Raw genomic sequence first — 57671 nt, forward strand, 5'->3', positions numbered from 1 at the left:
TCAAGACACCTGATTGAGGACTAATCCTTTCGGAGGCACGTACGATTTGTCTTCAAATAGTAGCATGTAACAGGATTTAATGCATAATCGGTTGTAGGTCTGACATAGAAAATAACAAATTGCCGAGAAGAATACTCTTCCTCGACAATCTGAGGGCGAACAGTTTAAAATACTGTCGGCCCTTTTCTTTTAGATAATACAGATCCTTTGTGTTGCTCTAGGAAGGTTCTTTCAAATTCTTCACCCGATAGCGGAGGACTGAGCAGATATCCCTGTACAACCAAACAGCCATTTGATTTTAGGAATAGTAACTCCTCTTCAGTCTCTACACCCTCTGCAATCACATCAAGATTTAAATTATTGGCCACTGAAATAATCGTTTTTACAATAGCACGATTTTCAGAATTGCTTGTGATATCTTTTACAAAGGAACGATCAATTTTTAGAGAATTAATCGGAAACTTTTTCAGATAACTTAATGAAGAATATCCTGTTCCAAAATCATCAATTGAAATCGAAATCCCCATTGTCTTTAAATCATTTAACCTGCAAATCACAGAATTGATATCAGCCATCGAAATACTCTCCGTGATTTCTAAATCTAGATAGTGAGCGTCAAGATTTGTTTCTTTTAAGATATTCATCACTGATTCTACAAAGTTACCCTCATTAAATTGCCGCATGGAGATATTTACGGATACTGGTATAGGAGTGTATCCCATATCTTGCCAAATCTTATTTTGAAGACAGGCTGATTTCAGAACCCATTCCCCTAGAGGTAATATGATTCCAGTTTCTTCTGCTAAAGGAATAAATTCAGAAGGTGATATCATTCCTAATTCTGAACTCTCCCATCTTACTAATGCTTCCATACCAATGATACTGTTCGTTTCAATATCAATTTTTGGTTGGTAAACCATTTTAAGTTCATTGGAATATAATGCTTTTCGCAGAGCCTTTTCTAATACCATTTTCTTCTGATAATCATGATTCATCTCCTGCGTAAAGAAGGAATAAGAATTTCTTCCCGATTCTTTGGAACAATACATCGCAATATCCGCATTTTTTATTAATATATCTGGGTGATCACCATCTGTCGGATACATACTGATGCCCAAACTGGAAGTGACATATAGTTCATGATCTTTTAGCATAAATGATTTCTTGAATATATTTAAGATTCTTTTTACAAAGATGGTTGTTTCATCCTTTGTTACACTAGATAAAATAAAAGTAAACTCGTCACCGCCGAGTCGATAAACTGAAAAATCGGTCACCCTTTTATCATCCGCATTACTTAACCGTTCTGCTACTTTTTTTAGGAGAAGATCCCCATTTTCATGATTGAGGGTGTCATTAATAATTTTAAAACGATCTAAATCTAGAAATATGACAGCTACATTCTCATTATTTAGTGCCGCTGTTTTCATTTTTTCGTTTAAATCTTGATGAAAGGCACGTCGATTAGGTAATCCGGTGAGAGGATCATGAAGAGCTTCCCACTCTCGCCTTTTTTCATTGATTTTTCGCTGTGTAATATCAGTCGCTACAGTAAGGACTTGTTTATCCCCTGATGAAACAATAGGCAGCTTTACCGTTTGGATCCACCTTTTATTTCCCTGTGCATCAATGATTTCATTTTCCGGTATATGCTTTTCTGCTAAGGTTGTTAATACCTCGTAATCAATATATGCATTCTGCATTGCCATATCCAGATCCGGATTATAATCCATTTCATGATTTCCGATAAGGTCTTCGGAATTCACCCCAAATAGTACACCATAAGCCTGATTGGTTACTGTATATTTTCCATCTTGACTTTTGGCATAGATATAGCTGGGATTCAGATCAATTATTTTATGAAAAAATTCTTTTTGATCTAAAAGTGCATTATTCATCTTCGTAATGATCTTTTGGTGCATTCTAATCACTGGAATCAGGATCCCAATCGATAAAAATAAAACAGCGATACTGCTAGGTAATAGCAGATAGCATTTAATCATATTTAAGAATCCAATACAATATCCAACTGTTGCTATGATAATAAAATAACGGATAAACGTTTTGGTTTCAGAATCCTTGAGTTTTTTACTTAATACAAGTGATATTACAGTGATAATAATGAACATACATGTATTAAAGTTAAAAATCCATGACCAATCTCCATAGACAGGGTACAAGAAACTTACCTTTATTAACCCCTGGGATTTTACTAATTCAAAGCTTTGAATGCCTTTGTGGCTCCATCCAATCAAGTAGACAAAGGTTGACCAGATATAAAGAGTGACTACCGTAATTTTATTCACTGTATATTTTACCATTCTAGATTCAATCATTTGTGTTTGGTTAATGGCCGTATAGATAACGGCAAATAAAGTTGGAGCCACCATGATTGAACCAAACCGAAATAACTGAAATAAAAACTCAATTACACTATTTGAAAAAAATTCATGAGCATGTAAAAACGAAACATCGATTTGCCAAAACGAGGCAAAAATAAAAAAGATAAATAAAAGCTTTGATAATTTCGTTTTTCCCAGTATATAGATGGTTGTAATTCCAGCTGCTAAAGGAAATAAGGCAAAAGAAATCATTAATAGAAAAATCATTGCTTCTTCCTCAATTTTGTTTTGTCATAAATAAACATGTATTATTGCCACTAACCCCATGGTTAGTTATTGCAACACTTTCGACATTTTGATACTTCGTCTCAAAGACAATTGGCAAGTCATTAAAACCGTCTCCACTCGTTTTAATCGTTGGTGGAATAAATCCATATTCCATACTTATTAACGAAGAGACAACTTGCATCGCTCCCATTGAGCCAAACATATGACCGGTCATCCCTTTTATAGAAGTAATAGGGACTGTGGATCCAAAGAGATTAGAATGAGTAATGTACTCAATCATATCATTCTGTACTAATCCAAGCGCTTGACTGTTTACATAGGTAGGGAGAGAATCGCCTATTGCGCTTTTTAATGCAGCTGTCATTAAGCGGCCAGATGCATCTGACTGTAATATGGGTAGAGCTTCATTATTTGAAGCACCGCCGCTGACTTGCCCCCATATCTTAGCGCCTCTTGATTCTGCATCCTTTTTCCGTTCCATGATCACAACGGCGGAACCCTCTGATTTAACAAAACCTTTGTGAGAAGTGGAAAAAGGTACTCCGGTCTCTTCAATTTCAACATTCTCGGCAATCGTACCTGTCTTTAAAAATCCATAGGTAATCCAATCGCCTAGAAGAGCATCAGAACCGCCAACGATACAAATATCTGCATGGCCAGCTTCTAAGAATAATTTGCCCATAAGTATCGCATCTAGACTTGCAGTACACCCTGTAGAGATGGTATAAGCCTGTCCATTTATCCCAAGGTGCTTAGTGATTCCAGAAGATAATGTATGCGGATCACCTACAGGTATATAGTGAATAGGTACTTTTTTAAGGTTATTACCATGGTTAGAGAATTTTTCAGCTTCTAACATTCCTCCACCTGATGTACCCATTATGACGGCAACACGTGCAAAATCTGCATTTTGAAAGTTGGCCATTTTATAAGCCTCCTCAGCCGCTGCAATTCCCAACCGGGCTGTGCGTGGGTACCTTTTATAATTTTGACCAGAGATGGTGTCCAACTCTTCATGAACCACTCCACATACAATATTAGAACCGTTATTGCCACGGCCGTGGAGTATTTCCTGTGTACAGATACCCTGTTCTAACACATATTTATATTGATCGATATTACTAATACCCGGGGCTTTAACTCCAAAACCTGTAATGACAATTTTGTCCATAATCGACCTCAATTATAATAAATTTTATAGTAATCTATAAAAATTTAATTATATGAGGTAAACCAACATTTAGCAACAAATCTCGACATAAATCCCTCGCCATTTTTCCCCAGTTGAACCATAAATTTATGTTCGGTCACAAAGAAAATAAATCCTTTCATTAATATTGTGGAAGCCCTCATGCAAAAAAGCCAGGAGCAATCCATTTATCGGATTTTCCTGGCTTTTTGTCTTTCTTCCCAATAATAAATCCAGAAAAGACTAACCACCTATTTTAGTAAAATATTGAAAGAATAGATCGTACGATTACCCACATCTATCCTTATATTATACTTACCTGCAGACATTGACTTTGTGCTGAGATTGAAAATATATTGATTTTCAGTAGAATCATAGCGGAACAGATTATCTTCTGCTGCTGAACTTGTAGATACTCCTTTTGCGTTTTCCACATATATCTTTGCAGTTGCTCCAGTAAGGAAGTTACTTGCATCATCCTTTAATTGGAATTTTATTGGAAGCGTACTCCCCGCTTTGTAAGTAGTAGACTCATCCGTTTTCACAGGTGGAAGAATTTCACTGGCACTAATTGTTTCGCTTGCTGCCACAATCGGTAGATTCGATTCACCTTTGTTATTTTCAGCCGTTACTTTATAATACGATGTACCAATAGGCGCTGTATTATCAGTAAACTCTGGGATTGTAGAAGTTCCAATCTTTGTAAATTCACCATTTGGAGTGGATGAACGATAAATATTGTAGTTTTCTATACCTAATATAGGAATCCAACTTACGTTAATATCAGCACTATTGTTTACACTTGCCTCAATTCCTGCAGGAATAAGATTTTTAATGGTTAAATCATATCTGCGGGAATCATATCTGCTGAAATTGTAGTTTCTGAAGTCTGGCATACGGGTAACACCTGTAATATGTTCCTTTAAATTGCTTGTACCATTGGAGTAAATGGATACTGAAAGGTCTCCTGTTAGATTATAAACGATCAGCTCATCCCTGGAATCTCCAGCCATGTCTGCTACCATTACTTGCTCTTTTGCATCCGTATGTTTATCAAAGGTAACAATAGGATTAAAGTATCCATCGTAAAGCTTTGGTACCACTCCATTAGGATTATCTGCATCCACACCTCTTCTGTATGAAGTTATTAGCGGTGTATAGCTTCCTGTCCAGTTGTCAAGAGGACGTACGATACTTCCCCAATCTCCCATCGACCGCTGCTCCTGGTATAAAGTTTTACCTTCTGATGTAAAAAGGAACATTCCATCACGACCTGGTTTTCCTCTGTTAATTCTATCCAGTCCTGCAAGCTCTAAGCCTGGAGAGTCGATGCGGTAATCACCTACTAGTATCTGTTGTGGCTCGACTGTATCACCATTTCTCAATAATTGGTTACCATTAACATCGAAGGCAAACGTATCAGAACCACCCAGAATGATCTCATTTTCTCCATCACTGTTTATATCTGCGACCCAGTGGGTATCGACATGATCCGGTAAATCCTTTCTCCATAACTCCCGTCCGTCGTATGAAATTAATGAATAGTTATTAACTAATTCATCTCTTCCATCTCCGTCGAAGTCAAAAGGCAGCAAGCCATGTCCAGTCTTTCCTGTATAATGCCAAAGTTGGTTAAAATCCTTGTCCATCGCCCATACGTCCGAATATCTGTCCTTCAATAAGATATCTTGTGGAGTTGGGTTGCCAGAGAAATTAGCGATAAAAATGGCATCATGAGCTCTTTGACTTGGAAGTTCATGCTTTTTCTCAATCTCACCCGTTTTTCCATCAAAAATATAAAAATACTTTTCTGTATCTTCGCCCATCTGCATTACGGTCAGTACTTCATTTTCACCATCTGCATCAATATCATAAATCTGAACAGGCTCATCTGCTCCACTGGTTGTAACTTTCGGATCTACTGTTCCTTGCTGCCACAATAGTTTCCTTCAATATCATATGCAGCTAAATGTCCTACATAACGCGGATTGCGAGCGTCATCTCTTACATTTGCCGGCTGTACCATTAAAATATCTTGGCGACCGTCACTGTTCATATCGCCGATACGCATTCTATTTCCAGTGCCCGCTGCACTAATATCAATCTTACTTACCAGGTTTGGGAAGGACCATTCTGTCATGCCTAACACCTCAACAGATTTTTCCCCTTCTCCGGAACCATTTAATGCAGAAACCTTATATTTATACGTGGAATCGTTTTCAACATTATCATCAACAAAATTTGTAGTTTGTGAGTTACCAATTAATTTATAATCCTTATATCCCAATTTAGTACGATAGATATTATAGCTTTCTGCCCCATCTACTTCGTTCCATTTCAATGAAATAGAGGTTTGAGTTACAGAAGGGATTACAATATCACTTGGAGCTGATAGAGATGTATGTACTTCAGAATCAGCATAAACATTAACAGGTTGATTTATAGGACCAACTTCAGACATCATGGTTAGTGTTAACATAGTAGCAAGTATAGTTTTAGACTTTTTTAACATGATTTTCCCCCTACAAAAATAGTATTATGCCGAAACAAGTTGTCTATAGATTATTGATCACCCCCTTACTTTTCTTTTAGTGATTTATTCTACCAATTGCCTAACAAGATGCAGTATTAGGAAATTGGTATTTAATTATGTTAATAGTTTCACTTTTTACAATTTACTGGAATATTTGTAAAATTAGACCTTACCATCGTAACCCTTCAGCAAAATGCAGACAAGATGCCTATTTTACCGACTTTTCAAATTATTCGAAAAATTAATGTGGTGAATTATTACCAATTTATCTTATTAAGATAAAACTTTATTACCAGACAATTATTACCTAGACCAATAAGAAAGGGGCATGCCTGGTTCCTGCAGGCACACCTCTTTTACTTTTTTATAGAGATCTATCGGTTAAGACCCTTCCAGCGAATCCATCTTCATGAGGACCTACATAATCAGATTTTAATTCAAAGGTACCTGTAAGACCTGGATACTCACTCACTTCTTTTTTCAAGTAATTATGTAAAAAAAGTGGTAAATACCCAGCAAATGTACATGGTTTAGTATTCTTCCCACTTCATATAAAAATAGCAGAGGGTATAGCCAAGAAATAGGAGTTCCAATCCATTTACCAAATTGTGCAGGAAACCATGTACTTTTGTAGGTTTTTCTCTAACTAACATGGGGCAAAGACACCATTTGTAACCACAATATCTTGTGTATTACTTATTAAATTACATATAATGTTATGAATTTTAAATCTAGAACCTCAACCGTTAGTTGAATAAGATAAGGCCAACAAGAATTTTTGGTAGCTGGATTTCGTATGGTGCCCCCGTTAGTCCAAATTCAAACTTCTCAATTTCATGAAGTATTCCATGGTTCTTGGTAGACAACACATCACTTTTTTACTTTTATTTTCTCAGGTATGGTCGTCCAGTACTTTGGGTCTTCTAAGCCAAGTCGCCAAATCCCAATTCCCCGTAAGTTATATTTTTCTACAAGGTCTAGCTTAAATCTCAGACTGTGGCTATTCTCAAACCAAGCCTGGTGGCTATGTTGTTTTTTATCTACGTAACTGAAATGAGGTGTTTGCGAACGAGAGTCCCATATCACTTTAGCTTTATATTTTGTTATCTGACTCATTAACATTGCATGGGAGCTATATAAGGTTTCACTTGATGTTGTATCCCAGTCCCATCCATAACCAGCGATACCCAGTAAAATTTTTGATGGTGGTACTCCTTGTTTCAAAGCATAGCGAATGGTTGCTTCTGTCCAATTGAATGATGCGGATGACCCAGGTGTTGTTCTTGGGTTGTGCTCATCATATGTCATTAGCATTAACCTATCTGAGTATAAACCAAGTTTTTCGTAATCAAACCAAGGTGACCAGGGATTAGCACGGGAATCACCAGTGTTTGCCGGGACAGAAACCGTAACCACTTTTCCATCACTATGCAGAGCATCAGACAATTTTTTAATCAGCAGGCTAAAGGAATCTCGGTCTTTCAAATACAAATTTTCCATGTCAATATTAATACCGTCATATTTAAACTGATTGATTTCATTCTGTAAGTTCTGAATAAAAACATTGCGGTTTTTATCGATATTAAGTATATTACTCGCTACCTGCTTTCCCTTCTCCTCGGTTTCATAAAAGAGATTATGTACTACCATATATACCTTTACGTTTTTTTCATGAGCACTCTCTATAACGATTCTTTTATGATCGACTGTAACCGAATCGATAAGATTGCCTGGTTGCTTATCATCAAGCTTATACCAAAAGGGTGCAATGATACTTATATTAGAGAATTGTGAATTAACTGTTGGTTGAGACCCTGGTAACGTTCCTTCCATTTCTGTGTAGAAACCTAAAACCTCTCTGGGAATTTTTTTCGTCCTGTATTCTGCCTCTTTTCTTTGTGACTGACTGCAGGAAGACATTAGTAATAAGACCATACTTAAAGTAATGATAGTGAATTTACGATAGCAATTTTTTGCCATAATACACCTTCTTCTAATTTGTATATTTCTTAAGTTGATTACAAAAGTTGCAACTTATTCATGATTTGACTTTTCCCCAATTCTTCCTTACCAGGATTGTCACTGTTTTAAGTTTGCAGAATTCCTTTTCTAAAATGTATTTGCAATATATAATTTAATAATTAATAGTTCCGAAATTTTTGATGAATGCATGCTTAAACGCATGAACCTGGAGTGGTAAAAAATGGAGACTAGACAAATACAATACTTCCTGGAAGTAGCAAAAAGAGAGCATGTAACAGAGGCTGCAGATGCATTGCACATTGCCCAATCGGCAATTAGCAGACAAATTGCGAATTTAGAAAAGGAATTAGGTGTAGAGCTTTTTATCCGTGAGGGAAGGAGCGTAAAGTTAACCCCTCTAGGAAGAATTTTTTATGAACGGATTAAACAAGTATGGTATTTGATGGAGGATTCAAAGAGAGAAATTAGAGAATATTTAAATCCTGAAAAAGGGACCGTTCGAATTGCCTTTCCGATTAGCATGGCAGCCCATACTTTGCCTCACATCATTTATTCTTTTCGTACGCGTTTCCCCGAAGCAAAGTTTCAAATGAGCAATGCTCTTTATTATGATTTAATTGATGGCGTTGTAAATGGTCAATTTAATTTGGCGATGATTGCCCCGATGCCGAATCTCGAAAAAGAAAAAAAGATTAAAGGGGACATTCTTTTCACAGAGAATATTGTGGCACTCATCCCTCTTCATCATCCGTTATCGGACAGGGAATCCATTCGATTACGGGATTTAATGAATGACCAATTTTGCGTCCTTCCTGAAGGGTTTGTATTTCGTGAACAAGTGGTTCAAGCCTGTAACGGTGCGGGCTTTTCACCAAATATTGCATTCGAAGGGAAAGATATTGATGCATTAAAAGGGTTAGTATCTGCAGGCTTGGGTGTAGCCTTAATGCCGGAGATGACATTGGTGGATAACACACCACGGTCTACCGTTGTTATTCCACTTTCAGACTCGAGGCTCACACGAACAGTCGGTGTTATCTATCCTGCCGAACGTGACCTGCTTCCAACCGAAAAGCTGTTTTATGATTTTCTGATTGAAACCTATGAAAGATTGAATGAGTTTAAAAACTAGAAAAAAAAACAATCCGATTTGATTCATCTTCACCAGGAAAAATAGACACTAGTAATATGTTAATAGAAATTGGAGGATTATTATGCCATTAACAAATATAAATCTATACATTTGGAACCCATTTTCAACATCACCGCCACCTCCGTTTACTCCAACTGTCCAGTCAGTACTGAATAAGCTTATATTAAAAACAGATTAAGAATCTGCGAAATATAAGCTGTTTCGTAGATTCGAAGGAGTAAACGATGAAATCTAAAATACAGTTTATATTATCAATGATTATTTTCGGTACAATTGGTTTAGTTGTTCGATACATTGATCTTTCTTCGAGCGAAAGAGCTTTACTAAGCAGTTTCATAGGATGCATATTTTTAACATTAATACTCTTCATAATGAAGAAAAAATTATCGTGGAATTTAGTTAAATCGAATGCTTTATTTTTGTTTCTTTCCAGTATCGCGTTGGGTGGAAATTGGATCTTTCTTTATAAATCGTACGACCATACGACAATTGCGAACGCAACGCTAGGTTATTACTTTGCACCTGTCTTTGTGATGATTCTTTCACCATTTGTACTTAGGGAACAATTATCTTTTAAAAAGATGGGATGTATCGGTTTCGCGATAATCGGCATGTTATTGATTGTTGGAGAAGGTGTAAGTGCGTCTAAATCAGAAGATATCCTTGGGCTTTCTTATGGATTAATCGCAGCTGCTTTTTATGCTGCATTATTGTTATTAAATAAATTCATTAAAGTTCTAGGAAAATTAGAGTTGACAATCATTCAGCTCGGAACAACAGCTTTACTTCTCACGCCATATGTTTTCTTTACTGAAGGCTTTGGTATTCTTGAAGTATCCCGTTCTTCCGTTCCTTTTATCTTAATTTTAGGTGTCATCAATACAGGTATAGGATTTTGGTTGTTCTTCTCAGGTATGGAGAAGTTGAAAGGACAAAGTATTGCGATGCTAAGCTATGTCGATCCTTTTGTGGCAATACTTATTTCGGCAATTATCCTTCAAGAACAAATGACATTTATTCAAATACTTGGTGGTACATTACTTTTAGGCTCAACTTTTATTAGTGAAATTAAATCTGTCACATTTTCAAAACTACTAATGAAAACGCCAGTTAAATAACGTAATACGCAGTGGGAAGCATTAGTTTCCCACTGTTTTTTTAGTGGTTATTGAACCGTTAGCGGAATAAGAAACCAGCTGCCATATATGCAAATAGATTTGTTGAATCATAACACTTACTGAATTGGTAAATAATATTGATGAGGTGATCGTGTGGATGAGAATAAATTAAAACTCACATCTTCCGAAATAGGAACTCTATGGGGAGAGTACGTGAACGGCACTATGACAGATGTAGTAAATCGGTATATGGTTTCTATTATTGAAGACGAGCCAATAAAAGCGATTTTTGAGGATGCTATTACTACATTTGAAAAACAAAGGAGACAAATCGTAACTTTTATGGAGATTGAGGGATTTCCAATTCCAATTGGATTTACTGAATCTGACCTCTTTAAAGGCAAACCAAGATTGTTCACGGATATATTTTGCTTAAATTATTTACATATCATGACATTACATGGTTTGCTGGGGCATAGCACTTCCTTAGCTGTATCGGTTAGAAAAGATTTAAGAGATTTTTACGATTCTTGCGATAACGACGCAAAAAAAATGTATCATCAAACCATTGAGTTATTGCTTGAGAAAGGAAATTTTCAAAGAGACCCATTATTTTATCCCGCTCAAAACCCTGAATATATTTCAAGCCAAGATTTCACAGACGGTTTTTTCGGAAAGGGTCGAAAATTAGCAGCCACTGAAATCATTAGTATTTCTTTGAACCTTAAAAAGAGCATTATGGCTAAAACACTTTCTATCGCATTTAGTCAAGTCGCTCAAACAAAAGAAGTAAGAGAGTTTTTAACGGATTCAGAGAAGACAGCTGATCAACAAATAAAAACATTTACAAAAATTATGCAAGCGGACAATTTACCAGTTCCGAAATCATGGGAAACAGAAGTGACAACTTCAACCGATTCTCCTTTTTCGGATAAGTTAATGTTGTATCATATCGGTTTCTTATTTCAAGCTGCACAAAACTATCATGGAGCAGGTCTTGCATCATCCATGAGAACTGATCTTGTGACAGCTTATGAGGGTACGATCCTAAAAAATCTTATGATAACAAAAAAATGGTTTGATTTGATGGTACAAAATAAATGGTTAGAACAACCGCCTCTGGCTCCTAATAGAGAAGAAATCGCACAACAAGAATAATGACTATCATGTCCATCCACATAAGGATGGGCATTTTTATTTACAGATTCAGAGTGGTCAATAGATCGTCTAGACCTATTGCCACTCTAGAAATGCGTTCTTATTAAATATTGAATTCAATCTCTCAGAACCTAGGAACATTATTACAATGAAGCTTACAATAACAAATGGGAAGATTCCTATTGTTGAGTTTGCTGCGACGAAACCTAGAAGAGGTGGCAGGAACGTACTACCTGTATAAGCAACAGCCATTTGATAGCCCATGATTGTCTGGGAATGTTCTTTCCCAAATCGTGTTGGCGTTTCATGTAACATACACGGAAATATCGGTGCTAATCCTAATCCAACCATTATAAAACCTATAAGAGAGGACATGGACGGCAATGGCAGGAATAGAAGTGCGGCACCAATTATTGCGATGATTTGTCCCATCCGAATAAGAGTACGGTTACCTATTTTTAACGTAATAAAGCCTGTTATAAATCTACCAATAGTAATACCGGCGTAATACAAGGAAACCCATTTTGCTGCTGTATCTACGGATAAATCTTTCACATTTACTAGGAAACTACTTCCCCAAAGTCCCATCGTTGCTTCTGCACCACAATAAAACAAGAAAGATAGTAAAGCAAGTTTAACTCCCTTAATTTGCAAGGGTTTTTGTTTTACAACATCCGCTTTATTTGTATTTTCTGGCTCTTGAGTTTTGTTAACATTGTTGTTACCTGCAACCTTACTCCATAAAGGCAAAGTGAAGAAAAGAATAACTACTAATACAAACTGAAGACCTGCAATGGCAAGGTACCCGCTTCTCCAAGAGTGTTGCCCTGAAATATATTGAGCCATAATGACGGGACCTAGTGTAGCTCCCACTCCCCAAAAACAATGAAGCCAACTCATATGGTGAGCTTTGTAATGTGAAGCAACATAATTGTTTATTCCCGTATCCACTGCACCTGCACCTAATCCAAGTGGTATGGCACAAATGAATAACCAAACAAGCGAAGGAGCAAAATGGAACCCAAGCAGTGCACAAGCAGTCATTAAGACGCTGACAAATGTGACGATTCCGGTTCCAAATCGATTGAGCACAGCTCCACTAACAAAACTGGAAATGATTGTTCCTCCAGCAATTGTCATAAATAGCAAGCCAGCTGTCTCAAGTGGTGCTCCAAATTCCGGCTGCATTAAAGCCCAAGACACGCCCAACAGTGAATCAGGTAAACCCAAGCTAATAAAAGCCAAATAGATAATTACTAAAAAAAATGTAGCCATGTTCTTTTCTCCCCCTTATTTATATAGGTTTTAATTCTCTTAGTTACGAATATCGGTAATCATGAGTTCAAGCCCAAGACTTTGTAAGCCAACTAGATAATCTTGTTTCCAATCACTCATTATAATTTCTGGAAGATGTTCTACCGGAATATACTTTGAGCTTCTTTTTACAATTTTGTCGATAATAAATTGGTTGACTTCATCATCGCAAAAAATAATGGTGTGAGGGTTAATGATAGATACAAATGCAGCTACTAACCTGCTTATGGCATCGACCTCATTCTCCTCATTTGTGAATGCATTCTTAGTCCTGATTTGATTTCCCAAAGCCTGACCAAAATTCCGATCATCATAATGTGGAATGAATGAAACCTCTCCTGAAAAATTAGTACTGCCCCTTACTACGACTCCATTTACCATAATACCAGCGCCAGGACCATTTTGGCCCGAATATAAATAAACTAGAGATTTATCTTTCCTATTTCCCTTCCTATCGTGATATCCAAGTACTGCCGCATTCATATCGTTTTCAATTACAACAGGTACTGAAAACCGATTTTCCAAGTATGTTTTTAAATCAAAGTTTTGAAGATGCTCATACCCTGGTATATAAAAGATCCGCCCATTATCAACGGAACCAGGTACACCAATAGATACAGAACTAATTTTTGGATATTTCTCTTTTATCGCTTCAACATAATGGGTTAATAATTTTAAATCCTCATCCATTAATACACTTGAGGTTTTTCCAAAATCCTTCACTTCTCCTAAACAGTTAAAAACAATATAATTTGTCTCTGATTTCTCTAAAAAGATTGCCAACCCTAACATATACTCTGGATTGTATGTATATCTTTTTGCTCTTCTTCCACCGCTCGAATCATCAAGGCCGACTGAAAAAAGTTCACCTTCGGCTTTCATCTGTGATAAGAATTTACTTATTGTAGGAAAACTAATTCCCAATTTATCGCTAAGTTCAACTTTGGTTGCACTTCCAAGTTCTAAAAGAGATTTACGAATACCGCGTAGGATTTCCTTTTTCATCGATTTTGGAGTTGTATTCACAAGGTTCACCGCCTATTAAATTATACTTATTAAATTAGTTTAATAAGTATCCATCTAAAAACTTATTAAACTAATTTAATAAGTAATGTTGATAATATATCATAAAAAGTTACCTGTAACAATAGAGATGATTATTTAAATATTGTTAAGTAAAAAGAATATGGTGCCGTTTATTGTGGTATCTTTTTTGAATGTAAAAAGCCGTAAAATTTGCAAAAACGAATGACAATTTGCATATTTTCGGCTTATTGATAATTTAGGAAGATTTAACTCCTATTTAAGATGATTTATGTAAGTGCATAAATTCTTCTACTTCCTTTTTGGTTGGCATTCCCGTTTGTGCCCCTAGCTTCGTAACCGAGATGGCCCCAACAACATTGGCAAAACGACAGGCCCCTTCAATATCAAGCCCCTCACATAAAGCAGTGGCCAATGCACCATTAAATGAATCACCTGCACCTGTTGTATCCACAGCCTCAACCTGGATGCTTGGAATTTCAATTTTTTCACCATTTTTATAAATCATAACGCCTTTGGACCCTTTGGTTATAATACACTTTTCCTTAAACTTTGCTAATTCTTCCACTGTCCCATCTATGGAATCAAACAACAATGTTTGTTCATGTTCATTCGGTGTTAGATAATCCACCATTTCTAGTAATTCCTTCGGAAGCTTTTGAATAGGTGCCGGATTTAATATTGTTCGTATTCCATGCTTTTTCGCAAGCTCCACGGCCCTAGTGACACTTTCAAGGGGAATCTCTAATTGTAATAAGAGAATATTACTATTTATGATTTTATCCTCATGTTTTTTGATTACCTCCGGCGTTATATGATTGTTTGCTCCGGGTACGACAATAATACTGTTATCGGCCTCCGATACTATAATAGAAGCAATTCCAGTAGAGGTATCGTCCACTTTCATGATATTTTCTGCGTTTATTCCTTCTTTTGTTAAATGTTCCACTAGTGTTTTACCAAAAGAATCGGTCCCTACAGCGCCGATCATCGTTACATCTGCACCAAGCCGGGCTGCTGCAACCGCTTGATTCGCACCCTTACCACCCGGTATGGTATGAAACGAATGACCTAACACGGTTTCTCCAACCTTAGGTATTATAGTGGTAATCGTGACTAAATCCATGTTAATACTTCCAATTACGGTTATTTTTCTACCCGCCATATCCCACCATCCCTTTTCTATACTCGAAATATACTACTACTAAAATTACCTAAACAGGAGTAATTATGTCAAAGTAATAGAATTAGGCTTATAATTACTGTAAGAGGTGAATTGTAATATGGGAAATATACAAAATACTTTTGGATTAAATAATTTTAAAACGATGAAAGAAACATCAAAAGCTGTTGAATTTAAAAATATTGTAAACAATGAAGTAATTTACTTACTTCCAAATAAAGAGATTACTATTGTTTTAAATCCAAAAACGGTTGAAGCAAATAAAGAACTAGTGGAAAAATCTACGGGGTTAAATCATAATACATCTTTCCTAGAATTTCCTAAAAGAGAGCACACTGGTAATGGACCGATTTGCTATGGGTATGCTTATAAATTTCAATCAAATGATGAATTAGATGTTTTTTTACGTAAGTTAAATAATTAAAGTTGCTGTGTAGTCTGCATCTTCATCTTATTTTTTATGGCTAATTAAAGTAAAAGTTGGCATGATAAAATTCATCATACCAGCTTTTTTATAATGTTTACCCTAATCAATACCTAGAAGATTATTTAACAACCTTCCAAGTAGTAACAGTATCCGCGACATTCGTTCCATCTGCTTTTTTAGCTGATGCAATTACTACATTGCCACTTTTATTTAGTTCTACACCATCCCAAACAAATACACCTGGCTGCTGCATTCTTCCCTTACCGTAATCCTTACCGTTTACAGTTAAAGTTACTTCCTTTAGGTTTGAATAAACTTTTACAGGAATAGTATTTTCTGTTCTATCAGAATATCTTCTGCTTGTGATATATACAAATAGGTCTTCTTTATTCCATTGTGCTTTATAGAAATAGAATGCATCCTTCTTAAGCTGGCGATCATGTGATACGAGACCCTTGGTATTAATACCTGGTGTTGATGCCTCATTTTTACCGGCAACGCCAAAATCAAACATATTCCAGATATGAGTTGCCCATAACCAAGGACGTTCACGAATGATGCTCCATGCACTTTCATGAAGATAATTTTGAAATTCTTCTGGCTGCCATGGACCACGGGAATCCGCCCCATCCCAGTTGTTGATAAAGTCTTCATCAATGACGTCATGCTGATATGGGTTTGCACCGCTGCCATACTCGGAAATACCTAGTGGAACATTTGGATGCTCTTCATGTAATCTGTCAAGATAGTCCGCTAAATCTCCAGCTGTATTATAATACCAACCAAAATAGGCATTAAAAGAGGCAGTATCTATGCTTCCACTTTCATTCCAAGCCAAATGTCGATCCAAAACTTCCTTATAACCTTCAGGATCACGGGAATTATTCCCCTGAATAGCGTGAGTAGTCGGTCTGTTAGGATCTAATTCTTCTGCTTTCGTTGCCAAACGATCAATCAATTCCGTTGCCGCAGCATACTGCTCTTCAAGACTTTCACTAGCATTCCTGCTAGTATAAAAGCCGTTACCACCAAATTCATTTTGAAGACCCCATGTTACAATGGACGGGTGATTATAGTTTTGTTTAATCATCTCAGTTAATTGCTTTTCGGCATTGTTCGAAAATTTTTCTGTTAGTGTCATTGTGTTTACCAATGGAATCTCAGCCCAAACCACCAACCCCATTTCATCAGCCTTATTGTAAACATACTGGGAGTGTGGATAGTGAGCGACCCTAAGTGTGTTAGCACCAATTTCCTTAATGAGTTCAAAATCCTCTGCCCTGACATCATTTGGTACTGCATTACCATAACCTTTTCTATCCTGATGGATATTTACACCATGAAGTGGATAACTTTTTCCATTTAGAAAGAATCCTTTATTAGGGTCGACAGAAAAATAACGAAACCCTACTTTTTCATTTACCCGGTCAATTACCTCGCCTTTTCTTGTTACCGTAACTTCAACAGTATACTGGTAAGGATCCTTTGTTCCATTCCAAAGGTGTGGTTTATTTACTTTCATTGTACCTGTAAATTCGAGATTACCTCCTGAAACATTTGCAGATTTTAACTTTTTCCCATCAGCCTTTAATTCTATTTTTGATCTGACTTTACCCTCTGCATCTTTAATTTGAGCTCTAACTTCTATAGAGTTTGATTTGCTTTCAACATCATTACTGTTTACTTTAACAGGTACTGTAAGTGTTACTTCAGCATTTTCCTCAATAGATTTATTATTAGGAATGGTCACATATACACCGCTTGAGCCATAATCTTCTACATCAATATGAGTTTTATCAGTAACTAATAGATTTACACTTCTGTATATACCACCAAAAAAGGTGAAGTCTCCTTGAAGTGGAGCTGAATCTTTCACTTCATTGTTTACTCTTACCGCTACAGTATTGTTTTGTCCATAGCTTACATAGTCTGTAATATCAACTGTAAATGCAAGATAACCACCTATGTTGGTATCTACAGACTTACCATTAACAAATACTTTTGCTTCTTTGTTTGCAGCTTCAAATTGTAAGAACAATTTTTTGCCCTTGTAAGTTTCAGGAATATCCAGTTGCTTTCTGTACCATCCATCTCCTTGGTAATTAGGAGCTATTCCACTACCATCTTCAGCGTTCCAGGTGTGAGGAAGGCTAATCATTTTCCAACTACTATCATTGAAATTATTTGCACTAAAATTTTGGTCTACATCTTGAGCACCCTTATAGAATGTCCAATCATTATCAATATTTTCAACAATTCTACCTGCATTGACTACTGTGTCTTTAAGATTGCTTTTTACCCCTTGATTGGCGCTTACACCTGGTATTAGAAGCGTAAATACCAGTAAGATAACCAGCATAAATAGTACCGATTTTTTTAAATTATTTACCATTAAAAACATCTCTCTCTCCCTTTCAATTTTTCTCTGTTAAAGCACTTCCACTTTGTTAACCGTTTTGTACCTTAATTGAATCACCACCTTTCATTTGGAAACCGCTTGCTTATCCTAATTTTACAAATTTAATAAATATTAAGTAATGTTGATTATTTAGGCGACTATATGTTTTATTAAGGTGGTAGAATATTTACATTAATGGCCTACTTTATTTGAGAAAAAGGAATCAAAAAACTCCCACCATTTTGGCGGGAGTTTCTTCACTTTGAAATCAACATCAATTTTAATGATTACTCTTTTTAAAAGAAAAAAATCGCTTTAATAAACTATATATTTCTTTAAGCCATTACTCCGCAACCAAATTTAACGGATATTATGTCTTTTTTTAACATTCCTTTTCCGAAAAAAAGACAAAATCCGTTATTTTGCCTTTAACTTACTATTTTTTATTATATTTGTCTTGTATTGTTTCGGAGTCATACCGTATGTTTTCTTAAAAACTTTATAAAAATGACTAATGTTTGTATAACCTACTTCATATACGATATTTTCAATTGTCATATCTGTGTTTTTAAGTAATTTGCTTGCTTCTGACATTCTCACATCTGTGAGTAAATCCATTAAATTTTTACCAAATTCTTTTTTAACAAGACTGCTTAAATAACTAGGATGAAAATGAAAATAATCCGCCATTTCATTAAGATTTGTATCTTTATGTCTATCTCTAATGTAGGTTGAAATTCTTTGCTTTAACCAATTTTGTTCATCCTTTATAAGGTCACCAGTACTATTAATAATTTCTCTTGAAAGTTCTGTAAAAAGAATTAGGAGATAGCCGTTAATAGCCGCTGAAGATTTAATTTCTGTTGAATAATATTCGAGTAGGAGGTTCTCTAAAATGATTTTTATGACAGAATCGTCTTTTACATGGTGGGTTAAGAAATTTTGTTCCTTACTCTTAGAGTAAAGACTATTAACAATAAAATTGGAAATAAAGTTATCATCCGACAATAAATGCATGAAAATGCCATCAAAAAATTCCGGAGTCAAGATAATATTGACAACGACATCAGAACCACGTAAAGGTAATGAACTATGTTCGACATTTTTGTCTAAAATACATAAATCCCCTTTATTCATCTCGATCTGTTTTCCTTTTATTCCTTGAATAAAACTACCTTCTAAAACATATATAAGTTCAATATACTCATGTTTGTGTTTTAAAATTGGTATGTATTTTGTTTTTCTCCTGATTGCGAACTTATTGGTTTTAAGCTCTTTATTAGGATAAGATGTTACAATTCCTTCCTCGTCTTTATCCATAATAACTTTCCTGTTGTTATCCCCTAATTTATTTTCAAGAAACAAAGATTGTTGTTTAAGATTTTTCGGAACCTTTTCTGGATTCTGCATTAAATATTCTTCTACGTTGGTTCTTTTGTTAATTATCCCCAACAAATTTTTAAAACCTTTGAGTCTCATTCAAATGCACCCCTATCTGATGAGGAAATAAAAGCGGTTTTATTTTTATACATTCTACCATGTGTATAATAAATTAAGTAGTCATAAAATTATTACTCTTTATAAAGCAAATAGAAGGGCCCAGCCTTGTCGGATGGACCTTTCTATCTATTCCATTAAACAACTTTATCGCCAATTTTTTATTATTTTATGGCTGCATGAGCAGGTGTTCCTGTTTCCCCTCCATGATCAGGTTTTCCTACCTCTTTTCCTTGATTATAAGAAAGACCAAATCCGTACGTATAAACATCACCAGATGTATTTCCCCCTCAATAGTTACGCTATAAAGGAATCCATTCATATTCGGACCCATCCTATCTATTGAAATCATAGATAGAAGGAATACTAAACTATATCACTAATATCTTCCCAACCATACAGAGTTCGGAGAGTTTTTCCCCTCCTATTTCAGCTTCAACAGTATCAATTTTTTTACCGCCTAACGCTTCATAAAACAGTCGAGAGCTATTCTCTTGCATAACGAAAACAAGCATTGAATTTAACCCTATCCCTTTGATTTCATCAATGATCGGGTTCACGAGGTCTCTTCAGATACCATGTCCCTGATATTCTTTTAAAATATAGATTGCATATAACTCTCACTCATCCCCATTATATTTACTACTTCTTTCTATACCGCCAGAAGCGAATCCAACTACTTCCCCTTTATTGTTTTCAGCTACATATACAATGCCAGAGGGTATAATATTTTGCCAAAACTGTTCCTTCCTTCATAATCTAAACTATTTAAGTATGCGTCTGGAACAATATTGGTATATGTAGTTTTCCAACTATCAACGTGTACTTTAGCTATGCCTTTTGCGTCGGTTAAAACAGCTTTCTTATTTTCATACTCCGATTGTCCACTCAATCCATCTCCCCTATAACTAAATTCATAAAACAAGTGATTTGATCATGATAAAGTCTATTTGTTCTTCATCCCCCATATAAAAGGAGTGACTACCAGCTTGCACGAATCCTAACTTCTTGTAAAAGGCAATTGCATTCTCGTTTTTTTCCCATACACCAAGCCAGATTTTGCTTTTTTCCTGTTCCACCGCTATTTCTATCGCCTTATTAATAAGATATTTTCCAAGACCTAGTTTTTGAAATTTGGCCCTTATATAAATCCTCTCGATTTCAAGTGAATCCTCACCCATATTTTCAGACTGAGCATCCTGGGTATTCACCTTTAAATATCCAGCGACTTCGTTTTTAAAATAAACAAAAAAGAATTTTGAAGAAATAGTCGATAATTCTTTTTCTAATTGTTTAAGGTTGAATGCCCTCTCCAAATAAGCGTTCATATTTTCAGGTGAATTCTGTTCCTTAAATGTTTCAATAAATGTTTCATAACTAATTTCTTGAAGCATGGGTAGGTCTTCGATGGTACATGGTTCTATATTTATATTCATAAAAATTAGCTCTCCTTTATCTAATCAATAATTTCTCTTATTTCCCTTTTTTACAAATTCCCAGTCTTTTTCTATATTTTTTCTTACTCTTTGAAGAAGGTTGAAAATGGTGTCTACTTCTTCTTCGGAAAATCCCTCTAATGCTACGGAATTGGAATAATCATTTTCAGATTTTATAAAAGGGTAAACATTTTCCCCTTTCTCAGTTGGAAAGAGTTTTTTAATTTTTTTGTTATGTTGATCGTCTTTCTTTTCTATAAAGCCGTTCATCTCAAGTTTTTGTATAGCACGTGCTGCTGTTGTTCGGTCTACCTTAATCAATTCAGCTACCTTTTCTTGAATAATTCCAGGGTTTTCACATATTCGGACAAGGTACAAATACTGACCTTTAGTAAGCTCAAATTCTTTAAATTCAATATTACTGATAGAATCTAATGCTCTAGCGATCATTCCAATTTCGCGTAAAATTTCCTTCATATTTTCTCCTTAGCCAAAGTTTTTGTTGCAATTACAACATATTTATTATAAATTTAATTTAACCTAATATCGCTGTAAATACAACAAAAAAATTTAAAGGATTGAAAATAATGAAGGCAAAAAGGATAACCATTGAAGAAGATTTAAATAAGGCATTTCACATAAGGAAAGCGGTATTTGTTGAGGAACAAGGCGTTCCCTTAGAGGATGAATTTGACGAATTCGACAATTTGAATGGTCAATGTGAACATATCTTGGTCTATTATGAAGAACAACCTGTCGGAACTGGACGGGTACGATGGGTTGTTGATTTTGGTAAATTAGAGAGAATTTGTATTCTAGAACCATACCGGAAATTCGGTCTAGGTAAAGTCATTATTACAGCATTAGAGGAAATTGCACAGGAAAGAGGAGCAAAGAAGGTCAAATTACACGGTCAAACACAGGCAGAGGGCTTTTATAAAAAACTAGGTTATCAAACTTCATCAAGTGTATTTATAGAGGATGGAATTCCCCATTATTTGATGATTAAAGAATTATTAAGCCGGTAATCAACTACTTATTTAAAGTCCATCCTGCTGTTAATACTATTTTCTTAACAGCCCGTAATGTTAGTCACTTTACTACCATTACGGGCTGTTTTTAATGAGGGTAGTTCATGGGACGATTTTGGTTGATTTTGCCCTTTCTGCTGTCCGGTTTATCCACCCTCCCAAAGGCCGTTTTAGAGCTAGTGCCAAAAGGAAGCTAATGCCAACAAAAATGAGCAAATAAAGGGTGTCTCTTATCACGACCGCCTTAATCATTCCGCCAACCGTTTCACGCAGTATACTGACAGCATAGGTGAACGGCATGAACGGGTGCAATGCTTGAAAAAAGGCAGGTGTCAAGCTAACCGGAAAGGTTGCACCTGAACTAGAAATTTGTAATACCAACAAAATGATGGATAGCCCCTTTCCAATATTGCCAAACACCGAACAAAGCGTATAAATAATAATGGTAAATACAATGCTGATAAAAATACTAAATAGTACAAACCATAGTTTGTCCGCGACATACGCATCGATTATATACAAATCTCCTATTGATACGATCACCGCTTGGAGAATGCTGATTGTCAAAAACGTTAATAGTCTTCCAAAATAAATTTGGTAGTGCTTAAATTGACTTTCCACATCTTCTACATCAACTCGCAGTGAAGACACTAGAAGTGTGCCGCCTACCCAAAGTGCCAGCATCGTATAAAACGGTGTCATCGCTGATCCGTAATTTGGAATTGGAAAAATCCGCTCGGTTTTTAATAAAATCGGTTTTGCTAAAAAACTGCTTTCCTTATTCGGATCATGCTTTAAGTATTCAATCAAATCGTAAATATTGACACTGCCTTTAAACTGTCTAAGTCGATCTGCTGCATGCCTTACTTTTTCTTCAAATCCCGGCAGATCATTTCTGGCAAAGTCAGCTGCCTTGTGGATCGCTTGTTCTGCTGCTGGAAGCTTGGTACGAACAAGGTCTGAGGCTTCACGTATATCGGACTCCAATTTAGGCAGGTCGTTCCGTACAAAATCAGCTGCCTTATGGATTTTTTGTTCAACTGTGGGGAATACATCTTTAACAAAATCGGCTGCTGTATTAATCCCACCCGTTACCTGATCTACCTTTTGCTGTAAATCCATCCGGGTATTTTGAATGATTCCGTGGATGTTCATTAATTCATTGTATAATGGAGTTAACTGCTCCGAATTGGTACCTGTTTGATTCGCCTCATTGACACTATCCATTGCTTGTTTTATTTGTGTTTCGATTTCGGTAATATGAGTCACAACGTCATTGATAATGGCGGTGGTTCTAGAGATATCATTGAGCCTTTCCTGCATAACTAACACTTGTTCCCCAGCATCCTTGACAAGTGGCAGGCTTGCCTCGACTTTTAGGATACTCTGTCCCACCTGGTCAAGTTCCGGAATCCTCTGTTCCAAGGCAATTATTTGTTGTCCTTTCTCATGAATTTCAGGGAGTTTTCCTTCTAATTCTATCGCTTTACGCCCCATTTCTTCAATTTGCGGGAGTGCCTTTTCAAGCTCAAAGATTTGGTTTTCCACAGAAAAAATCGACGGTAAATCCTTTTCGAGCTCCACTCCTGCTTTATAAAATGCCGAGAAAATCGCGTCTCCTACTGTTTTGATAAAAGCTTCACTAATTTGGGCGGTTACACCTGTGGCACCGGTGGCAGCAATTTTAGGGGCAACGGCATTAATTTTTTCATTTACACCAAAAACAATTTGCGGCTTTTCTGGATTCGCTTCTAAAATACTTGTAATTTTTTTAGAGAAATCCTTTGGAATAATAAGGTAGGCATAATAATCTCCATGTTTTACGCCACGTATTGCTTCTTTCTGGTCGACAAAAACCCAGCCAAGCTTTTTATTCTTCTTTAGATTTTCTATCGTTTCATTTCCAACATTAACCTTCTGATTGGTGATTTTAACTACAGCGCCTTCATCTTCATTGGCAACGGCAACGATGATCCCTGAAGTATTCCCATACGGATCCCACATCGACTTGATGTTAAACCATGCATAGGCGGAAGGAAGCAGCATAAGTCCAACTACCAATAAGGCTACTGTTGGAACACTGAAAATATTTTTCCAATCAGAAGTATAGATACTCAAAATTTTCCTCATTTATCAAAACACACCCATTTCACAACATACTATTTCTATTGTTGGAAAAAATGGTGTTTTTATCCCAAATCAAAATTGCAACGTGCATGTTAATTTGGGGGGTGAGGTTGTTTGTGATAGCGAATTAATTAACTATTTTTTGTAAAGCTTTGTTAAATATCATTGTTGATTATTAGTACCACGGTATAAAAGGTCGATGAAAGACAAATCAGGAGAGATCCCAGTGAGATTCGTCCTTCATAAGCATGATGAAAGACTAATCAGAAGATTCCTCATTGAGATTAGTCCTTCATCAGCATGATGAAAGACTAATCAGGAGAGTTCCCAGTGAGATTAGTCCTTCATAAGCATGATGAAAGACTAATCAGGAGAGTTCCGCAGTGAGATTAGTCCTTCATAAGCATGATGAAAGACAAATCAGAAGATTTTTCATTGAGATTAGTCCTTCATCAGGTCTTCGTGAGAAAAATCAACATCTTTCTATAACAAAGCCTTTGTAAAAAAAAACACTCACAACTATTGATAAATCAATAATTGTGAGTGCCTTCATTCTATTTTTATAATACTGGGGACGAACACCCCCCCTGTACCAATCAAGCTCTTTTCTTTAAGCGTCCTACAAGAGGTATTACGATTATACCAGCAATCGCGACCTGCATGATGTTTCCAGGGATGGAGCCGAATGGCTGTATCCAGTTGCCATAAAGGAGCACTTCCGTAAAATAATAGCCAACCACTTTAATAATAAGTGCAGTTGCAACGGCTAGCGTGTTAACAAACATCCTTTTCCCCGGTACTTTTTCGGAGATAAGTCCGACAACGAAGCCCATTGCACCTACAATGATAAAAGTAAATGGTGCCCAAAGTGCCCAGCCAGAGAGAAGATCAAATAAGCCCATACCGAACGCACCTGCGACTGCCCCTGTTTTTTTACCGTAAACAATGGCTGCTATAAAAAGAGGAACGTTACCGAGATGGATGAGTCCACCGTTACCCATGATTGGGAGCTTAATGTTGATGAACATCGTAGCTACAAGGGTTAATGCGATGAAAAGAGAATTGATGACGATGGTTTTTGTTTTTGTTGATTCTGTCGGTGCGAATAGTGAATTCATATGATAACCTCTTCTTTTTTTAAAAATAATATCACACAATTATATACAAAATAAATAGAAAGTTCTAATAAAACTTATAGTGTAAGCACAATTTTTCAGATTCCTTTCATTACATATAACATTTTTTTATTTAATCTAGGAGTATACATGACTAGGAATCCAGATCGCCCAATCGTGTAAACAATGAAAGCCAGCCATAAGCCATGATTATGCCAGATAGGTGTTGCTGTAATTTGTATAAGGATATAGACAATCATTGCGTAAAACATGGAGTTGCGAACGGGAGCTATTTCTGTTGCTCCGGTGAAGGCACCATATATGACAAGGCCAAAACATGCAGCAAACGGGTAAAGGATAAGCCATGTTCCATACGTCGTTGAAAGTTCAAGTACACGTGGTAGATTGGTAAAAAGCGAGATAATTTGTTCTTGAAATAATCCATATACACTAGCTATTATAACAGCAGTAATCACTGACCATTGCTTTGATAATGTAAGTGTTTTTTTATATAATTCCTTGTCGCTTGCTCCTACCGCTTTGCCAACGAGAATACTAGTGGCATTGGCGAACCCCTCGAAGAAATAGGCCATGATATAATGTATTTGAAAAAGCACAGCATTTGCAGCAAGTAAGTCTGTACCAAAGGAAGCACCTTTTGCTGTAAACATATTAATAACGACTAATAAACAAATCGTTCGAATGAACAAATCCTTGTTAACGTTAAACATCTTTTTCAAAGACTGTGTGTCTACTAGTTCTTGAAAGGATGGTAATCTCCATTTAAATGGAGATGCTTTCATAATAATGAGTAATCCCAATATAAAGGCTGTCACTTCAGCAATCAAAGCAGCCGCAGCTACCCCTTTGACAGCAAATGAAAATACATGGACAAAAAGAATGGCCAAAATCATATTCAAAACATTCATTAATACTTGTAAAAACAATGATTCTTTAATCTTAGCCATCCCCATTAACCAGCCGAGGATAACATAATTCATCAATGTAAAGGGTGCTCCCCAAATTCTAATTCGAAAATATTCAGCCGCAAACTTAGTGACATCAGAATCGGAGGAAAACAAGATTAACGCACCATATTCAATCGGCCATTGCAAGAGAATAAAACACACCCCAACTGCAACAGCTAAAAGGAATGGACGAGCTAAAGCAAGTATTCCTTGAGCAGGATCACTTGCCCCGCTCGCTTGTGCAGCAAAAGCAGATGTGCTAACCCGTAAAAACCCGAATACCCAATACAAAGTATTAAATATAAGAGTCCCTACTGCAACTCCTCCTATATATGCCGAATCGGGAAGCTGCCCCACAACGGCTGTATCTACAGCACCTAACAAGGGCGTTGTCATGGTCGAAATCGTCAGGGGAATCGCCAATGCTAGGTACGCACGATGATTCATTAGGAAGTTCCTCCTTCTATCATTACTAATCAAAACAATAGCCCCGATTTTAGAAATGAAATCGAGGCATTCCAAATATTTTTACTTAAGCACGTCTAACCGAACGAAAACGTGGGTGCTCTGCCAGCATTGAATCTCTCAACTCATTTGCTACAGGATGTTCTGAAGTAAAAAACTGTTTCTTTTCATCGTAAAGCTCGACCAATTTTCCTTTTTCTAGTACACCTAATCGATCACTAATTGTATAGGCAGCTTTAATATCATGCGTAATAAAGAGATAGGATAATCCGAAGTTTGCTTTTAACTCCTTTAGTAATTCTAAAATTAGGGTTTGAGTCACCATATCTAGACTACTGACAGATTCGTCTAGGACTATCAGCTTCGGCTTTAATGAGATGGCTCTTGCAATATTAATCCTTTGCAATTGACCACCGCTAAATTGATTTGGATATTTTTTTAAGTCCGCTTCACTTAACCCTACTCTTTCTAATAATTCAATAACGGTTCGTTTTTGCTCAGCAACGGTTAGCTTTTCATAGTTTTCTAGCGGCTCTGCAATAATTCGTTCGGCCGTCATTCGAGGATTGACCGATGAGTATGAGTCCTGAAAGACAGCCTGAAGATCACGACGAATTTTTTGACGAATTTGCTTATCTGCGGTATAAATATCATGCCCTTGAAACAAAACCTGTCCATATTGTGGTCGTTCCAGACCAAGAATCACTCTTCCTAAGGTACTTTTACCGGCACCACTCGAACCAAGCAATCCTAAACAGGTACCTTCCTCAATAGAGAGAGAAATGTCGGAAAGTATATTTTTTGAGCGGTCTTTCCAGTTGAAAACCGTTCGGGATCCATAGCTATGAGTTACTTCATTTATTTGTAATAAACTCACTTTTCCACCCCTTATAGATGCCTAGGTCAAGCCAAATGAATGACAGATTCATCTGAATGTAATGTTGAGCGTGCATTTAATAGTTTTTTTGTATACTCATGCTGTGGCTGATCAAATAGTTGGAACACATCCGCTTTTTCTACGATTCGGCCATTCTGCATAACAGCAACTTCATCTGCCATTTCGGAAATGACCCCAAGATCATGGGAGATTAATAATATGGCAGATCCATATTCAGAGCGAATTTTATCTAAGTGGTACAGCACTTTCTTTTGATTATTTACATCAAGTGCAGTTGTTGGTTCATCGGCAATAATAACGGCTGGATGTAAGCATGCTGCAATGGCAATCATGACACGTTGAAGCATACCGCCGCTCAATTGAAAAGGATAGTTTTTTAATAGTTTAACAGGATCTGGTAAATTCACATTATGGATTGCCTCAATCGCCAGCTCTGTTGCTTGTTTTTTATTCCATTTTGTGTGTGAACGTATGGTTTCAATAAATTGATGACCAATCGTAAAAACAGGCGTAAAAGCATTCATCGGATTTTGCATAATAAAGGTGATATCCTTGCCACGGATCTCTCGCATTTCTTTCTCACCTAAACCATTTAATTCACGTCCAAGTAATTCAATACTGCCTTCAATCGTGGTCGTTTTCCGATTGAGAAGCTGAAGAATCGACATACTCGTAACGGTTTTACCGCATCCACTTTCCCCAACAAGACCAAGTACCTGCCCACGTTTTAGTTCAAAATTGATATCCTCAACAAGCGTGGTAGCACCATTTTTTGTTTTTACATGTACGTGTAAATCTCTTACTTGTAACACATTCGACTGTTCTGTACCCAACATTCTCATTCCTTTTTAAGATCGACGTTTGACACCGTAACGTTCGGATAACGCTTCGCCCAATAAATTGAATGTCACAATCACGAGCATAATCATTAGACCTGGATAAAGCATTAATTCTGGATTCGTTCGAATATACGACTTTCCTTCGTGAATCATCGCTCCCCATTCAGGAGTGGGCGGTTGTACTCCTAATCCAAGAAACGACATGGCGGATATATCCATAATGGCCCAACCCATTTCTAATGTGCCCATGACGACCAGCGGAGGAAGTACATTGGGAACAATATGATTTCTAATAATCTTCCATTGAGACGAGCCGCTTATTTTCGCAGCAGCAATAAAGTTCTGTTCTTTCAGACTAAGTACCATTCCTCGGAACATTCTCGCATAATAGACCCATTGCACAAGCATCAGCGCTAAAATGACCTGCGGAAGACCAGGACCGAAAATACCAACCAGTCCAAGTATAAGGATAAGACTAGGAAAAGCCATCACACCATCACAAAATCTCATCAAAACCTGATCCACAAAGCCGCCCTTATATCCTGAAAAGGTTCCAATCATTAAACCAATCGTTAAAGATGAAATGAAAATAAGCATAGCGAAACCTAAAGATATTCTTCCCCCATATAAAAGGCGTGATAAGTTACATCTTCCCAAATGATCAGTTCCTAATGGGAATTCCCAGGAGGGCGGCTGTAGTTTAAATGCTAAATTGACCGCAATCGGATCATTGGGAGCTATCCAGGGAGCCAACATAGTAATGATGAAAAGAATTCCTAATATAACGGAACATATCGGAATCACTTTTTGACTTATAAAGATTCTGCGTATACTGGTTATCATCGTTGTTGCCCTTCCTTCCTAGATATGCGCGGGTCAATATACATTTGAATCAGATCCACCAATAGGTTGCTAAGGATAAATAGACTAGCGGCTATCAGTACATAGCATTGAATGATGGGTATGTCCCGATTAAAAATCGCTTCAATAAAATAACGGCCAAACCCAGGCCAAGAAAAAACGGTCTCCACGATAATCGTTCCAGTCAGAAGTTTCCCAAGATTCATCCCCAGACCAGTAATCATCGGGGAAATCGCAAGCCTTAAGATATGCTTGGCCATAATCGTTTTTTCTTTTATCCCCCTTGTCCTCGCGAATAATACATAAGGCTCTTGTAAGTTCTCAAGAATGCTTGTACGCAATAATCTTGTGTACATCGCAATCAAAGGAAGCGCGAGTGTAACGGAAGGCAGAACAAGATGCTGCCATGTCCCAATCCCCTCGACCGGGAAAAGATCCAATTTGACAGAAAAGAAAAAAATCAATATATAACCCAGCCAAAAAGAAGGAATAGATGCCCCGAAAAAGGAGAGTAATCGACTAAAATGATCAATCGCACTGTTTTTCTTTACTCCTGCAAAAAAACCAAGAGGGACACTGACGAGCACTGCTAGGAATAAACTCCCAAGAGCTAACTGGAGGGTCGCAGGTATTCGGTGTATCACCTCGTCCCAAACTGGCTTATTCGAAACATAAGATATGCCAAAATCAAGTTGGCATATCTTTATAATAGAGTTTATATATTGCATGAAGAATGGTTGATCTAAACCAAACTCATGTCTTTTCTGGGCCAAAATTTCATCAGTCTGTTCAATATGAGCTGCTGTTAAATAGGCCTCGGCCGGATCCACTGGTGAAAGGTGAATCATCCCAGTCGTTAGAAATGCGGCCAAAAGAAAAATCGGGATAATGGACATTATTCGTTTTATTATATAAGTGCCCATAATAGCCTCCTACCTGCTTACTACTTGATGCTAATTCCTGTGAATGGATTTTCGTCACGATTCGCAGAGAAATTGAAGTTCGTGACATCTTTTTGATAAATTGCTGTTTTCTTAATGTAAGAGATAGGAAGAATCGCTCCCTGATCTTGCAGTGATGTTAAAACAGATGTGTAAAGCTGTTGACGTTCTGCTTCGTCTGTTGTCTGCGGAATCAGTGCGATTTGTTTAAGTATTTCCGCTTTGTTCGGATAAGCTGAAATGGCTTCATTAAATCCAAAGCCTTCTTTTGCCACTATGTTAATAAATGTATGCGGATCATATGGCGCACCATAGTTACTAAAGAAATTAATCTCAAAATCATTATCTTTAAATCTCTGAACTTGAACGGCAAGCTCCACTCCAACAATATTTAATTTTACACCAATGGCTCCCCATTCGGATTGGAGCGTTTCTGCCATTGCTTTTTGAATAGATTCAGCAGAATCGTACATCATCTCTATTTCAAGCAGCTTTCCATCTTTTTCACGAACCGTTTTCCCCTTAGGAAGAATCCAGCCCGCTTCGTCTAATAACGCCTCAGCTTTTTTAACATCATAGTCAATGGACTCAACATCAATATCGGAAGTGTAGGGCAAGTTTGTCGGTAGAATAAAATCTGCTGATTCTTCTAGTCCAGAAGTGATTCCTTTTACCATTGCTTCCTTATTAAATCCATAATGTAATGCTTGGCGAACACGTTCATCGGAAAGCGTTTCTCTTGTTGTATTTAAAACAAGCTGCCTCGTAGCAACTGGATCAGAAATGGTAGTTTCATATTTACCAGTAGATTCCAATTGCTTGAAAGCGTCTAAACTGATCACACCTTCTCCATAAATTAAGTCCAGCTCACCTTTTTCAAACGCTAGTACTCTCGTTTCCGCATCAGGAATGACTTTCACTTTAATTTTTTCTACGTTTGGAAGCTCACCCCAATAATTTTCATTTCGTGTGAAAATTGCATATTCATCTTGTTTATACTCATCCAAAATCCAAGGACCAGTACCAACCGCTTTTTCGACACCTTTGGAGGTATCACCATCTGCCGGGAATCCAGCTTCACCTAAGATACGAACTGGTCGTACAACAGCTAACTCCTGAATGGTTGGATAATAGGCTTCCGTTAATGTCATTTTAAACGTAAATTCGTCGATTACCTCCGTACTAGCTATTTTCGAAAGAAATCCTAACCAACTATGTAATTCCATATGGTTCAATACTGTATCAAAATTCTTTTTCACGATATCTGCATTAAAGCTTGTTCCATCGGAAAATTTCACATTTTGACGTAAATGGAAGGTATATACTTTGCCGTCGGTTGAAATTTCCCAAGACTCTGCTAGATTCGGTTTCAGCTTTCCGCCTATCCCGTAGCTTACCAACGGTTCATACACCATTGACTGAGCAAATAATTGTGAAGGATTGTAAATATGTGGATTCATTGCGCCAACATCCCTCGGCCATGCGATTGTGAGCATGTTTTCATTATCGTCTTTAGACGTTGAAGCTTCATCACTAGCATTTGTACAACCAAGTAATATTGTTGAAAATAAGAAAATAAAGATAGATGTTAATAAAATATTCCGACGACTTATCGTATAAAACATATAGTTGCCTCCCAATTGAAGTTGATAATCATTTTCAATTGTAAAAGCATCACAAAGTCTTGTCAATATACTATTCTATTGTTATAACATTTTATGAAAAAGCTTCGCATCCTATCTGAAATTCCCTTCCGTTTCTTTTAGAAAAGCATTTAAACAGTGAGCCATTGAAAAAGCATAATACCAGTTGTTAGTCATGCCAGTCTCGATCCTCTCTATAACTACCATAATAATTAAACTACTTACTTTAAAAACTATAGATAAGCATAACGGTTAGTTTACTGGATATACAAAGTTTGATAAACTTTTGTTGAATTGCGAAAGCGTTTTCTTTTAGTAGAACTGTGAGAAACGGTATGAAAATGGAGGTAGGAAAATGGTACAAACAAATGAATTTGCACACCGAATGGCGAGCAAGACCCTCAAACTTGTCGATAAGGAAGGATACCCTGTTGCAGGCAAAGAAGTAAAACTTAATCTGACAAACCATAAGTTCTTATTTGGTTGTGGTATTTTCGATGCAATCGAAGTGGCAAACAAAAATGTACCGGCAGACAGACTTGCATTTCAGGAAAACAAACTGGAAAAGTTCTTAGATGTATTCAATTCTGCAACACTACCTTTCTATTGGGGAACATTCGAACCTGAAAAAGGAAAACCACGTACAAAAGAATTAAAGGTTGCAGCTCAGTGGTTGAAAGAAAGAAATGTTACCGTAAAAGGACATCCTCTTTGCTGGCACACAGTCACGGCTCCATGGCTTCTGGATATGAGCAATGAAGAAATCCTAAAGTCTCAGTTTGATAGAATTGAACGTGATGTAACAGACTTCAAAGGATTAATCGATACGTGGGATGTCATCAACGAAGTGGTGATCATGCCAATCTTTGATAAATATGACAATGGAATTACAAGAATCTCCAAAGATCTTGGCCGTGTGGGCATCATTAAAGAAATGTTTGCAAAAACGCGTGAATTCAATCCAGGAGCAACACTCTTATTAAATGACTTTAATACTTCTATTAACTATGAAATCTTAATTGATGGCTGCCTGCAGGCTGGTATTTCCATTGATGCGATTGGCATTCAGTCACATCAGCATCAGGGATATTGGGGACGTGAAAAATTAGAAGAAGTACTAGACCGTTTCTCCCACTTTGGTCTTCCCCTGCACTTTACAGAAAATACATTGACTTCCGGACATCTTATGCCTTCTGAAATAGAAGACCTAAATGACTATCAAATTCCTGAATGGCCATCTACACCAGAGTTTGAAGAACGACAAGCAAAAGAAGTGGAAGAAATGTATTCAATTCTGTTTAAACATCCTCAGGTAGAAGCCATTACAACCTGGTCCTTCAGTGATGATGGTGCTTGGCTTGGTGCTCCAGCTGGATTTGTCCGAAAAGATAATAGCCCAAAACCAGCTTATGAAGTATTGAAGAAACTGATTAAGGGTGACTGGTCCACAAATGTGAAATGTAAGACAGATGACAATGGAATGATTTCATTTGAAGGATTCCTAGGTGATTATGATCTTGTTTGTGGAGATAAGAAACGAAGCTTTAAACTAGACAAAGTAGCTGAAACCGTACAGATTACAATCTAATTGATGTACTAAAAAAGAATTAAAGTTTACTGCCAAATTCCGTAAAGAATTCCTTTTAAAAAAGACACAAGAATTGACGTATGAATTGGCATACGTCTTTTTCTTTATATAATGGGTTTCTACGAAATTTCATTAACATTGACATAAGATCTATGATTAAGTAGGTCCGCACTTACCGGTCAGGGGTGCAGGTTAAATTAAGCACCTGAGCAGGATAAATAGACGGAAGAATTCCGCTTAATTTGTAATTATTGTTAAAAAAAGCTTTAATAGACGGAGAGATTCCGCCTATTAGCTCAAAAAATTTAAAAATGGGAGATTTTGCTTTACATAAGCGGAAATCCTCCGCTTATTTAACCCGAAACGAGCTCCATTTTGCATTTAACCGGAAAATCTCCGGTTATTATTTTACTGGGTTACTCGATTAAGGACAAGTCATCTTATTTAATGAGTAGTGAGTAAAATCCAAGAGAACCTCATTTTGATGGTTTATATAAATAAGGCTTTTGTATTCCTACTAAATAATTTTCATGTAGATTATCACGATTCCATGGCCGGCAAGCTTGCAGAAGCTACCTCCGTAGAGATCCCCCTTCGTTTATGACCCATAATCTTATTTAGGATTTGGCTGACAAGTTTCGTGAATAGAGGGTGGTCTCGGTGCCGTGGGTAAGGAAGACGGACAGGAACTTCGAGTACAATTTTGCCTTCTTCGATTAAAATGACGCGGTTCGCTAGCGCTACAGCTTCCTCAACGTCGTGGGTAACGAGAATCGCGGTTAATTGCTTTTCACTCCACAATTCTTCAATCAATTCATGCATTTCTAGACGTGTCAAAGCATCCAAAGCACCAAGCGGTTCATCCAGTAATAGCAGTTCCGGCTCATGAATCAAGGCTCTTGCAAGTGCTACCCTTTGCTTTTGACCCCCGGAAAGCTCAGAGGGCCAAGAAGAGGCACGGTCCGCCAATCCTACTTGTGTCAAAACTTTATCAATCTGCTCTTTCTGGGCTTCCTTTTTTAACCCGAGTGCTACATTATCATATACTTTTTTCCAAGGGAGAAGCCTTCCATCCTGAAACATAATTTTGGCCAAATCATTACGCCCTTTTAATTCTTTACCGTTTACGACTAATGTACCTGAATTGGGGGCTTCGAGCCCCGCCATAATACGCAGTAAGGTGCTTTTGCCGCAGCCGCTTTTTCCAACCACTGCAATAAACTCTCCTCGATTCACCTGTAAATCGATACTTTTTAATACCTCATTCCCATCAAATTCTTTCCGGATAGTTGAAAGTTCTAGTATCGGTTGTTTTGTTGCCATCTTCTTTGCCTCCTCTTACATCTGATGGCTCGGATGCCATTTCAAAAATTGTTTTTCCGCTAGCTTTGCCATCACATCAGACAGCTTTCCTAATAGTGCGTAAAGCAGAATACTCAATATAACGACATCTAGCTGCATAAATTCCCTAGCATTCATGGCCAAATAACCAATTCCTGAATCAGCGGCAATCGTTTCCGCTACGATTAATGTTACCCAGGTAATCCCTAGTGCAAATCTGACGCCAACAAGGATGGATGGCAGTGCAGCGGGAAATATAACATGCCAAAACAAAGAAAACCCTTTTAGTTCATATACATACGCCATTTCAATCAAGGAAGGGTCAACCGAACGAATCCCATGGTAGGTATTGAGATAAATTGGGAAAAACGTTCCTAGGGCAACAAGAAACAGTTTCGCTTCCTCGCCAATCCCAAACCACAGGATGACAATGGGCAGTAAAGCGAGATGCGGGATATTACGGATCATCTGAATGGAAGAATCTAGCAAACTTTCTGAAATTTTGGAAATGCCATTGACCAACCCCAAAGCAAAACCGATTCCCCCGCCAATCAAAAATCCAACAAAGGCCCTTTTGGTACTGGTCCAGACATCCGATACCAGCTGGCCGCTCTTTAAGAGGTCGACTGCTGCGGTAAAGATATCCACCGGATTTGGGAGTACTCTATTGGAAAGAATCCCAATAGAAGATGAAACCTGCCAAGTGATCAGTAATACTATTGGAATAATCCATGGTAAAATCTTTTTCGTTTTCATATGCCTCCTACCTCACTGCCTTTTTTTGGGGTAAGATGTTATTCGCCATAATCTCACCAAATGGACTTACAATGGAAGAAGGTCTCATTCCCTCTAGATTCAAGTGTGGGAATAATAACTCCGATACGCGGTAGGCCTCTTCCAAATGCGGATATCCTGATAATATAAACGTCTCGATTCCAATATCCTCGTATTCTTTCATTCTTTTAGCCACTGTTTCTGGGTCTCCGACAAGTGCCGTACCTGCACCGCCACGTACCAATCCGACCCCAGCCCAAAGGTTAGGGCTGATTTCTAAATGATCTCTCCTGCCTCTATGAAGTTCGGACATTCTCTTTTGCCCTACAGAGTCCATCCGGGAAAAAACCTCTTGCGAAGACGCTATCATATCATCGTCAACATATTTGATTAACTTGTTGGCTGCTTCCCATGCTTCTTGTTCTGTCTCCCTAACAATGACATGGAGGCGGAGGCCGAAACGGAGTTTCCTTCCTCTTTCCTCCGCTAATTTTTTTACGGCTTTTATTTTTTCTTCAACTTGCTTTGGCGGCTCGCCCCAAGTCAAATATACATCCACATGATCAGCCGCAATTTGCTGCCCAATTTCCGAAGAGCCTCCGAAATAGAGTGGAGGATATGGTTTCTGAACAGTCGGATATAATTGCTTTGCCCCCGAAACATCTAAATGGGTTCCTGAATAATTGGCTTCTCCTTTTTCCAGCAATTCCTTCCAAATCGTTAGGTATTCATCGGTCAGCTCGTACCGTTCTTGGTGAGATAGATGGACTCCATCACCGGCTAGTTCCACAGGGTCGCCCCCGGTTACGACGTTAATAAGAAGTCTGCCATTCGATAACCTGTCAAAGGTTGCAGCCATACGGGCTGCATTGGTTGGCGACATAATACCGGGACGAACCGCTACCAAAAATTTCATACGTGATGTCACTGGAATTAACGAACTCGCTACTACCCACGCATCTTCGCATGATCTTCCAGTCGGCAGTAATGCACCAGTAAACCCGAGATTGTCTACTGCTTGAGCGATTTGCTGGAGATAAGGAGTATTCACTTCTCTTCCTCCGGTTGTTACACCTAAATATCGTGAGTCTCCATGTGTGGGAATAAACCAAAATACATTCATCTTTTTTCCTCCTCTTACTTTTTTGGTTTCCATTGTGCTTCAAATGTGTTAATTTCCGTCGGAATTAACTGTAGTTCAAAAAATTTGTCGGCAATTTCCTGTTGATCCTTCATTCGTTCCTTTGTTATCTGTTCAATGCCAAATGCTCTGCGTCCGAGTACAACTTCGAGTGTTTCCTTATCGATTCCAATTTGCGGAGCTAAAAATTCAGCTGCCTCTGATTGGTTATCCTTTACCCATTGTTCTTCTTTCCCTAATTCCTCAATGAGGATTTCAAGGACCTTCGGATGTTTTCCAGCAAATGTTTTAGAGGCAAGGAAGAACTCACGATTGTTGACTAGCCCAGTACCATCTGCCAAAATACGTGCTCCCGTTTGTCTTTGCGCTTCTGCTAAAAATGGATCCCAAATCACCCAGGCATCCACAGCCCCTTTTTCAAAGGCAGCTCTTGCATCGGCTGGAGGTAAAAAGGCCGTTTCGATATCTTCATACTTCAGTCCATTTTCTTCTAATGCTCTTACTAACAAATAATGAACATTGGACCCTTTATTTAAGGCTACCTTTTTTCCTTTCAAATCTTTAATACTCTTAATCTCTGAATCTTTAGGAACAAGGATGCCCTCACCCTTTTGATTAGCTGGCTCATTAGCGAAATAGACCAATGGTGCGCCTGCTGCCTGAGCAAAGATAGGAGGTGCCTCACCAGTATGCCCGAAATCCAGGCTGCCTACATTTAATGCTTCTAGCAGCTGAGGACCCCCTGGAAACTCAGTCCATTCTACCTTATATCCCAGAGGCTCTAGCTTCTTTTCCAATGTTCCTTTTGCTTTTAGAAAATTTAGTGAACCAAACTTTTGATATCCAATGTGAATTGTTGTACTTCCACTCTTATCACCGGAAGCCTTTTCTGTGGAGTTTTGATTGGTGCATGCACTAAGTAAAAATAAAAACAGGGTCAAGCTAATCAGCATGAATTTATTTAGTTTTGACTTCATGGTATACCTCCTGATTTTTCTGTATTTTTTAATAATTAATTAAGAGATTTAAGGATGTCTGTAATTCAAGCACCGCTGATTCCAGTCTTTCTTTAAGGTGAAGGTCAATGAAATTTAACTGCTCACCGGAATAGCTGAACTGTGAATCAACCAGATAGACTCCTTGAGAAATTTCACGTGCGCCAAGGGTAGAAAATAAAGGTTTAAATGCATATTCGAGCGTCAACAAATGTGCAATGCTCCCACCAGAAGCAATCGCCAGCACTTTTTTTCCCTCTAGACTTTTCTCCGGCAACAAATCAAAAAAGCTTTTCAAAATTCCTGGGAAACTTGCTTTATAAACAGGACTCACCACAATCAGTGCATCTGACTGTTCTACTAACTGTTGGGCTTTCTTTATTTCTGGATGGTTAAACTGTGCATGAAGCAGAGCTTCAGCAGGCAAATCCCTAACGGAAAGCCTTTCTACCTCATTTCCCCCTTCTACGAGGATATTACTAACAAAGGAAGCAATGGCTGCCGTTCGTGAAACAGAGGCAGGGCTCCCTGAAATAATTAAGATTTTAGTCATTTTCATTGGCTCCTTTTTAATTGATTTTCATAAAAACAAAAAGGCCCCTAACTCTTTACTAAGTTAAGGACCTTCAGCTGTCTGATCGGTCGGCATGACTATGCGATTTGCCCCTAGTCCGGGGATAGGATGATGTTTTGTTAGATAGATTACTTTGTCTCCCTTCTTTACAGCTTTCTTAGATTGTTTCCCACATGTTTCACTTTCTAAATACTAGTAAAGGAAAACAAAATAGGCCCTGCAATATTTAATCGTGTGATTTCAACATTGCAAGGCCTTCAGTGGTCTGATCGAACCTTCATTATTCCGATTGGTTAACTACGGATTAATTTATCAAGATTTCCCAACATTGTCAACTATTTTTTTACGAGCTGAATCTTGAGTAATTCAGTCAAGATTACATGGTGGGTAACTTAATTGATAGGTTTAATCTATGGGAGAGCCAAATAGGATGTGATAAAAAAAGGCTTGGTACAGACGACTTACTTAGATATACAACGAAACCATGAAGCACCATTATTATTTCAATATATATATACAAGTGCACCTTACTTGCATGAATAACCTTCTCAGGTTATTATATAAGTTTGGTAAAATCGTTTTCGTTATCATGTTTTTCTTTTTATATTCTAGGAGGAAACGAAATGAATGTCATTGAGGTTCAAAATTTACGAAAAGAATTTAATTCATATACGAGCCGACCCGGTTTGGCCGGAGCGTTTCGCGATTTATTTACGAGAAATTATAAAATCCATGCAGCCGTTGATAATATTTCCTTAACCGTTAAACAAGGTGAAATGGTAGGGTATATTGGAGAAAATGGTGCTGGTAAGTCAACTACCATTAAGATGTTAACCGGCATTTTAACGCCTACATCCGGTTCCATTATCGTGAATGGTATGAATCCCCACAAGCAGCGAGAAGAATTCGTGCGAACCATTGGTGTGGTGTTTGGGCAGCGGTCACAGCTTTGGTGGGATATCGCGGTTCAAGAATCCTTCCGGTTATTAAAAAAGGTATACCGAGTTTCGGATGAAGACTATGACCGTCATATGGGCCATGTGATAGAGACGTTAGAAATCGGTCCTTTACTAGATAAACCGGTACGAAAGCTGTCTCTTGGACAACGGATGCGCTGCGAATTGGCTGCCGCTCTTGTCCACAATCCTCCGCTCCTCTTTTTGGACGAGCCAACGATTGGACTAGATGTATTGGTGAAATTAAAAATTCGTAAGTTTCTACAGGAAATTAACGAACAATATAAAACCACCATTCTCTTGACGACACATGACTTAACGGATATTGAAGCCCTATGTGAACGAGTGGTGTTATTAGATGAAGGAAAAATTATTTATGATGGCAAGCTAAATCAGCTTCAAGAACATGCGGTGGAAGGAAAACAAATCGAGTTTGAATTTTTGTCAGAAGTCCCTCGCAGCTCCCTGCCTCGTGTTGAAAATCTTCAATGGGAGCAAAAGGATGCGACGACCTGGCTCGGATATATCAATGGGGATGAACAAATGGTCTCTCGATTGATCAGTGATGTTGTCCAAAGGAATCCGATTAAGAATGTTCGAATCAATGAAATTTCAACGGAAGAGATTGTCCGGAAGATCTATGAAGAAGGTATGGCCCTCACATGAGTATGTATATAGAAATGATTCGGGTTCGCTTTTTAATGATGCTCGCTTATCGGACAAACTATTATAGCGGGATATTAATATATAGCATTAATATCGGTGCTTACTATTTTTTATGGTCAGCGATTTATGGAGGAAAAGAACAAATTCAGGGATTGTCCGTCGCTCAAATGACCACGTATGTGGCTGTCGCCTGGATGGCACGAGCGTTTTATTATAACAATATCGATCGGGAAATTGCCGCTGAAATCAAAGACGGCAAGGTAGCGATTGAAATGATTCGCCCGTATAATTATTTAGGTATGAAAACCATGCAGGCACTAGGCGAAGGCGTTTTTCGCTTATTGTTTTTCTCCGTCCCAGGTATGATTATTGTGGCCTTGATTTTTCCGGTCCGCTTTGATGCTAGTTTGACCACGTGGCTATTTTTCTTTATTTCACTAGTTTTTAGTTTTATTGTCAACACGCACATCAACCTATTAACGGGTATTATGACATTCTTTTTATTTAATAACTCAGGGTTGATTCGAGCAAAACGTGTTGTCATCGATTTGTTCTCAGGTTTACTTCTCCCTATTTCTTTTTATCCAGACTGGGCTCAAACTTTAATGTCATATTTGCCTTTTCAAGCGATTAGTTATGTTCCTAGTATGATTTTTACAGGAGGCTTTGTGGGGCAGGAGATTTATAAAGCTTTACTTTCACAAGTATTCTGGGTAGTCATTTTACTTATTCCAATCCGACTATTATGGTCGTTAGCAAAAAAACACTTAATTATACAAGGAGGCTGAACCAATGTTTTATCTATCATTGTTCTTTCAATACGCCTCTCAATATTTAAAGACAAGGCTTACTTATCGTGCTGATACGATTATTGAAATTCTTTCTGATCTATTATTTCAAGCTGTCAATTTAATTTTCATCGTAATCGTATTTCGCCATACAGCCTTTTTAGGCGGATGGAACCGAGATGAAATCATTTTTATTTATGGATTTTTCCTCGTTCCTTATGCAATCTTTTCGTCCTTTTTTAACATCTGGGACTTTAATGATCGCTATATTGTTAAAGGAGAAATGGACCGTATCTTGACACGCCCGGTTCACAGTCTGTTCCAAATTATCTTGGAACGAATTGAGCTGGAATCGTTATTCGGTGCGATCACAGGCTTATTGGTAATGGGATATGCTATTATGAACCTAGACATAACCTTAGCTTGGTACGATGTTTTGATCTTTATTGTCATGGTAATTGGCGGGGCTTTTATTTATGCCGGGATCTTTATTTCGATTGCTACGATCGGATTTTGGTCCGACAGTCGTACCGATATTATGCCAATGATGTATAATATCAGCAATTATGGCCGCTACCCTATCAACATTTACAATAAGGTGATTCAATTTGTGTTAACGTGGATTTTACCTTTCGCCTTTGTTGGTGTGTATCCAGCTTCTTATTTTTTAAATCGTGAGGAATGGTATGGATATGCCTTTTTCACTCCTGTAATGGGAATCCTTTTCTTTGGTATTGCGATTCTTCTTTGGAATGCGGGAGTGAAGAGATACCGTGGGGCTGGGAATTAATATACATTACACAGTAATTAAAATGAAGTGAAAAAGCATCCAAGAAAAAATACTAACCATGAACGGAAAAGAAGAGCTCGCCGGCTCTTCTTTTCTTTTTTACATTGATTTAAATAGTTGATTTTTATAGCTGGTGGATGGTAAGCTGCTGATTCCTGCATTTAGGATCAAGAGATTCCGCACTTATCGGTTGGGGAATCAGATTAGATTAAGCACATGAGCTGATAATAGACGGAAAAATTCCGCTTAATTAGTAATTATTTTAAAAAAAGGCTTCCAATAGACGGAGAGATTCCGCCTATTGGCTTGAAAAATACGAAAATGGTAAATTTTGCTTAGCATAAGCGGAAAAGCTCCGCTTAAATCCCCCGAAACTAGCTCCATTCTGTATTTAGCCGGAAATTCTCCGATTATTTTACTTTTACTAGTGATGAAAGTGTTGATATTTTCATCGAAATAATGTCTCCTCGAATCTATTATTTATAAAAAAATTTTCTGTCCGCTTTTGGCACTTTCTAGAGCTCCAAAAACCATCTCCATACTCTTAATGTTATCCGCGCAGTCAGTTTCCGCTAGACGGTTTTCCTCAATGGCACCAAACATTTCATCAAGGCAACCCCAGTGGCCTTCCCGACCTTCCCAGGTGCTAGATGCGGTCTCAAATTTTGTTTTGCTCATAAATTGTATAGGTCGAGTGGTATCCACTACTTCATAAACAGGTAGATTTGATCCATCCCAGCGCACTGCTCCTTTGCTTCCTGTTACCCGCCAATCTGATTCCCATGAAGTATTCGACCCCTCTGCACACCAAGATCCTCGGTAGGAGAATACGGATCCATCACTCATTTCATAGATGATAATCGCTGATGCGTTTCCTTTATACCATGAGCCTGGCGGATTAAACTCGTGACAATAGACAGAAACCGCGTCAGCTCCGGATATGAAACGTGCCTGATCGAATGTATGAATAGCCATGTCCACAATAAGCGGGCTATCCATCTCATCACGGAACCCACCAAAATGCGGCCCAAGAAAAAAGTCAGCATGTAGTGAACCAATCGTACCAATCGATCCGCTTGCTAAAAGGTCTCGCAACGCACGAATCTGTTGGTTATACCTGCGATTTTGCATGACCGTATATTTTTTCCCCGTTTCTTGAGCTACTTTTAACACCTTCTTGGCGTCTTCTAATGATTCCGCCATTGGTTTTTCCCCGAATACATTACATCCTGCTTCCAACGCAGTTGTGACAATTTGTTTATGTGCAGCAGGTATCGTGACATCAAAAACGAGGTTTGCGTTTGTTTCAGAGAGTGCTTGTGATAGATCTGAAAATAATGGCACTTGTAAATTTCTTCGTTCTGCCATTGCTTTTGCCGCATCTAAAGAGACATCAACTAATCCTACAATTTCTGCGTTATTTCTTTGTTCCGCATAATCCAGCCAGGTATTTGACATGCTCCCACACCCAGCTACAACAATTTTATGTAAAGTCAAAGAAATCTCTCCTCCTTTATTCGATGACAAATACTTCTACTCAATATGGAAGAAATAAATCATTTGCATCTTATTTCATACTTTTCTCTTAAACTATCAAGAAGGTCAACTATTGTCAACGCTTTCATACAGATGAGGTTTAAAATTGTGAATTATCACGAAACTTTACATTGTTGTTAAAAAAATCCTTCTAAATATAGATCTAATAAAAAAGCATTTCTCCATCACTGGAAAATGCTTTAGGTTCATGACTATTGATTATACTTATACCCTTTCTTTGCCATTAAGATTTCCTCCTATGTACAAATTCAAAAGTAGTATGCAAAACTTATAGGTAAATGATACTCTTCTTAAAAATAAAAAACTGGTCTGATTTAGACCAGTTTAAGACTTATCAGATCGATAATGATGGTGATATTGGTTAGCCAACACATCAAATAATGGTATGAGGGTATAACCACTACAGCATTGTATTTAATTCAATTATTATTTTACTTTGTTATATTCCTCATCTGATACTGGTTCCAACCATTCTGGATTACCTGCAGTGATTGCAATGTGTACAAACCAGCTATCTTTTGTTGCTCCATGCCAGTGTTTCACGCCATCATGGGTGACAATAACATCACCCGCTTTTAATAATTGAGCAGGTTTTCCCTCTTCTTGGTACCAACCTTCTCCACCAGTTACCAATAAAATTTGAAATCCATCATGATGAATATGCCAGTTATTCCGGCATCCCGGTTCAAAGGTTACATTCCCAACACCAACACTAACGTTAGGATCAGAAACTAATCCTTTAAGATAACTTTGTCCCTCAAAAAATTGTGAATATGGATTTTCCTCGCCTACTGGAAAAATAACGCCATTTTTTACTTCTTCATATTTTGCCATTTTATTTTCCTCCAATAAATATCATTCATATTTGTATCCTTTGGATGATCAATTGCTATAAAAAGTCCCCATTCATGACCTGTTTACTTTAATTTCCCGCCAAATACCGGGAAAAAGCTATGCTCACCATAATTCTGGATTTGCTCTACATTCTTTAAAGTCTCCATATCTGCATCGCTGATAACAAAATCAAGCTCTGAATTGTTTCTCATGTGTTCTGGATTTGCCGTCTTAGGAATTACTACAAGACCAAGCTGGACATCATAACGAAGGCAAAGCTGAGCAACAGATACTCCATACTTATCAGCCATTACCTTAACCTCTGCATGATCGAGAACCGCACCGTGTGCAATTGGTGAATATGCCTCTACCAAGATGCCATTCGTTTGGCAGTATTTAATTAGCTCCAAAGGAGTATTGCTCACATGTGCCAATATCTGGTTTACCATAGGCTTGATCTCACAGCTTGCAAGAATATTCTCTATATCATCCTGAAGGAAGTTAGAAAGACCTATTGCCTTTACTTTGCCTGTCTTATAAGCATCCTCTAAAGATTTCCATACTTCTTTGTTTTCCTCGAAGTAACGGTTCTCCTCACGGAACTCCTTCCAAGGCTGTGGGCTGTGGATAATCAGAAGATCAATGTAATCTAGTCCCAACTTTGCTAAAGATTCATCAATGGACTGCGCAACTGCATCATAGGTCTTTGCTTCTGCAGCAACCTTTGTTGTGATGAATAGTTCTTCTCTTGCGACACCGCAGGATCTGATTCCTTCGCCTACACCAGCTTCATTCATATAAGCCTGAGCAGTATCAATATGGCGATTTCCGATAGATACCGCATCACGCACAGCCTGTGCTGCCTGTGCATCATCAAGCAGCCAGGTGCCAAGACCTAATTTTGGAATCTCTACACCATTTGATAATTTGTAAGTTTCTTTAAACATGCTTTTGTCTCCTTTACCGTTAATTTTCAGGAATTATTTCATTGACACAAGCTAATGCGTTAAGTGTCCTCGGAAAGCCTATATATGGAAGGCAGTGGGTGATGGCGGAAATCAATGTTTCTTTTTCGTTCCCCACATTTTTGTTACCCAGAACATGTGACTTTACTTGGCTTTCACAACCGCCAAGAGCACTGATAATACAAAGTGTCAACAACTCTCTTGTTTTCAAATCAAGTGCGCCACGTGTGTAAAAGTCTCCGAAACAAAAAGCAGAAAGATATTCCTGGATATGCTTTTGATTTGCTGGGGCAGCCTCACGCATTTTTGAAATAACATCACCAAAAATCTCGACTTGAGTTGCAAGTCCTTTCTCAAAACGACTATCTTCATCTACCGTCTTTTGGCTTTCTAGTGGTAAAACGATATTCTTTGCTTTGAAAACTTCATTAAGTTCATTGATGGCGTTTAAAGTTTTAGGAAATCCAATGTATGGAGCACACTGGTAAACCGCCTCTTTGATTTCTACCGGTGTGAGCCCGACATTCAGCGCAGCACCTACATGTGCCTTAAGCTGTGGTAACGTCTGATTCGTAGCAAGCACAACCAGAGTAATAAGCTCGCGTTGTTGGTCATCAAGATTACCTTGATAAAAAACTTCCCCAAAAATGAAGTTGCTAAGAATGTCCTGAAAATCAGGATCGGTAGCGTATGAGGCTGGTACGCTCTCGCCAAATAGCTGTTTGTATTTTTCCTTGCTCTTTTCAACACGGTCCATTAATAAGCCTCCTATTTGAAGTAAATCTGCTTTTAGTATTCCAAAAGTTAGCTAAACATGTTGCTTTAAAAATTAATATTGATTGATTAATCAACAACTGTTTATAATTATAAAAAAGTCCTTCATACTTTCAATGGTTAAATTAACGCAATTCGTTGATTACTGAACAAATCAATTAAAATTGTTGATTATTTTTAGAAAGAGTGATGAATTTCAATGGCAAAAGTAGATAGAAGAATTGCTAAAAGCCAAGTTGCGATAAAAAATGCTGTAACGGAACTAATGTCTGAAAAAAGTTTTGACGACATTACCATTCAGGATATTGCTGACAGAGCAGATGTTAATCGAGGAACCATTTATCTTCATTACACGGATAAATATGACCTCCTGGATAAGATGATTGAAGAACATATCGAGAATCTAAGAGAACTATGCCAATCGGCATCTGAGATGACATTTCAAGAAGGTAATTATGTCTGGTACGAGTACTTTGAGCGAAATTATTTATTTTTTTCAACGATGTTAGCGAGTAAAGGTGCACCGTATTTTCGTAGCCGTTTTCTTGACTTAGTCATCCAGGAGTTTAAAGCTGAGGTGGATATAACGGTGGAAAAAAACAACGGATTAAATGAAGTAGTCATTCTTCAATTTTTTGGCTCAGCCGTCGTTGGGTCGGTGGAATGGTGGTTCAAGAATGGAATGCCTTTGTCAGCACGTGTCATGGCAGAACAAACCGGAGCATTGTTAGATAGGAACCTAGAATAAAGTAAAAAGCCCATCTTCCACTCTGGACAATGGGCTATAATCTTCTTCCCTTCAATGTTACCAATCAATTTGTTTTCCGTCTCTGAAGAATCCCCCATTGGGTCCTTCAGGTCCAATCGTCGCTAACCACAGGATAGACTGTGCTGCTTGCTTTGGTGTTCTTGGAGCAGATGGCCCACCCATATCTGAGCTTACCCATCCCGGATCAACTGCATTTATTTTGATATCACCACTGATTTCAGCTGCTACCAATCGTGTTAATCCATTTAGGGCAAATTTAGATAACTTATATGCTCCTACTCCTGGATATGACATGTCGCTCATCGCCCCATATTCAGAGGAAACATTAATAATTCTTCCATAGCCTCTTTTTTCCATAAGGGGTATAAAGGAACGAATCACATGATAAGCACCGAAGAAATTGGTTGCCATCGTTCCCTCAAGAATAGAAGGTTCCATATTTAATAATTTTCCATTTTTATCTAAATACACCCCAGCATTATTAATCAATACGTCTAATCTTCCAACCCACTCATTCACTGCAATGGCAGCTTGACTGATACTTTCTTGATTTTCTACATCGATTTCCACAAAAGAAACATCAGATTTGATTCCTTCAGTTTTTGCGCAGCTACTTGACCCGTCTCTGGATTTCGACTTGCCATTATGACCTTAAAACCTTGCAACGCCAATTGCCTGACCAGCTCATATCCAATTCCTCGATTCCCGCCGGTGACAAGTGCAACTTGTTTATCCTGTGACATTTTTAAATCCGCCTTAAATGGAAAGTTGTTTTGTCGGACTACCCATATAGTTTCTAAGAAAAATAGTTACCAAACTTAGTATCAATGATAGGAATCCCACCAAAACGACGTATGGTGTACCCAGCTCTGATATGAAAAATCCGCCTATAGCAGCCCCAAATGTTGTTCCTAAATTAGCAGATGTTAAAAATAAACCATTTGCGAAATCTGGGGCTTCGGGAGCTGAGGACGTAATCCAATATTGATTAATATTACCTCCTATTCCAGCTAAAATTCCCCAAAATAAGGTAATGATTATCATGGGGACGGTAAATTGTCCAAAAAAGAATAATATGACGTAAACAACTCCCAATGCAAAAGGAAAAGTCACTACAGATTTGATTGCATTTTTAGTAAGTAACTTCCCCGCAACAATGCTACCAATAATATTGGCTCCGCCGTAAACGAATAATAGTAAACTAATAGAATTCGAAGACAGATTCGTAACGGTTTTCAGATAATCAGCAAGATAACTATAAACACCAAATACGGCAGAATTTAATAAAATGACGGTTACGATGGAAAGCCATGTCATTGATTTTTTTAATACCGATAATTGAGTTCCGTAGGCAAGTCTTGCCTCAACCGGCATAGATGGTACAAATAGTAATGTAGCAATGAATGCTACAGCATTAACAGCAGCAAAAAAGACCATCGCCATTTGTAAAGAAATTGCGCTAGCAATTAAGCTTGCCACTGGTACACCAACTACCATACCGGCAGAAACTCCAATAAATACTTTGGAAACAGCTTTCGGAGCTTCTTCTTTACTTACTGACGCGGCAGCTACTGAAAAAGCCAACGAACAATAAATGGGATGAAAAAAGGCTGGTATGATACGAGCTAATAACAGAATGGTAAAGTTAGACGTAAATATGGATACGATGTTCCCCAAAACAAAAACACCTAGTACCAGTAACATAACCTTCTTCCGATTGATCCCTGAAAATAATAAAGGCATCGTTGGGCCAGACACTGCAACAACCAGGGCAAAGAAACTCACCAGCCATCCTGCTTTTGAAACACTGACATCAAAATGATCAGCAATATCTGGTAATATCCCAATAACCCCCATTTCAGTATTTAAGATGCCGAAAACTCCTATCGTTAATATAAAAATCAATAAATTATTTCGTTTTATCAAAAAAACCACTCCAATTTTCAGCATTTAATCGACTTTTGTTTCGTTTTTTTCGTGTTTAACCAAAAATCAACCTTTGTTATTTATTCTAGTAGATTCCTTGTATATAGCAATTACTTATATCTTATATCAAGATATGCTTGATTAGCATATCTGAAATATATATACTAAAGCATTATAAAGGAGGAGTAATAGATGGAATTAAGAGTTTTGCGCTATTTTCTTACGGTCGCAAGAGAAGGGAGCATGACGGCGGCTGCTAATTTTTTGCATGTTACACAACCAACCTTGTCAAGACAATTAAAAGATCTTGAAGAAGACTTAGGAAAAAAGCTATTTATTCGCAGCAGTCACAGTATCATCCTTACTGAAGAAGGAATGTTGCTGCGAAAGAGAGCAGAAGAAATCGTTGATATGGTCGATAAATTAGAGTCAGAATTTAGTTCCATGGAGGAAACAATTAGTGGGGATGTTTACATCGGTGGTGGTGAAACCGATGCCATGCGACAGATTGCACGGGTAGTTAAAGATTTACAGTTACGTTATCCAAATATACGGTATCACCTCTACAGCGGTAACGAAGACGATGTCACTGAACGGCTTGACAAGGGATTGCTTGACTTTGGTATTTTAATTCAACCAGCTGATTTATCAAAGTACAAATACATTAATATCCCTGCCAAGGATGTTTGGGGCGTTGTTATGAGGAAAGACAGTCCTCTTGCTCTCAAAGATTCCATTCAAGCAAGGGATTTATTAAATGTTCCACTCATCTGTTCACGCCAAGCTATGAAACAGACATTTTCTAAAAATGAATTTGCGGATTGGTTTGGTGAAGATTTTGATAAATTAAACGTCGTTACGACATACAATCTTGCCTATAATGCGGCAATTATGGTGGATGAGGGCATTGGTTATGCCATAACCCTTGATAAAATAGTAAATACGTCTAGTGATAGTAACCTTTGTTTTAGACCACTAGAGCCAAAACTTGAATCTGGTTTAAATATTGTTTGGAAGAAGAACCAGGTTTTTTCCGCTGCTACTGATATGTTGTTAAAAGATATTCAGGCGAAATTTTCAAATCTTTGAACCGACCGCATTATTCTTCTATCGTAGTATCCGTTTTAATATGTTTGTGGGTTATTAGCTTATCTTGTAACTAATTAACTTTTTTAGAAGAGAAAGAATTAAACGATCTTTTTAGAAGCATTCTATATTTGTATAGCAAACTGACTATTAAAACAATAATCGAGGTGGATGAAAAATGCCCAATGAAAACACAGACTCACCCAATAACATTAAATATAGTATATGGAATACACGGACGAACGAACCTATCCCTGAAATCAAAGATAAAATCATTGAATCCATAGACAAACCTATCCTTAAATCAAAAAACACAGACAACGCGATTAATTAATTAAATGCACCCGATCGTAATATAAGGTTAGCCAGATTTTTCTGGTTGACCTTTTTTATTATAGTAAAAATGTTGACAAACTATTTGCTGGTTTGGTTTAAGTACAATTTTTGACAAACTCAATCCAAAAAGACTGTGGTAGTTTTTATTTCATTTCACTAATTTTTACATCAAAGATGCTTAATAGCGATACTATTATTATTATTGATAAAAGCCAAGCTACCTGAGGTCTTTTTTGGTGTATGGGTAAGATAACGAAAATAATAACTGTAAATAGAACAGACCACCACATATTCCATCCATTATGGTATGTAATAAACCCAAACTTACTGTTTATATACTCAACAGATAAGTATATTCCTACCCATAACAAAAACCATAATAAACGTTTATTCCATTCCTTTGGGAACCTCCCTAAATATATTAATACGGTTGCAGAATAAGAAACGACCATAGCTAAAATTGTAATAATTGTATGGTTAGGTAGGATTAAATCGTGAAACAACCACATTGATTTTTTATAAAGGAGAAAGTTATATAGAAAATCTCCAATGATTAAGAAGAGTATTGTCGGATAATAAAGTTTCCAATTCCTCCAATCTCCCCATTTAAACGTTGCTAACAAGTATAAAATATTAATTAAAATATACATAAAATCAATCCTTAAAAAATAAGTATTCCTATTCTCTCCAATTAATAGGAATTTACTAAAAACCCTTATCCACTGACCACTTTCGAAAGAAAGCTGGATAAAGAACGGCCAATTTGATAGTTAAGGTTTTTCTAAAGAAAAAAGAAATAAGCAGCCGATAAGCTGCATATTGTGGTTTCGTAAAAAATGTTTTTGAGGGCATTTACAATATCCGGCTTCTTTTCTAAAATATTGAAGTTATTACATGCAGAAAAAAGTGTAGAGGGTCTACCATTATACTGATTAACCTGTTCACTATATATACATTTACTTTCGTAATACAAAAGCAGGTTTGTTACAGTTCCCTTCGTTTGTGCAATTTATACGGATATTCCTAGACCATTAATTTTCTTTCTCCTATCTCCTTAAGACCGGCACGGATGAGTAGAAAAACAACAATCCATGAAGCTATCGTTAAAAAAGTATGTCCATAGGGGAACATTCCTTGTATAGGAGTGTCCCATAAAGCATGGATCACAACCACCAAGATAAAGACGCGTAAAAATTTGAAACGGAATATCATACTAAGATTAAATCGATTGTCCCCTTGTACTCTGCAGAATGCTGCACCAGTCAGAGCAGCCCAGGCAACATGCCCACCAGGAGCAAAGATGCCTCGGATAATAATCGTATTGTAGAGATTTGCGCCATCCCCTGAAAGCAATGACCTTAGAGCATACCCAGCGGTTTCAAACGCTGCAAAACCTGCTCCAACAGCAGCACCAATGAGAAGGCCGTTTAGTATATATTTATATTTTCTATATCGAACAAACGCAATGACCATTATTGCTTTAGCAAGCTCCTCAACAATACCAATCGTAATCGGATTAATATTATTTTTAAGAATATCAAAAAAAACAATGGCGGCTAACATGGAAAGAATCCCGCCGGTCAATACGTAATAGATAACTCGGTAAAAAGCAATATTTTGCGGAGCATTCATCTCCCAGAAGAACATTAACGTTGAAAACGGAACAGCAAATGCACCAACAATAATAACTCCAGGTATAAAATTCCAATTTCCAAAATAGCTAACACCTGTGTAAAATCCAGCAAATATAAGTAGCGCAATGATGAACACCCTCGCAAAAAGCCAAGGTTTTGGCCAAGTCTCTTTTACTTCCGAAATCTTCGGTGTCGTAAGCGCTGTTCCTACTATAAATAGCCGTTCAGCTTCCAATTCACTATGCTTACGGAAAACACGCGAAAATATATTGTCAAATTTAGGCTCAATTGACCGTTCGAAATTTGGAAGCATATCAACATAATGGGCAAACTCATAAAAAAAGCTGTTTTCATCCTCTGAACTGTTATTTTTAAAAAACTTTTCGCCGCAGCTTAAGCAGAACTTCACTCCATCAGGATTAGAATACACACATTGCGGGCATTTCAAAAAAACTTACCCCCTCTTGGTTTCATAAGTTTTTACGACGGTTTCATTAATACAGGAAAAATATCCTCAAAAAGAGTATGCTCAAAAAGAGGTAAAATATTTAGACGATAAAAAGAGTCACCTAAACATAAGAGAACCAAGATTGTGTTATTTAACAATCTTGGTTCTCTTATGTTGATTTATAGTTCTTTTCTCAACTAACCTAATCATTTTTAGAAGGCATTCCTCAGCCGCCTTCTATGCTGATTACTTTCCGTGCTCTGTCACAATAGGTATCTTAATCGTTTTATTATAAAAATCAATCTTCGGAGTTAAGTCATATGACTTTTTTTTAAATTCAATTACCCCTGCACTGGTAATGCTAAAGCGAGCTATATAATCATCCTTATGATCCATAATTACAAATTCTTCTTTGTTTTTAAATAAAGCAAAATTAAATTGCATGATGATTTTCCAATTGTGAACTAAATCGTATCTATCCAAAGGGATGATTTGTTCGTCCTCTATTTTTTCCTCATTCGACTTTTGTTTATGTTTACTTTTATTCCTCACCTATGACTTCTTCTCCTCTCTCTTCTACTCATTTAGATAATTTATGATTGGTTTTGTATCAGAGTGTGGATGTTTGTACAAAAAGTAAAAAAAGAGTCTATAAATATACTCCGCAAGTTATTTACATGTAGTGCCAACGTTTCTTTTCAAACAAATCGCTAATTTTTCTTAACTCTATGGTAAATGTCCAATCGATTCTTGTCTTTAGAAATATATATAAAAAGAATATTTATTCGGATCATCTTAAAGGTGGTGAAAATATGGGCTTTGGATTCGGTTGTGGCGGCGGTTATGGCTATGGTGGTGGCTATAACGGCAGTAGCTTTGTACTAATCGTTGTATTGTTCATTCTACTGATTATCGTACTTTCCAGTTGGTGTTAATGTTCAAACTAGCTTTTTTAAGAAAATCTGGAGGTGATATACATGAGTGAAGGAAGAGGATATGGAATGAGATTTGCTTTAATTGTTGTATTGTTTATTCTCCTTATCATTGTCGGAGCTTCTTTTGTGGGTTACTAATTTGTACGTAAAAAAATGACAGGTTATGTTCATCTGTCCTTTGTCATACAGATTTCTGAAAGGAAAGGAGGGTGAATGCAGTGTCATTTTTTGGATTTGACCGAAGAGATCGGATTTTTCGTAACGACTTTAGAAGAAGACTGTTTTTCCCCTTTGTATTTGTATTTGATATCGAGAGAAGAAGACGTTTTGAATTCGACAGAGAAAGAAGAAGAAGACGTAGGTTCTATTAATAAATAGGAGCTATATTTCCAGATGGTCGGGTAAGAACGAGCTGCCAACATAAAAACTCCTATATTTAGGGATAGACCTTAACGTATTCTACGTAGGGTTTATCCCTTTTTATTTTTACTAAAATCCACAATTCAATTCTCCTTAAAATCATCATTTTTTAAATATTCCTATTTAATCTTTCTTAAGAATGCTAAAAAAGATGTCCCAAAAGCTAGGCTTTTTAGGACACCTTATAAATACCATTAAAGCATATGATTGACGGAAATCACATTGTGCTAATATCGATTACAAATCGATATTTCACATCTGAAGCTAAAACGCGTTTATATGCTTCGCCAATTTGATCGGCCGAGATCACTTCAATATTAGGAACAATGTTGTGTTCTGCACAGAAGTTCAACATCTCCTGAGTCTCACGGATTCCGCCAATCATCGAACCTGCAAAGGAACGGCGATGACCGATGAGAGAAAACACATTTAATGACAATGGCTCTGCAGGCGCACCGACATTTACTAGTGTTCCATCCAGTGCTAACAGAGAGAGGTACGCACTAATATCAATTTTTGCACTTACAGTGTTAATGATTAAATCAAATGTACCGGCAAGTTTCTCGAATGTTTCAGGGTTGCTTGTCGCATAGTAGTGGTCTGCGCCGAATTGCAGGCCATCTTCTTTTTTGCTCAACGTTTGTGACAGAACGGTAACCTCCGCACCCATGGCGTGTGCAATCTTAACAGCCATATGACCAAGACCGCCCAACCCAACAACTGCGACTTTCTTATCTGGTCCTGCTTCCCAATGGTTTAATGGAGAATAGGTGGTAATCCCTGCACAAAGTAATGGTGCTGCAGCGTCAAGCTCAATGCTATCAGGAATTCTGACTACAAAGTCCTCAGTAACGACTATGTGGGTTGAATATCCACCTTGAGTTGGCTCGCCATATTTGTCAACACCAGCGTAGGTGGGAACATTTCCGTTAAGACAATATTGTTCCTCTCCTTTACGGCAGTTCTCACATTCGCCACAGGAGTCAACCATACATCCAACCCCTACCCGGTCACCAACCTTGTATTTTGTGACCTCTGCTCCTACTTCCGTTACAATACCCGCAATCTCATGACCAGGCACGAGTGGATAGTTCACGGGACCCCACTCGCCATGAGCAGTATGGATATCAGAATGGCATATGCCTGCAAATTTAATTTCAATTAGAACATCATGTAAATCAAGATCACGACGTTTAATTTCAGCAGCTCGAAAAGATTTGTCTGGACCGTCCACAGCCCGTGCTTTAGCAGTTATCATGAATAAAACCTCCAAGTAATCTATATTTTTTCAAGAGGATGCTCTTGTTCAGGGTTCAATTACCCTTTAATTCATTGCTGTCCTACTTTTTCTCTTGCAAAACAATATTAATCCTTAGAGTTAACTCTAGGTCAATACCTTATTTTAAAAAACTACTAATTTTCTTGAATGTAATCTACCATTTGACATTTTGTCTACAAGATGATAAATTCCCTTCATCCGTAGAGTTAACTCGAAGTCTATATTATTAAGAATTGGAGATAAAAAATGAAGACATACACGATCAGTGAAGTTGCAAAGGAATTGAATCTTACCGTATATACCTTGCGTTACTACGATAAGGAAGGACTTATGCCTTTTGTAGAACGGACACCAAACGGAACACGGCGGTTTAAGGAATCCGATATTGACGCTTTAAGAATAATTGAATGTCTGAAATCCACAGCGATGCCCATTAAGGAAATCAAAAATTTCATTGATTGGTGTTCTGACGGGGATTCCACGTTGCAACAAAGATACGACATGTTTATGGACCGAAAAGCTATTGTAGAAGCACAGATAGAAGAACTCAAAAAACAGATGGAAGTTATCGAGCATAAATGCAACTATTACAAGACTGCATTAGAGGCTGGAACGGAAGATATCCATAAAAACGATAAAATGGTAATTTCCACTACTTAAAATGAATATAAAACCACTGTGTTTCGGAGGAACTGGAACGACTGTTTCAGATCCCATAGGTCATCGCATCCCACCGCCGGCAAAATATTTATACAAATAAAATAACGTTTCTTTTTCTAACGCTAGGATAAAATCAACCCGAAAAAGTCGAATTCCTTTAAGGATTCGACTTTTTTTAAATGGCTTTCTTCCCGTTATAAAAATTGATTATTATCTATTCTGGTGGAGTTATTGCTTCCCTTGACCTGTTTTAACGTCGCAACGATAAGAAAACTAACAATTACTAATAAAAGCCATGAACTCACCTTTCCAAGATAAACGAGACTCCATGCTTCCGTTTGGTTTGGATATTCCCAAGCGCCAAAGAACGTTGCGATATTTTCGGCTATCCAGATAAAAAATCCGATCAGTACAAAAGAAAGTGCGAGTGGCATACGGTAACGAATTCCACCCACCTCGTATGTGACCCATGATCGCCAAAAGACAATCATGACAAGAGCTGACAACCACCAACGAATGTCAATCCAATAATGGTGAGTGAAAAAATTCAAATAAATCGCAGCTGCAAGAGGTACAACCAACAAAAACGGCGGCCATTTAACCAGTTCTACCTTCATCCTCCTCCACGCCTGACAAAGATAACTCGCAACACTTGCATACATGAACCCGCTATACAAAGGTACTCCGAAGATTTTGAAATATCCTTCCTCCGGATACGACCAGGAGCCCATATGTGTCTTGAAAAGTTCAAGCGCAAGTCCAATCAGGTGGAACAAGGTGATAACCTTCAGTTCATCACGAGTTTCAAGACCAGAACGAACCATCCACCACTGCATGAGAAGGCAGATGATGAGCAGCCAATCATATCGTGGCAGGAAAGGAAGCGGAATAATTTGCGTTATAGCCAATGAGGCAAATATAACGACAGGAAACACACAAGATAGGGCCTGCTCCCAACCAAAACGAACCAGTTGTTTAAATGCTCCCATGAACTTTGCCTCCAAAGTTTTTAAAAAACCTTATGGTGTTTCCTCATCACTTCGGTATTCTAATATATCTCCGGGTTGACAATCTAAAGCCTTACAAATCGCCTCTAGCGTTGCAAATCGAACCGCCTTAGCCTTTCCATTTTTTAATATAGAAAGGTTCGCCATTGTGATTCCAACTCTTTCCGAAAGTTCTGTTACACTCATTTTCCTTTTAGCCAGCATCACATCAATATTGATTATAATCGCCATAGTTATCACCTCAGACCGTTAAGTCATTTTCAGATTTTATATCAATCGCTTCTTTTAAAAGTCTTTGAAGAACAGCAGCAAAGACGGCGATTACCATTGAAGCAAAAACAGGAACCATTCCAATTATGACGAGACCTGGTGCATCATCTAGCTCTGCTACAAGAAAAACAAATGGCAATATTACCACATACAAACCACTGATTATCAGTGCATAGATTTTGATATTCTTCAGAGCTTTTACAGACAATTCAGAGAAAGCTTGGTTCTTGTCAATATAGCTTAAAAGTTTAAAAGCCTGAACCAATGCTCCGAAAAACGGTATTGCCGATACATACATACCGATTACAATGGGGTATAGTATATGGGCATAATCTGGATTTGCCGGATTTTTCGGTAACCACGTTAACCCAAATATACCTAAAGCGAGAACTGGAGTTCCAATAAGAAAAACAGCCATTCTTAAAAATAATGTTGACCCTCGTTTCATAAAAAGCACCTCACTAATTTATTTTCTATATGATATTAGCACAATATTTATCGTTTCACAATAAATAATTATCCTTTTTTACAACATTATTATTGTTAATATCCATAAAAAGAGCATTTCTTATGACAAAGAAATGCTCTTTAACTTTAACTATTCAATTTATAACTGGATTTTATCCCTTATAAGCCTTCTGTAATTCTGTAAGATCAAATTTCTTCATTTTAAGAAATGCTTTCGTTAGACGCTCTAGTTGCTCAGGTGTCCCCTTGCTCATCATTTCATCCATCTGAATTGGTACAATTTGCCATGATAGTCCAAACTTATCTTTCAGCCAGCCGCATTGCTCGGCTTGAGGAACTGCAGAGAGCCTTTCCCAGTAGTAATCAATCTCTTCTTGTGTGTCGCAGTAAACCATAAATGAGATTGCCTCGTTAAAATTGAATTCATGCTTGTGCGCACTGTCCATTGCGGCAAACCATTGATTTTCTAAGCTAAAATCAGCGAACATGACTGTTCCTTCTTTATCCGGTTCCATGCCGTTAGAGTACCGGACAATATGTCCCAGCTTTGCATTTTTAAATACTGATAAATAAAAATTAATCGCCTCTTCTGTTTTGCCGCATTGATCTCCCACGAACAAAAGTGACGGCACGATTGTAGGGTGCTCTTCACCTTCTGGATTGGTAAGCATTAATTGCCAAGATAAACCATATTTATCCTGAATCCAGCCAAATTTCTCACTAAACGGATACTTATCAA

At 37.5% G+C, this 57671-nt stretch carries 56 protein-coding genes and 1 pseudogene (1 of these 57 cut by a window edge); 16 read left to right on the plus strand and 41 right to left on the minus strand.

Annotated elements, in window-relative coordinates; translation table 11 throughout:
* Positions 1-164 precede the first annotated feature (164 nt).
* The 5 genes from F4694_RS18575 to F4694_RS18595 form a co-directional block, all read right to left on the minus strand.
* Entirely contained in the window at positions 165-2609 is a 2445-nt protein-coding gene (locus F4694_RS18575) for a putative bifunctional diguanylate cyclase/phosphodiesterase (protein ID WP_179600680.1), read from the minus strand.
* Between the two features lie 10 nt (positions 2610-2619).
* Positions 2620-3801, minus strand: coding sequence for a beta-ketoacyl synthase N-terminal-like domain-containing protein (locus tag F4694_RS18580; RefSeq protein WP_179600682.1), 1182 nt, complete (start codon positions 3799-3801; stop codon positions 2620-2622).
* A gap of 269 nt (positions 3802-4070) precedes the next feature.
* Positions 4071-5759 (minus strand): PxKF domain-containing protein, encoded by a 1689-nt coding sequence (locus F4694_RS18585; RefSeq protein WP_179600684.1) that lies wholly within the window; start codon positions 5757-5759, stop codon positions 4071-4073.
* On the minus strand, positions 5738-6331 hold the full coding sequence (locus F4694_RS18590) for a fibronectin type III domain-containing protein (RefSeq protein WP_179600686.1): 594 nt from the start codon (positions 6329-6331) through the stop codon (positions 5738-5740). Before F4694_RS18590 ends, F4694_RS18585 begins: the two co-directional genes overlap by 22 nt.
* A gap of 891 nt (positions 6332-7222) precedes the next feature.
* Positions 7223-8332, minus strand: coding sequence for a glycosyl hydrolase family 18 protein (locus F4694_RS18595; RefSeq protein WP_179600688.1), 1110 nt, complete (start codon positions 8330-8332; stop codon positions 7223-7225).
* A 223-nt stretch (positions 8333-8555) separates the two neighbouring features.
* Here F4694_RS18595 and F4694_RS18600 point away from each other — a divergent pair, with 223 nt between their 5' ends.
* The 3 genes from F4694_RS18600 to F4694_RS18610 all read left to right on the plus strand — a co-directional run bounded on the left by F4694_RS18600 (position 8556) and on the right by F4694_RS18610 (position 11764).
* Positions 8556-9467: a LysR family transcriptional regulator gene (locus tag F4694_RS18600; protein ID WP_179600690.1), complete on the plus strand. Its 912-nt coding sequence runs from the start codon at positions 8556-8558 to the stop codon at positions 9465-9467.
* 245 nt (positions 9468-9712) lie between these two features.
* Positions 9713-10606, plus strand: a complete 894-nt coding sequence (locus F4694_RS18605) for a DMT family transporter (protein ID WP_179600692.1) — start codon at positions 9713-9715, stop codon at positions 10604-10606.
* A gap of 153 nt (positions 10607-10759) precedes the next feature.
* Positions 10760-11764: a DUF3231 family protein gene (locus tag F4694_RS18610; protein WP_179600694.1), complete on the plus strand. Its 1005-nt coding sequence runs from the start codon at positions 10760-10762 to the stop codon at positions 11762-11764.
* Positions 11765-11839: 75 nt separating this feature from the next.
* Here F4694_RS18610 and F4694_RS18615 read toward each other — a convergent pair whose 3' ends face one another.
* The 3 genes from F4694_RS18615 to rbsK all read right to left on the minus strand — a co-directional run bounded on the left by F4694_RS18615 (position 11840) and on the right by rbsK (position 15287).
* On the minus strand, positions 11840-13039 hold the full coding sequence (locus F4694_RS18615) for an MFS transporter (RefSeq protein WP_179600696.1): 1200 nt from the start codon (positions 13037-13039) through the stop codon (positions 11840-11842).
* A 39-nt stretch (positions 13040-13078) separates the two neighbouring features.
* Positions 13079-14083 (minus strand): ROK family transcriptional regulator, encoded by a 1005-nt coding sequence (locus F4694_RS18620; protein WP_179601080.1) that lies wholly within the window; start codon positions 14081-14083, stop codon positions 13079-13081.
* Positions 14084-14381: 298 nt separating this feature from the next.
* Positions 14382-15287 carry a ribokinase gene (rbsK, locus tag F4694_RS18625; RefSeq protein WP_179600698.1) on the minus strand — a complete coding sequence of 302 codons (906 nt, stop codon included), beginning with the start codon at positions 15285-15287 and terminating at the stop codon, positions 14382-14384.
* 118 nt (positions 15288-15405) lie between these two features.
* Here rbsK and F4694_RS18630 point away from each other — a divergent pair, with 118 nt between their 5' ends.
* Positions 15406-15729: a hypothetical protein gene (locus F4694_RS18630; protein WP_179600700.1), complete on the plus strand. Its 324-nt coding sequence runs from the start codon at positions 15406-15408 to the stop codon at positions 15727-15729.
* 121 nt (positions 15730-15850) lie between these two features.
* Here F4694_RS18630 and F4694_RS18635 read toward each other — a convergent pair whose 3' ends face one another.
* From F4694_RS18635 to F4694_RS18655, 6 genes are all read right to left on the minus strand, one after another.
* Positions 15851-18133 (minus strand): glycoside hydrolase family 2 protein, encoded by a 2283-nt coding sequence (locus F4694_RS18635; RefSeq protein ID WP_179600702.1) that lies wholly within the window; start codon positions 18131-18133, stop codon positions 15851-15853.
* Positions 18134-18547: 414 nt separating this feature from the next.
* The gene (locus F4694_RS18640) at positions 18548-19609 is read right to left on the minus strand and encodes an AraC family transcriptional regulator (protein WP_179600704.1); all 1062 of its coding nucleotides are present in this window, start codon (positions 19607-19609) and stop codon (positions 18548-18550) included.
* A 389-nt stretch (positions 19610-19998) separates the two neighbouring features.
* On the minus strand, positions 19999-20187 hold the full coding sequence (locus F4694_RS32705; protein ID WP_306458490.1) for a hypothetical protein: 189 nt from the start codon (positions 20185-20187) through the stop codon (positions 19999-20001).
* Between the two features lie 140 nt (positions 20188-20327).
* Positions 20328-20519 (minus strand): hypothetical protein, encoded by a 192-nt coding sequence (locus tag F4694_RS32710; RefSeq protein WP_306458491.1) that lies wholly within the window; start codon positions 20517-20519, stop codon positions 20328-20330.
* Between the two features lie 22 nt (positions 20520-20541).
* A complete protein-coding gene (locus F4694_RS18650; RefSeq protein WP_179600706.1) occupies positions 20542-21063 on the minus strand; it encodes a GNAT family N-acetyltransferase in 522 nt (173 codons plus the stop codon).
* A gap of 24 nt (positions 21064-21087) precedes the next feature.
* Positions 21088-21540, minus strand: coding sequence for a MarR family winged helix-turn-helix transcriptional regulator (locus tag F4694_RS18655; RefSeq protein WP_179600708.1), 453 nt, complete (start codon positions 21538-21540; stop codon positions 21088-21090).
* A gap of 110 nt (positions 21541-21650) precedes the next feature.
* On the opposite strand from F4694_RS18655, the gene F4694_RS18660 reads away from it, so the two are divergent.
* Positions 21651-22091 (plus strand): GNAT family N-acetyltransferase, encoded by a 441-nt coding sequence (locus F4694_RS18660; protein WP_179600710.1) that lies wholly within the window; start codon positions 21651-21653, stop codon positions 22089-22091.
* A gap of 105 nt (positions 22092-22196) precedes the next feature.
* On the opposite strand, the gene F4694_RS18665 is transcribed toward F4694_RS18660, so the two are convergent.
* The 8 genes from F4694_RS18665 to nikA form a co-directional block, all read right to left on the minus strand.
* Entirely contained in the window at positions 22197-24224 is a 2028-nt protein-coding gene (locus F4694_RS18665; RefSeq protein WP_179600712.1) for a YhgE/Pip domain-containing protein, read from the minus strand.
* 593 nt (positions 24225-24817) lie between these two features.
* Positions 24818-25339, minus strand: coding sequence for an ECF transporter S component (locus F4694_RS18670; RefSeq protein ID WP_179600713.1), 522 nt, complete (start codon positions 25337-25339; stop codon positions 24818-24820).
* A gap of 95 nt (positions 25340-25434) precedes the next feature.
* Complete coding sequence (locus F4694_RS18675) at positions 25435-26751, minus strand: MATE family efflux transporter (RefSeq protein ID WP_179600715.1); 1317 nt, start codon at positions 26749-26751, stop codon at positions 25435-25437.
* Between the two features lie 85 nt (positions 26752-26836).
* Positions 26837-27646: a nickel import ATP-binding protein NikE gene (gene nikE / locus F4694_RS18680; protein ID WP_179600717.1), complete on the minus strand. Its 810-nt coding sequence runs from the start codon at positions 27644-27646 to the stop codon at positions 26837-26839.
* 26 nt (positions 27647-27672) lie between these two features.
* Positions 27673-28500, minus strand: coding sequence for a nickel import ATP-binding protein NikD (gene nikD, locus F4694_RS18685; RefSeq protein WP_179600719.1), 828 nt, complete (start codon positions 28498-28500; stop codon positions 27673-27675).
* 15 nt (positions 28501-28515) lie between these two features.
* Positions 28516-29349 (minus strand): nickel ABC transporter permease subunit NikC, encoded by an 834-nt coding sequence (gene nikC, locus F4694_RS18690; RefSeq protein WP_179600721.1) that lies wholly within the window; start codon positions 29347-29349, stop codon positions 28516-28518.
* On the minus strand, positions 29346-30290 hold the full coding sequence (nikB, locus tag F4694_RS18695; protein WP_179600723.1) for a nickel ABC transporter permease subunit NikB: 945 nt from the start codon (positions 30288-30290) through the stop codon (positions 29346-29348). Before nikB ends, nikC begins: the two co-directional genes overlap by 4 nt.
* Positions 30291-30310: 20 nt before the next feature.
* Positions 30311-31933 carry a nickel ABC transporter substrate-binding protein gene (gene nikA, locus F4694_RS18700; RefSeq protein ID WP_179600725.1) on the minus strand — a complete coding sequence of 541 codons (1623 nt, stop codon included), beginning with the start codon at positions 31931-31933 and terminating at the stop codon, positions 30311-30313.
* A 373-nt stretch (positions 31934-32306) separates the two neighbouring features.
* Between nikA and F4694_RS18705 the strand changes: the two genes are divergently transcribed.
* Positions 32307-33539, plus strand: coding sequence for an endo-1,4-beta-xylanase (locus F4694_RS18705; RefSeq protein WP_179600728.1), 1233 nt, complete (start codon positions 32307-32309; stop codon positions 33537-33539).
* A gap of 540 nt (positions 33540-34079) precedes the next feature.
* On the opposite strand, the gene F4694_RS18710 is transcribed toward F4694_RS18705, so the two are convergent.
* From F4694_RS18710 to ssuE, 5 genes are read right to left on the minus strand one after another with little or no spacing between them, the layout of a single operon-like run.
* Entirely contained in the window at positions 34080-34862 is a 783-nt protein-coding gene (locus F4694_RS18710; RefSeq protein ID WP_179600730.1) for an ABC transporter ATP-binding protein, read from the minus strand.
* A gap of 15 nt (positions 34863-34877) precedes the next feature.
* On the minus strand, positions 34878-35636 hold the full coding sequence (ssuC, locus tag F4694_RS18715) for an aliphatic sulfonate ABC transporter permease SsuC (RefSeq protein WP_179600732.1): 759 nt from the start codon (positions 35634-35636) through the stop codon (positions 34878-34880).
* A 7-nt stretch (positions 35637-35643) separates the two neighbouring features.
* On the minus strand, positions 35644-36777 hold the full coding sequence (gene ssuD / locus F4694_RS18720) for an FMNH2-dependent alkanesulfonate monooxygenase (RefSeq protein ID WP_179600733.1): 1134 nt from the start codon (positions 36775-36777) through the stop codon (positions 35644-35646).
* Between the two features lie 14 nt (positions 36778-36791).
* Positions 36792-37772, minus strand: coding sequence for a sulfonate ABC transporter substrate-binding protein (locus F4694_RS18725; protein WP_179600735.1), 981 nt, complete (start codon positions 37770-37772; stop codon positions 36792-36794).
* Positions 37773-37800: 28 nt separating this feature from the next.
* The gene (gene ssuE / locus F4694_RS18730; RefSeq protein WP_179600737.1) at positions 37801-38343 is read right to left on the minus strand and encodes an NADPH-dependent FMN reductase; all 543 of its coding nucleotides are present in this window, start codon (positions 38341-38343) and stop codon (positions 37801-37803) included.
* A 644-nt stretch (positions 38344-38987) separates the two neighbouring features.
* Here ssuE and F4694_RS18735 point away from each other — a divergent pair.
* The 3 genes from F4694_RS18735 to F4694_RS18745 are packed head-to-tail and all read left to right on the plus strand — an operon-like array spanning position 38988 to position 41564.
* Positions 38988-39986: an ABC transporter ATP-binding protein gene (locus tag F4694_RS18735; RefSeq protein ID WP_179600739.1), complete on the plus strand. Its 999-nt coding sequence runs from the start codon at positions 38988-38990 to the stop codon at positions 39984-39986.
* Positions 39983-40774, plus strand: coding sequence for an ABC transporter permease (locus F4694_RS18740; protein ID WP_179600741.1), 792 nt, complete (start codon positions 39983-39985; stop codon positions 40772-40774). Before F4694_RS18735 ends, F4694_RS18740 begins: the two co-directional genes overlap by 4 nt.
* Positions 40775-40778: 4 nt before the next feature.
* Positions 40779-41564, plus strand: a complete 786-nt coding sequence (locus F4694_RS18745; RefSeq protein WP_179600743.1) for an ABC transporter permease — start codon at positions 40779-40781, stop codon at positions 41562-41564.
* A gap of 480 nt (positions 41565-42044) precedes the next feature.
* Here the strand turns inward: F4694_RS18745 and F4694_RS18750 are convergent, their stop codons facing one another.
* From F4694_RS18750 to F4694_RS18765, 4 genes are all read right to left on the minus strand, one after another.
* Positions 42045-43061 (minus strand): Gfo/Idh/MocA family protein, encoded by a 1017-nt coding sequence (locus tag F4694_RS18750; protein ID WP_179600745.1) that lies wholly within the window; start codon positions 43059-43061, stop codon positions 42045-42047.
* Between the two features lie 486 nt (positions 43062-43547).
* Complete coding sequence (locus tag F4694_RS18755; protein ID WP_179600747.1) at positions 43548-43955, minus strand: cupin domain-containing protein; 408 nt, start codon at positions 43953-43955, stop codon at positions 43548-43550.
* A gap of 83 nt (positions 43956-44038) precedes the next feature.
* Positions 44039-44902 carry an aldo/keto reductase gene (locus tag F4694_RS18760; protein ID WP_179600749.1) on the minus strand — a complete coding sequence of 288 codons (864 nt, stop codon included), beginning with the start codon at positions 44900-44902 and terminating at the stop codon, positions 44039-44041.
* A gap of 19 nt (positions 44903-44921) precedes the next feature.
* Entirely contained in the window at positions 44922-45677 is a 756-nt protein-coding gene (locus tag F4694_RS18765; protein WP_179600751.1) for a carboxymuconolactone decarboxylase family protein, read from the minus strand.
* A gap of 216 nt (positions 45678-45893) precedes the next feature.
* On the opposite strand from F4694_RS18765, the gene F4694_RS18770 reads away from it, so the two are divergent.
* Positions 45894-46442 (plus strand): TetR/AcrR family transcriptional regulator, encoded by a 549-nt coding sequence (locus F4694_RS18770; RefSeq protein ID WP_179600753.1) that lies wholly within the window; start codon positions 45894-45896, stop codon positions 46440-46442.
* A 57-nt stretch (positions 46443-46499) separates the two neighbouring features.
* Here F4694_RS18770 and F4694_RS18775 read toward each other — a convergent pair.
* Both F4694_RS18775 and F4694_RS18780 read right to left on the minus strand, forming a co-directional pair.
* Positions 46500-47206, minus strand: a pseudogene (locus F4694_RS18775) (SDR family NAD(P)-dependent oxidoreductase).
* Positions 47207-47219: 13 nt separating this feature from the next.
* Positions 47220-48389 (minus strand): MFS transporter, encoded by a 1170-nt coding sequence (locus F4694_RS18780; RefSeq protein ID WP_179600755.1) that lies wholly within the window; start codon positions 48387-48389, stop codon positions 47220-47222.
* A 192-nt stretch (positions 48390-48581) separates the two neighbouring features.
* Between F4694_RS18780 and F4694_RS18785 the strand changes: the two genes are divergently transcribed.
* Positions 48582-49478: a LysR family transcriptional regulator gene (locus F4694_RS18785; protein ID WP_179600757.1), complete on the plus strand. Its 897-nt coding sequence runs from the start codon at positions 48582-48584 to the stop codon at positions 49476-49478.
* A 175-nt stretch (positions 49479-49653) separates the two neighbouring features.
* Entirely contained in the window at positions 49654-49809 is a 156-nt protein-coding gene (locus F4694_RS18790) for a hypothetical protein (RefSeq protein WP_179600758.1), read from the plus strand.
* Positions 49810-49954: 145 nt separating this feature from the next.
* Here the strand turns inward: F4694_RS18790 and F4694_RS32715 are convergent, their stop codons facing one another.
* From F4694_RS32715 to F4694_RS18800, 3 genes are all read right to left on the minus strand, one after another.
* The gene (locus F4694_RS32715; protein WP_306458492.1) at positions 49955-50461 is read right to left on the minus strand and encodes a CBO0543 family protein; all 507 of its coding nucleotides are present in this window, start codon (positions 50459-50461) and stop codon (positions 49955-49957) included.
* Between the two features lie 373 nt (positions 50462-50834).
* Complete coding sequence (locus F4694_RS18795) at positions 50835-51893, minus strand: PrsW family intramembrane metalloprotease (protein WP_179600760.1); 1059 nt, start codon at positions 51891-51893, stop codon at positions 50835-50837.
* 246 nt (positions 51894-52139) lie between these two features.
* Positions 52140-52445 carry a hypothetical protein gene (locus tag F4694_RS18800; protein ID WP_179600762.1) on the minus strand — a complete coding sequence of 102 codons (306 nt, stop codon included), beginning with the start codon at positions 52443-52445 and terminating at the stop codon, positions 52140-52142.
* A 260-nt stretch (positions 52446-52705) separates the two neighbouring features.
* Here F4694_RS18800 and F4694_RS18805 point away from each other — a divergent pair, with 260 nt between their 5' ends.
* The 3 genes from F4694_RS18805 (at position 52706) to F4694_RS18815 (ending at position 53206) form a co-directional block, all read left to right on the plus strand.
* Entirely contained in the window at positions 52706-52828 is a 123-nt protein-coding gene (locus F4694_RS18805) for a YjcZ family sporulation protein (protein WP_179600764.1), read from the plus strand.
* Between the two features lie 42 nt (positions 52829-52870).
* Positions 52871-52966, plus strand: a complete 96-nt coding sequence (locus F4694_RS18810; RefSeq protein ID WP_257029303.1) for a YjcZ family sporulation protein — start codon at positions 52871-52873, stop codon at positions 52964-52966.
* A 75-nt stretch (positions 52967-53041) separates the two neighbouring features.
* On the plus strand, positions 53042-53206 hold the full coding sequence (locus tag F4694_RS18815) for a hypothetical protein (protein ID WP_179600765.1): 165 nt from the start codon (positions 53042-53044) through the stop codon (positions 53204-53206).
* 259 nt (positions 53207-53465) lie between these two features.
* Here the strand turns inward: F4694_RS18815 and F4694_RS18820 are convergent, their stop codons facing one another.
* Positions 53466-54506: an NAD(P)-dependent alcohol dehydrogenase gene (locus F4694_RS18820; RefSeq protein ID WP_179600767.1), complete on the minus strand. Its 1041-nt coding sequence runs from the start codon at positions 54504-54506 to the stop codon at positions 53466-53468.
* A gap of 267 nt (positions 54507-54773) precedes the next feature.
* Between F4694_RS18820 and F4694_RS18825 the strand changes: the two genes are divergently transcribed.
* On the plus strand, positions 54774-55187 hold the full coding sequence (locus F4694_RS18825) for a MerR family transcriptional regulator (RefSeq protein ID WP_179600768.1): 414 nt from the start codon (positions 54774-54776) through the stop codon (positions 55185-55187).
* Between the two features lie 194 nt (positions 55188-55381).
* Here F4694_RS18825 and F4694_RS18830 read toward each other — a convergent pair whose 3' ends face one another.
* The 4 genes from F4694_RS18830 to F4694_RS18845 form a co-directional block, all read right to left on the minus strand.
* Entirely contained in the window at positions 55382-56176 is a 795-nt protein-coding gene (locus F4694_RS18830; protein ID WP_179601084.1) for a DUF817 domain-containing protein, read from the minus strand.
* 30 nt (positions 56177-56206) lie between these two features.
* Positions 56207-56425 (minus strand): helix-turn-helix domain-containing protein, encoded by a 219-nt coding sequence (locus F4694_RS18835; RefSeq protein WP_179600770.1) that lies wholly within the window; start codon positions 56423-56425, stop codon positions 56207-56209.
* 10 nt (positions 56426-56435) lie between these two features.
* Entirely contained in the window at positions 56436-56912 is a 477-nt protein-coding gene (locus F4694_RS18840) for a DUF2975 domain-containing protein (RefSeq protein ID WP_179600771.1), read from the minus strand.
* A 172-nt stretch (positions 56913-57084) separates the two neighbouring features.
* Positions 57085-57671: the 3' portion of a VOC family protein gene (locus F4694_RS18845; protein ID WP_179600773.1), read on the minus strand. Its footprint extends 328 nt past the window's final position; only the last 587 of its 915 coding nucleotides appear in the window; its start codon lies beyond the right edge, outside the window; it ends in the stop codon at positions 57085-57087.

It is taken from the genome of Neobacillus driksii (assembly GCF_013409995.1).
GTDB classification, from domain to species: Bacteria; Bacillota; Bacilli; order Bacillales; family Cytobacillaceae; genus Neobacillus; species Neobacillus driksii.

Excerpts from the sequence above, each read along its gene's own strand:
- F4694_RS32715 (WP_306458492.1), bottom strand. The coding sequence starts at position 50,461 with ATGTATATTTTAATTAATATTTTATACTTGTTAGCAACGTTTAAATGG.
- F4694_RS18810 (WP_257029303.1), top strand. The coding sequence starts at position 52,871 with ATGAGTGAAGGAAGAGGATATGGAATGAGATTTGCTTTAATTGTTGTA.
- F4694_RS18590 (WP_179600686.1), bottom strand. The coding sequence starts at position 6,331 with ATGTTAAAAAAGTCTAAAACTATACTTGCTACTATGTTAACACTAACC.
- F4694_RS18740 (WP_179600741.1), top strand. The coding sequence starts at position 39,983 with ATGAGTATGTATATAGAAATGATTCGGGTTCGCTTTTTAATGATGCTC.
- ssuD (WP_179600733.1), bottom strand. The coding sequence starts at position 36,777 with ATGAATGTATTTTGGTTTATTCCCACACATGGAGACTCACGATATTTA.
- F4694_RS18735 (WP_179600739.1), top strand. The coding sequence starts at position 38,988 with ATGAATGTCATTGAGGTTCAAAATTTACGAAAAGAATTTAATTCATAT.
- F4694_RS18575 (WP_179600680.1), bottom strand. The coding sequence starts at position 2,609 with ATGATTTTTCTATTAATGATTTCTTTTGCCTTATTTCCTTTAGCAGCT.
- F4694_RS18785 (WP_179600757.1), top strand. The coding sequence starts at position 48,582 with ATGGAATTAAGAGTTTTGCGCTATTTTCTTACGGTCGCAAGAGAAGGG.
- F4694_RS18755 (WP_179600747.1), bottom strand. The coding sequence starts at position 43,955 with ATGGCAAAATATGAAGAAGTAAAAAATGGCGTTATTTTTCCAGTAGGC.
- ssuC (WP_179600732.1), bottom strand. The coding sequence starts at position 35,636 with ATGAAAACGAAAAAGATTTTACCATGGATTATTCCAATAGTATTACTG.
- F4694_RS18765 (WP_179600751.1), bottom strand. The coding sequence starts at position 45,677 with ATGGACCGTGTTGAAAAGAGCAAGGAAAAATACAAACAGCTATTTGGC.
- F4694_RS18710 (WP_179600730.1), bottom strand. The coding sequence starts at position 34,862 with ATGGCAACAAAACAACCGATACTAGAACTTTCAACTATCCGGAAAGAA.
- nikC (WP_179600721.1), bottom strand. The coding sequence starts at position 29,349 with ATGATAACCAGTATACGCAGAATCTTTATAAGTCAAAAAGTGATTCCG.
- F4694_RS18615 (WP_179600696.1), bottom strand. The coding sequence starts at position 13,039 with ATGGCTACATTTTTTTTAGTAATTATCTATTTGGCTTTTATTAGCTTG.
- F4694_RS18820 (WP_179600767.1), bottom strand. The coding sequence starts at position 54,506 with ATGATAACTGCTAAAGCACGGGCTGTGGACGGTCCAGACAAATCTTTT.
- ssuE (WP_179600737.1), bottom strand. The coding sequence starts at position 38,343 with ATGACTAAAATCTTAATTATTTCAGGGAGCCCTGCCTCTGTTTCACGA.
- F4694_RS18830 (WP_179601084.1), bottom strand. The coding sequence starts at position 56,176 with ATGGGAGCATTTAAACAACTGGTTCGTTTTGGTTGGGAGCAGGCCCTA.
- F4694_RS18760 (WP_179600749.1), bottom strand. The coding sequence starts at position 44,902 with ATGTTTAAAGAAACTTACAAATTATCAAATGGTGTAGAGATTCCAAAA.
- F4694_RS18805 (WP_179600764.1), top strand. The coding sequence starts at position 52,706 with ATGGGCTTTGGATTCGGTTGTGGCGGCGGTTATGGCTATGGTGGTGGC.
- F4694_RS18670 (WP_179600713.1), bottom strand. The coding sequence starts at position 25,339 with ATGAATTCACTATTCGCACCGACAGAATCAACAAAAACAAAAACCATC.
- F4694_RS18630 (WP_179600700.1), top strand. The coding sequence starts at position 15,406 with ATGGGAAATATACAAAATACTTTTGGATTAAATAATTTTAAAACGATG.
- F4694_RS18725 (WP_179600735.1), bottom strand. The coding sequence starts at position 37,772 with ATGAAGTCAAAACTAAATAAATTCATGCTGATTAGCTTGACCCTGTTT.
- F4694_RS18580 (WP_179600682.1), bottom strand. The coding sequence starts at position 3,801 with ATGGACAAAATTGTCATTACAGGTTTTGGAGTTAAAGCCCCGGGTATT.
- F4694_RS18650 (WP_179600706.1), bottom strand. The coding sequence starts at position 21,063 with ATGAATATAAATATAGAACCATGTACCATCGAAGACCTACCCATGCTT.
- F4694_RS18620 (WP_179601080.1), bottom strand. The coding sequence starts at position 14,083 with ATGAAAAAGGAAATCCTACGCGGTATTCGTAAATCTCTTTTAGAACTT.
- F4694_RS18770 (WP_179600753.1), top strand. The coding sequence starts at position 45,894 with ATGGCAAAAGTAGATAGAAGAATTGCTAAAAGCCAAGTTGCGATAAAA.
- F4694_RS18835 (WP_179600770.1), bottom strand. The coding sequence starts at position 56,425 with ATGGCGATTATAATCAATATTGATGTGATGCTGGCTAAAAGGAAAATG.
- F4694_RS18660 (WP_179600710.1), top strand. The coding sequence starts at position 21,651 with ATGAAGGCAAAAAGGATAACCATTGAAGAAGATTTAAATAAGGCATTT.
- F4694_RS18655 (WP_179600708.1), bottom strand. The coding sequence starts at position 21,540 with ATGAAGGAAATTTTACGCGAAATTGGAATGATCGCTAGAGCATTAGAT.
- F4694_RS18840 (WP_179600771.1), bottom strand. The coding sequence starts at position 56,912 with ATGAAACGAGGGTCAACATTATTTTTAAGAATGGCTGTTTTTCTTATT.
- F4694_RS18600 (WP_179600690.1), top strand. The coding sequence starts at position 8,556 with ATGGAGACTAGACAAATACAATACTTCCTGGAAGTAGCAAAAAGAGAG.
- F4694_RS18825 (WP_179600768.1), top strand. The coding sequence starts at position 54,774 with ATGAAGACATACACGATCAGTGAAGTTGCAAAGGAATTGAATCTTACC.
- F4694_RS18605 (WP_179600692.1), top strand. The coding sequence starts at position 9,713 with ATGAAATCTAAAATACAGTTTATATTATCAATGATTATTTTCGGTACA.
- nikB (WP_179600723.1), bottom strand. The coding sequence starts at position 30,290 with ATGGGCACTTATATAATAAAACGAATAATGTCCATTATCCCGATTTTT.
- rbsK (WP_179600698.1), bottom strand. The coding sequence starts at position 15,287 with ATGGCGGGTAGAAAAATAACCGTAATTGGAAGTATTAACATGGATTTA.
- F4694_RS18745 (WP_179600743.1), top strand. The coding sequence starts at position 40,779 with ATGTTTTATCTATCATTGTTCTTTCAATACGCCTCTCAATATTTAAAG.
- F4694_RS18640 (WP_179600704.1), bottom strand. The coding sequence starts at position 19,609 with ATGAGACTCAAAGGTTTTAAAAATTTGTTGGGGATAATTAACAAAAGA.
- F4694_RS18635 (WP_179600702.1), bottom strand. The coding sequence starts at position 18,133 with ATGTTTTTAATGGTAAATAATTTAAAAAAATCGGTACTATTTATGCTG.
- F4694_RS18790 (WP_179600758.1), top strand. The coding sequence starts at position 49,654 with ATGCCCAATGAAAACACAGACTCACCCAATAACATTAAATATAGTATA.
- F4694_RS18665 (WP_179600712.1), bottom strand. The coding sequence starts at position 24,224 with ATGAGGAAAATTTTGAGTATCTATACTTCTGATTGGAAAAATATTTTC.
- F4694_RS18675 (WP_179600715.1), bottom strand. The coding sequence starts at position 26,751 with ATGAATCATCGTGCGTACCTAGCATTGGCGATTCCCCTGACGATTTCG.
- F4694_RS18705 (WP_179600728.1), top strand. The coding sequence starts at position 32,307 with ATGGTACAAACAAATGAATTTGCACACCGAATGGCGAGCAAGACCCTC.
- nikA (WP_179600725.1), bottom strand. The coding sequence starts at position 31,933 with ATGTTTTATACGATAAGTCGTCGGAATATTTTATTAACATCTATCTTT.
- F4694_RS18815 (WP_179600765.1), top strand. The coding sequence starts at position 53,042 with ATGCAGTGTCATTTTTTGGATTTGACCGAAGAGATCGGATTTTTCGTA.
- F4694_RS18595 (WP_179600688.1), bottom strand. The coding sequence starts at position 8,332 with ATGGCAAAAAATTGCTATCGTAAATTCACTATCATTACTTTAAGTATG.